This is a genomic window from Streptomyces sp. NPDC007157, assembly GCF_040634235.1.
In the GTDB taxonomy this organism is placed as follows: Bacteria; Actinomycetota; Actinomycetes; order Streptomycetales; family Streptomycetaceae; genus Streptomyces.
The window spans coordinates 429,462-485,188 of sequence record NZ_JBEYFE010000004.1; the positions used below are offsets into that span (position 1 = coordinate 429,462).

At 71.5% G+C, this 55,727-nt stretch carries 54 protein-coding genes and 1 pseudogene (2 of these 55 cut by a window edge); 32 read left to right on the forward strand and 23 right to left on the reverse strand.

What is annotated here, in order from left to right:
• The 4 genes from ABZ642_RS09850 to ABZ642_RS09865 form a co-directional block, all read left to right on the forward strand.
• Positions 1–1,412: the 3' end of a bifunctional nitrate reductase/sulfite reductase flavoprotein subunit alpha gene (locus tag ABZ642_RS09850; protein ID WP_360479929.1), read on the forward strand. Its footprint begins 2,686 nt before the window's first position; the window shows 1,412 of its 4,098 coding nt (coding positions 2,687–4,098); the start codon falls outside the window, past its left edge; its stop codon occupies positions 1,410–1,412.
• 311 nt (positions 1,413–1,723) lie between these two features.
• Entirely contained in the window at positions 1,724–3,778 is a 2,055-nt protein-coding gene (locus ABZ642_RS09855; RefSeq protein ID WP_360480208.1) for a molybdopterin cofactor-binding domain-containing protein, read from the forward strand.
• Between the two features lie 31 nt (positions 3,779–3,809).
• Positions 3,810–4,268, forward strand: coding sequence for a (2Fe-2S)-binding protein (locus tag ABZ642_RS09860; RefSeq protein WP_360479931.1), 459 nt, complete (start codon positions 3,810–3,812; stop codon positions 4,266–4,268).
• 186 nt (positions 4,269–4,454) lie between these two features.
• The gene (locus ABZ642_RS09865) at positions 4,455–6,389 is read left to right on the forward strand and encodes a right-handed parallel beta-helix repeat-containing protein (RefSeq protein WP_360479934.1); all 1,935 of its coding nucleotides are present in this window, start codon (positions 4,455–4,457) and stop codon (positions 6,387–6,389) included.
• A gap of 19 nt (positions 6,390–6,408) precedes the next feature.
• Here the strand turns inward: ABZ642_RS09865 and ABZ642_RS09870 are convergent, their stop codons facing one another.
• Positions 6,409–7,383 carry an alpha/beta hydrolase gene (locus ABZ642_RS09870; protein WP_360479937.1) on the reverse strand — a complete coding sequence of 325 codons (975 nt, stop codon included), beginning with the start codon at positions 7,381–7,383 and terminating at the stop codon, positions 6,409–6,411.
• Positions 7,384–7,633: 250 nt separating this feature from the next.
• Between ABZ642_RS09870 and ABZ642_RS09875 the strand changes: the two genes are divergently transcribed.
• A complete protein-coding gene (locus tag ABZ642_RS09875; protein ID WP_360479940.1) occupies positions 7,634–8,515 on the forward strand; it encodes an LLM class F420-dependent oxidoreductase in 882 nt (293 codons plus the stop codon).
• 83 nt (positions 8,516–8,598) lie between these two features.
• Here ABZ642_RS09875 and ABZ642_RS09880 read toward each other — a convergent pair whose 3' ends face one another.
• Entirely contained in the window at positions 8,599–9,156 is a 558-nt protein-coding gene (locus ABZ642_RS09880) for an NAD(P)H-dependent oxidoreductase (RefSeq protein ID WP_360479943.1), read from the reverse strand.
• A 102-nt stretch (positions 9,157–9,258) separates the two neighbouring features.
• Here ABZ642_RS09880 and ABZ642_RS09885 point away from each other — a divergent pair, with 102 nt between their 5' ends.
• A complete protein-coding gene (locus ABZ642_RS09885; protein ID WP_360479946.1) occupies positions 9,259–9,939 on the forward strand; it encodes a helix-turn-helix domain-containing protein in 681 nt (226 codons plus the stop codon).
• Here the strand turns inward: ABZ642_RS09885 and ABZ642_RS09890 are convergent.
• Positions 9,914–10,237 (reverse strand): hypothetical protein, encoded by a 324-nt coding sequence (locus ABZ642_RS09890; RefSeq protein ID WP_360479949.1) that lies wholly within the window; start codon positions 10,235–10,237, stop codon positions 9,914–9,916. The two genes, ABZ642_RS09885 and ABZ642_RS09890, sit on opposite strands and share 26 nt — an antisense overlap.
• Positions 10,238–10,276: 39 nt before the next feature.
• On the opposite strand from ABZ642_RS09890, the gene ABZ642_RS09895 reads away from it, so the two are divergent.
• The 3 genes from ABZ642_RS09895 to ABZ642_RS09905 all read left to right on the forward strand — a co-directional run bounded on the left by ABZ642_RS09895 (position 10,277) and on the right by ABZ642_RS09905 (position 14,102).
• Positions 10,277–11,323: a LacI family DNA-binding transcriptional regulator gene (locus ABZ642_RS09895; protein ID WP_360479952.1), complete on the forward strand. Its 1,047-nt coding sequence runs from the start codon at positions 10,277–10,279 to the stop codon at positions 11,321–11,323.
• A 121-nt stretch (positions 11,324–11,444) separates the two neighbouring features.
• A complete protein-coding gene (locus ABZ642_RS09900) occupies positions 11,445–12,881 on the forward strand; it encodes an aldehyde dehydrogenase family protein (RefSeq protein ID WP_360479955.1) in 1,437 nt (478 codons plus the stop codon).
• A 300-nt stretch (positions 12,882–13,181) separates the two neighbouring features.
• Positions 13,182–14,102 carry an aldo/keto reductase gene (locus tag ABZ642_RS09905; protein ID WP_360479958.1) on the forward strand — a complete coding sequence of 307 codons (921 nt, stop codon included), beginning with the start codon at positions 13,182–13,184 and terminating at the stop codon, positions 14,100–14,102.
• Between the two features lie 82 nt (positions 14,103–14,184).
• Here ABZ642_RS09905 and trxA read toward each other — a convergent pair whose 3' ends face one another.
• Entirely contained in the window at positions 14,185–14,565 is a 381-nt protein-coding gene (gene trxA, locus ABZ642_RS09910; RefSeq protein ID WP_360479961.1) for a thioredoxin, read from the reverse strand.
• Positions 14,566–14,698: 133 nt separating this feature from the next.
• On the opposite strand from trxA, the gene ABZ642_RS09915 reads away from it, so the two are divergent.
• Positions 14,699–16,126 (forward strand): NAD(P)/FAD-dependent oxidoreductase, encoded by a 1,428-nt coding sequence (locus ABZ642_RS09915; protein WP_360479964.1) that lies wholly within the window; start codon positions 14,699–14,701, stop codon positions 16,124–16,126.
• Between the two features lie 130 nt (positions 16,127–16,256).
• On the opposite strand, the gene ABZ642_RS09920 is transcribed toward ABZ642_RS09915, so the two are convergent.
• Complete coding sequence (locus ABZ642_RS09920; RefSeq protein ID WP_360479967.1) at positions 16,257–16,901, reverse strand: peptide deformylase; 645 nt, start codon at positions 16,899–16,901, stop codon at positions 16,257–16,259.
• A gap of 124 nt (positions 16,902–17,025) precedes the next feature.
• Here ABZ642_RS09920 and ABZ642_RS09925 point away from each other — a divergent pair, with 124 nt between their 5' ends.
• The 3 genes from ABZ642_RS09925 (at position 17,026) to ABZ642_RS09935 (ending at position 19,898) form a co-directional block, all read left to right on the forward strand.
• Positions 17,026–18,474 (forward strand): PepSY domain-containing protein, encoded by a 1,449-nt coding sequence (locus tag ABZ642_RS09925; RefSeq protein WP_360479970.1) that lies wholly within the window; start codon positions 17,026–17,028, stop codon positions 18,472–18,474.
• Positions 18,475–18,555: 81 nt separating this feature from the next.
• Positions 18,556–18,972, forward strand: coding sequence for a BlaI/MecI/CopY family transcriptional regulator (locus ABZ642_RS09930; protein WP_360479973.1), 417 nt, complete (start codon positions 18,556–18,558; stop codon positions 18,970–18,972).
• Positions 18,973–18,977: 5 nt separating this feature from the next.
• Positions 18,978–19,898, forward strand: a complete 921-nt coding sequence (locus ABZ642_RS09935; protein WP_360479976.1) for a M56 family metallopeptidase — start codon at positions 18,978–18,980, stop codon at positions 19,896–19,898.
• 58 nt (positions 19,899–19,956) lie between these two features.
• On the opposite strand, the gene ABZ642_RS09940 is transcribed toward ABZ642_RS09935, so the two are convergent.
• Positions 19,957–20,304 carry a tetratricopeptide repeat protein gene (locus tag ABZ642_RS09940; RefSeq protein WP_360479979.1) on the reverse strand — a complete coding sequence of 116 codons (348 nt, stop codon included), beginning with the start codon at positions 20,302–20,304 and terminating at the stop codon, positions 19,957–19,959.
• A gap of 213 nt (positions 20,305–20,517) precedes the next feature.
• On the opposite strand from ABZ642_RS09940, the gene ABZ642_RS09945 reads away from it, so the two are divergent.
• Entirely contained in the window at positions 20,518–21,366 is an 849-nt protein-coding gene (locus ABZ642_RS09945; RefSeq protein WP_360479982.1) for a chitosanase, read from the forward strand.
• A gap of 68 nt (positions 21,367–21,434) precedes the next feature.
• On the opposite strand, the gene ABZ642_RS09950 is transcribed toward ABZ642_RS09945, so the two are convergent.
• The 3 genes from ABZ642_RS09950 to ABZ642_RS09960 are packed head-to-tail and all read right to left on the reverse strand — an operon-like array spanning position 21,435 to position 23,414.
• Positions 21,435–22,241, reverse strand: coding sequence for an SAM-dependent methyltransferase (locus ABZ642_RS09950; protein ID WP_360479985.1), 807 nt, complete (start codon positions 22,239–22,241; stop codon positions 21,435–21,437).
• Positions 22,242–22,281: 40 nt separating this feature from the next.
• Positions 22,282–22,542 (reverse strand): DUF397 domain-containing protein, encoded by a 261-nt coding sequence (locus ABZ642_RS09955; protein WP_351742891.1) that lies wholly within the window; start codon positions 22,540–22,542, stop codon positions 22,282–22,284.
• Entirely contained in the window at positions 22,539–23,414 is an 876-nt protein-coding gene (locus ABZ642_RS09960; RefSeq protein WP_360479988.1) for a helix-turn-helix transcriptional regulator, read from the reverse strand. The genes ABZ642_RS09955 and ABZ642_RS09960 overlap by 4 nt, the downstream gene beginning before the upstream one ends.
• A gap of 235 nt (positions 23,415–23,649) precedes the next feature.
• Here ABZ642_RS09960 and ABZ642_RS09965 point away from each other — a divergent pair, with 235 nt between their 5' ends.
• Complete coding sequence (locus tag ABZ642_RS09965; protein ID WP_360479991.1) at positions 23,650–24,090, forward strand: ATP-binding protein; 441 nt, start codon at positions 23,650–23,652, stop codon at positions 24,088–24,090.
• 211 nt (positions 24,091–24,301) lie between these two features.
• On the opposite strand, the gene ABZ642_RS09970 is transcribed toward ABZ642_RS09965, so the two are convergent.
• The 9 genes from ABZ642_RS09970 to ABZ642_RS10010 all read right to left on the reverse strand — a co-directional run bounded on the left by ABZ642_RS09970 (position 24,302) and on the right by ABZ642_RS10010 (position 34,614).
• Complete coding sequence (locus ABZ642_RS09970) at positions 24,302–25,228, reverse strand: endo alpha-1,4 polygalactosaminidase (protein ID WP_360479994.1); 927 nt, start codon at positions 25,226–25,228, stop codon at positions 24,302–24,304.
• Positions 25,225–25,887: a spherulation-specific family 4 protein gene (locus ABZ642_RS09975; RefSeq protein ID WP_360480211.1), complete on the reverse strand. Its 663-nt coding sequence runs from the start codon at positions 25,885–25,887 to the stop codon at positions 25,225–25,227. The genes ABZ642_RS09970 and ABZ642_RS09975 overlap by 4 nt, the downstream gene beginning before the upstream one ends.
• Positions 25,884–26,777 (reverse strand): NAD(P)-dependent oxidoreductase, encoded by an 894-nt coding sequence (locus ABZ642_RS09980; protein ID WP_360479997.1) that lies wholly within the window; start codon positions 26,775–26,777, stop codon positions 25,884–25,886. Before ABZ642_RS09980 ends, ABZ642_RS09975 begins: the two co-directional genes overlap by 4 nt.
• 7 nt (positions 26,778–26,784) lie before the next feature.
• Positions 26,785–27,498, reverse strand: a complete 714-nt coding sequence (locus ABZ642_RS09985; RefSeq protein WP_360480000.1) for a nucleotidyltransferase family protein — start codon at positions 27,496–27,498, stop codon at positions 26,785–26,787.
• 43 nt (positions 27,499–27,541) lie between these two features.
• Entirely contained in the window at positions 27,542–28,543 is a 1,002-nt protein-coding gene (locus tag ABZ642_RS09990; RefSeq protein WP_360480003.1) for a GDP-mannose 4,6-dehydratase, read from the reverse strand.
• Between the two features lie 50 nt (positions 28,544–28,593).
• Positions 28,594–30,012: a hypothetical protein gene (locus ABZ642_RS09995; RefSeq protein WP_360480006.1), complete on the reverse strand. Its 1,419-nt coding sequence runs from the start codon at positions 30,010–30,012 to the stop codon at positions 28,594–28,596.
• Positions 30,009–31,526 carry a GT4 family glycosyltransferase PelF gene (gene pelF / locus ABZ642_RS10000; RefSeq protein WP_360480009.1) on the reverse strand — a complete coding sequence of 506 codons (1,518 nt, stop codon included), beginning with the start codon at positions 31,524–31,526 and terminating at the stop codon, positions 30,009–30,011. The genes ABZ642_RS09995 and pelF overlap by 4 nt, the downstream gene beginning before the upstream one ends.
• Positions 31,527–31,639: 113 nt before the next feature.
• The gene (locus tag ABZ642_RS10005) at positions 31,640–33,769 is read right to left on the reverse strand and encodes a hypothetical protein (RefSeq protein WP_360480012.1); all 2,130 of its coding nucleotides are present in this window, start codon (positions 33,767–33,769) and stop codon (positions 31,640–31,642) included.
• Between the two features lie 317 nt (positions 33,770–34,086).
• Positions 34,087–34,614, reverse strand: coding sequence for a hypothetical protein (locus tag ABZ642_RS10010; protein ID WP_360480015.1), 528 nt, complete (start codon positions 34,612–34,614; stop codon positions 34,087–34,089).
• A 475-nt stretch (positions 34,615–35,089) separates the two neighbouring features.
• On the opposite strand from ABZ642_RS10010, the gene ABZ642_RS10015 reads away from it, so the two are divergent.
• The 7 genes and pseudogenes from ABZ642_RS10015 to ABZ642_RS10045 all read left to right on the forward strand — a co-directional run.
• On the forward strand, positions 35,090–35,305 hold the full coding sequence (locus ABZ642_RS10015; protein ID WP_352224989.1) for a hypothetical protein: 216 nt from the start codon (positions 35,090–35,092) through the stop codon (positions 35,303–35,305).
• Between the two features lie 439 nt (positions 35,306–35,744).
• A complete protein-coding gene (locus ABZ642_RS10020) occupies positions 35,745–38,327 on the forward strand; it encodes a Pls/PosA family non-ribosomal peptide synthetase (protein ID WP_360480018.1) in 2,583 nt (860 codons plus the stop codon).
• A gap of 13 nt (positions 38,328–38,340) precedes the next feature.
• Positions 38,341–41,592, forward strand: a complete 3,252-nt coding sequence (locus ABZ642_RS10025; RefSeq protein WP_360480021.1) for an amino acid adenylation domain-containing protein — start codon at positions 38,341–38,343, stop codon at positions 41,590–41,592.
• 41 nt (positions 41,593–41,633) lie between these two features.
• Positions 41,634–42,638, forward strand: a complete 1,005-nt coding sequence (locus ABZ642_RS10030) for a TauD/TfdA family dioxygenase (protein WP_360480024.1) — start codon at positions 41,634–41,636, stop codon at positions 42,636–42,638.
• Positions 42,635–43,705 carry a 2,3-diaminopropionate biosynthesis protein SbnB gene (gene sbnB / locus ABZ642_RS10035; RefSeq protein ID WP_360480027.1) on the forward strand — a complete coding sequence of 357 codons (1,071 nt, stop codon included), beginning with the start codon at positions 42,635–42,637 and terminating at the stop codon, positions 43,703–43,705. The genes ABZ642_RS10030 and sbnB overlap by 4 nt, the downstream gene beginning before the upstream one ends.
• A gap of 36 nt (positions 43,706–43,741) precedes the next feature.
• On the forward strand, positions 43,742–44,785 hold the full coding sequence (gene sbnA / locus ABZ642_RS10040; protein ID WP_360480030.1) for a 2,3-diaminopropionate biosynthesis protein SbnA: 1,044 nt from the start codon (positions 43,742–43,744) through the stop codon (positions 44,783–44,785).
• Positions 44,786–44,851: 66 nt separating this feature from the next.
• A pseudogene (locus ABZ642_RS10045) lies at positions 44,852–44,959 on the forward strand (VOC family protein); the annotation flags it as partial.
• Positions 44,960–45,140: 181 nt separating this feature from the next.
• On the opposite strand, the gene ABZ642_RS10050 reads toward ABZ642_RS10045, so the two are convergent.
• Both ABZ642_RS10050 and ABZ642_RS10055 read right to left on the reverse strand, forming a co-directional pair.
• A complete protein-coding gene (locus ABZ642_RS10050) occupies positions 45,141–45,881 on the reverse strand; it encodes a VOC family protein (RefSeq protein ID WP_360480033.1) in 741 nt (246 codons plus the stop codon).
• Between the two features lie 186 nt (positions 45,882–46,067).
• Positions 46,068–47,042 (reverse strand): D-cysteine desulfhydrase family protein, encoded by a 975-nt coding sequence (locus ABZ642_RS10055; RefSeq protein ID WP_360480036.1) that lies wholly within the window; start codon positions 47,040–47,042, stop codon positions 46,068–46,070.
• 363 nt (positions 47,043–47,405) lie between these two features.
• On the opposite strand from ABZ642_RS10055, the gene ABZ642_RS10060 reads away from it, so the two are divergent.
• On the forward strand, positions 47,406–47,876 hold the full coding sequence (locus tag ABZ642_RS10060) for an SRPBCC family protein (protein ID WP_360480039.1): 471 nt from the start codon (positions 47,406–47,408) through the stop codon (positions 47,874–47,876).
• The gene (locus ABZ642_RS10065) at positions 47,869–49,458 is read left to right on the forward strand and encodes an NAD(P)/FAD-dependent oxidoreductase (RefSeq protein ID WP_360480042.1); all 1,590 of its coding nucleotides are present in this window, start codon (positions 47,869–47,871) and stop codon (positions 49,456–49,458) included. The genes ABZ642_RS10060 and ABZ642_RS10065 overlap by 8 nt, the downstream gene beginning before the upstream one ends.
• Before the next feature lie 85 nt (positions 49,459–49,543).
• Here the strand turns inward: ABZ642_RS10065 and ABZ642_RS10070 are convergent, their stop codons facing one another.
• Positions 49,544–50,521, reverse strand: a complete 978-nt coding sequence (locus ABZ642_RS10070; protein ID WP_360480045.1) for an SRPBCC family protein — start codon at positions 50,519–50,521, stop codon at positions 49,544–49,546.
• 3 nt (positions 50,522–50,524) lie between these two features.
• A complete protein-coding gene (locus ABZ642_RS10075; protein WP_360480048.1) occupies positions 50,525–51,415 on the reverse strand; it encodes a histone protein in 891 nt (296 codons plus the stop codon).
• A gap of 257 nt (positions 51,416–51,672) precedes the next feature.
• Between ABZ642_RS10075 and ABZ642_RS10080 the strand changes: the two genes are divergently transcribed.
• Genes ABZ642_RS10080 through ABZ642_RS10115 form a run of 8 tightly spaced genes read left to right on the forward strand, consistent with a single transcriptional unit; the run spans position 51,673 to position 55,482 of the window.
• Positions 51,673–52,023: a gas vesicle protein gene (locus ABZ642_RS10080; RefSeq protein ID WP_360480051.1), complete on the forward strand. Its 351-nt coding sequence runs from the start codon at positions 51,673–51,675 to the stop codon at positions 52,021–52,023.
• A 28-nt stretch (positions 52,024–52,051) separates the two neighbouring features.
• Positions 52,052–52,534 carry a gas vesicle structural protein GvpA gene (locus ABZ642_RS10085; RefSeq protein ID WP_360480054.1) on the forward strand — a complete coding sequence of 161 codons (483 nt, stop codon included), beginning with the start codon at positions 52,052–52,054 and terminating at the stop codon, positions 52,532–52,534.
• A gap of 27 nt (positions 52,535–52,561) precedes the next feature.
• A complete protein-coding gene (locus ABZ642_RS10090; RefSeq protein WP_360480057.1) occupies positions 52,562–53,275 on the forward strand; it encodes a GvpL/GvpF family gas vesicle protein in 714 nt (237 codons plus the stop codon).
• Between the two features lie 10 nt (positions 53,276–53,285).
• Positions 53,286–53,528, forward strand: coding sequence for a gas vesicle protein GvpG (locus ABZ642_RS10095; RefSeq protein WP_360480060.1), 243 nt, complete (start codon positions 53,286–53,288; stop codon positions 53,526–53,528).
• A gap of 39 nt (positions 53,529–53,567) precedes the next feature.
• Positions 53,568–53,975 carry a gas vesicle protein gene (locus ABZ642_RS10100; RefSeq protein WP_360480063.1) on the forward strand — a complete coding sequence of 136 codons (408 nt, stop codon included), beginning with the start codon at positions 53,568–53,570 and terminating at the stop codon, positions 53,973–53,975.
• Positions 53,968–54,843, forward strand: coding sequence for a GvpL/GvpF family gas vesicle protein (locus ABZ642_RS10105; RefSeq protein ID WP_360480066.1), 876 nt, complete (start codon positions 53,968–53,970; stop codon positions 54,841–54,843). The genes ABZ642_RS10100 and ABZ642_RS10105 overlap by 8 nt, the downstream gene beginning before the upstream one ends.
• A complete protein-coding gene (locus ABZ642_RS10110) occupies positions 54,840–55,082 on the forward strand; it encodes a gas vesicle protein (protein ID WP_360480069.1) in 243 nt (80 codons plus the stop codon). The genes ABZ642_RS10105 and ABZ642_RS10110 overlap by 4 nt, the downstream gene beginning before the upstream one ends.
• Entirely contained in the window at positions 55,072–55,482 is a 411-nt protein-coding gene (locus tag ABZ642_RS10115) for a gas vesicle protein K (protein ID WP_360480072.1), read from the forward strand. Before ABZ642_RS10110 ends, ABZ642_RS10115 begins: the two co-directional genes overlap by 11 nt.
• A gap of 128 nt (positions 55,483–55,610) precedes the next feature.
• Here the strand turns inward: ABZ642_RS10115 and ABZ642_RS10120 are convergent, their stop codons facing one another.
• Positions 55,611–55,727: the 3' portion of a DUF6131 family protein gene (locus ABZ642_RS10120; protein ID WP_360480074.1), read on the reverse strand. Its footprint extends 39 nt past the window's final position; 117 of the gene's 156 nt are visible here — the last part of the coding sequence; the start codon falls outside the window, past its right edge; its stop codon occupies positions 55,611–55,613.

Sequence of the window (55,727 nt, forward strand, 5' to 3'; positions counted from 1 at the left end):
GGGACGGCCTCGCCGCCCTCGACGCCGGTCGCCTGGCCGGGCGCCGGTACGCCGTCCTGGCCTTCGGCGACTCCTCCTACGACGACTTCTGCGGACACGGTCGGCGCCTGGACCGTCGTATGGACGAACTCGGCGCGGTCCGGCTCGCCCCGCGCACCGACTGTGAACCCGACTACGAGACACAGGCGGCGTCCTGGCTGGACCAGGTGCTGGCCGCCCTCGCGGACGGGGCTGCCGCGGGCGCCCCCGGCTTTGCGTCCGCCCGGTCCGAGCGGCCCGCCCGGTCCGAGCGTCCCGCTCCCGGCACCGCCCGGCTCGTCGGCAACCGGCTGCTCAGCCTGCCCGGCGCCGGCAAGGAGGTGCGCCGGTTCACCTTCGACACCCGCGACAGCGCGAACCCGCTGGTCTACGAGGCGGGCGACGCGCTCGCGGTCCGTCCCCTCAACTCTCCCGACCTGGTGGCGGAGTGGCTGACCGTCACCGGCCTCGACGGCGAGAGCGGCGTGAGTGTCGACGGAGTCGGTGAAGTCACGCTCTCCGAGGCCCTGTCACGGCACCTCGACATCACCCGGATCACCCCGGACCTGCTCCGCTTCGCCACCGAACGCACCCGTGACGCCCGCGAGCTGCGCAAACTGCTGCGACCGGACAACAAGGACGAGCTGGCCAGGTGGTCCTGGGGTCGGCAAGCCGTCGACGTCGCCGCCGAGTTCGGGATCCGTGCCGACGCCGGGGAGTGGACGGGGGTCCTCGGCAGGCTGCAACCGCGCCTGTACTCCATCTCGTCCAGTCCGCTCACCGACCCCCACCTGGTCTCGACCACCGTCTCCGTCGTCCGTTACGAGAACCCGCACGGCAGGCCCCGGCAGGGCGTCTGCTCCCCGTTCCTCGCCGACGCCGAGCCCGGCACCCGGGTTCCTGTGCACGTCCGGCGCTCCCCGCACTTCCGGCCGCCCGCCGACCCGGCGACGCCCATGGTGATGGTCGGCCCCGGCACCGGGGTGGCGCCGTTCGTCGGCTTCCTCCAGGAGCGCCGCGCCCGCGGCCATCGCGCGCCCAACTGGCTGTTCTTCGGCGAACAGCACCGGGCGACCGACTTCTACTACGAGCAGGAGCTCACCGCCCTGCTCGCCGAGGGCACCCTGAGCCGCCTCGACACCGCCTTCTCCCGCGACCAGCGGGCCAAGGTCTACGTCCAGGACCGGATGCGCGAACACGGCCCGCTGCTGTGGTCCTGGCTCCAGGACGGCGCCCACTTCTACGTCTGCGGCGACGCCTCCCGGATGGCCAAGGACGTCGACCGCGCCCTGAAGGACATCGCCACCGTGCACGGCGGACTGACCGAGGACGAGGCGACCGCGTACGTCAAACAGCTCGCCTCGGACCGGCGTTACGTCCGGGACGTCTACTGATTCCGACGTCTACTGATTCCGCGTCAGTTGGCGCATAGTGAGGGCGAGTTGCAGCCGGAACCAGCCCTGCGGGGGTGCGCACCGGCCGGCCGCCCCGCCAGCTCCTTCATACCGCCATGATGCGCCATCCGGTGGTACGGCGAGGAGAGCCGGGCGCGACAGGCAACCGTTACGGACGCCCACCCCTCCTAGCTGTCGAGACACAGCGCTGTCGAGACACAGCGTCGACACCGGCACCGACCGACAGGAGCCCCCGCTTGGACCGCAACGAGCCCGTGCGGGCCGCCGCCGGACCGTCCCGCCGGGGACTCATGGTCTACACGGTGGCCGCGGCCACCCTCACGCTCGCCGCCCCGCTCGGCTGCGACACCCCACGGGCCGACGGCGCCACCCCGGCCTCCGACGTCGTGGTGACCGGCACCGACGAGGAGATGCTCGTCCTGGAGGTCACCGCCGCCAACCAGGTCGTCGTACGGCTGCCCCGGGTCGAGGTCGGCCAGGGCATCACCACCGCCGTCGCGATGATGATCGCGGAGGAGCTGGACGCCCGCCTCGCCGACGTGCGGATCCCGCTCGCGGACGCGCGGGCCAAGGGCAACCAGTACACCGGCGGCTCCAGTTCGGTCAGCTCGCTGTACGACCCGGCCCGGCGGCTGGCCGCCACCGCGCGCGCCCGGCTGGTGACGGCGGCCGCCCGGCGCTGGCGGCTTCCCGCGCACATCCTGCGCACCTGGAACACCCAGGTCCTCGCGCCCGACGGCCGGACGGCCACCTTCGGCTCCCTCACCGCGAGCGCCGCCCGGATCCACGTCCCGGAGGTGTCGAGCAAGCCCAAGCCGGCGTCCCGGCACCGGGTGATCGGGAAGCCGACGACCAGGATCGACGCCCGGGACATCGTCACCGGCGCCGCGAAGTACGCGGGGGACCTGGCGGTGGCCGGGGCGAGACCGACCGTGGTGGCCCGGCCGCCGACCCTGCGCGGCAAGCTGGTCTCCCTCGACGACACGGCGGCCCGCGCCCTGCCCGGCGTCCGGGCGGTCGTGCGGATCCCCGGTGGTGTCGCCGTGGTGGCGGACACCTTCCACCATGCCTTCCAGGCCCGGGACGCGCTGCGGATCACCTGGGCCGCCGGTCCGCTCGCGCCGCTGTCGGACAAGGAGATCCGCGCCCGGCTGCGGGCCGCGGTGCCCCGCCTTGGCACCCCGCCGCGCGGATCGACGCAGATCGAGGGCGAGTTCGCGTTCGCCTTCGTCAGCCATGCCCCGATGGAGGTGCTCACCGCGGTCGCCGACGTCCGCTCCGACCGGGCCGAGCTGTGGTTCTCCTCGCAGACGCCGATGGACGCCCGCGAGACGATCGCCGACCTGCTGGGACTGGCGACCTCGGCGGTACGGGTCCATGTGGTGCGCGGCGGGGGCTCGTTCGGACGCCGGCTCAACTTCGACGCGGCCATCGAGGCGGCGCTCGTCTCCAAGGCGGCCCGCCGGCCCGTGAAGCTGATGTGGAGCCGCAACGACGACATCCGGCACGGCAGGATGCGCCCCGCGAGCCACCACCGGATCCGGGCCAGTGTCGCCGGCGGCCGGGTGGTGGCCTTCCAGCACCTGACGGCCTCGGTGGGGGAGTCCTCCGACGAGAGCGGCCCGACCGTGCAGTCGGCCGGGGTACGACCGCTGCCCAGCGACAGCGGTCTGTACAACTTCGGCCGCGTGGGCGGCGATTCGGGCGGCATCGAGCTGCCGATGCCGCTGGGCGCCTGGCGCTCGGTGGACTCCGGGACGATGCGTACGGCCGAGGAGATCGTCGTCGACGACATCTCCCGCGCGCTGGGCCGGGACCCGGTCGCCTTCCGCCGCAGCACCCTGCGGAGCAAGGCGGTGAAGGCCGTACTCGCCAAGGCGGCCGCCGCCGGCCACTGGGGCCGCGCGATGCCCGCGGGCACCGCCCAGGGCGTGGCCGTCCACGAGGAGTACGGGTCCGCCGTCGCCTGCCTGGCCGAGATCGACGCCACCGACCCGAAGAACCCCCGGGTCACCAAGGTGGTGATGGCCGCCGACGTCGGTACGGCCGTCAACCCGCGCGGCCTGGAGGCACAGCTGATGGGCACCGCCGTCGACGGCATCTCCACGGTGCTGCGGGCCGGGCTGCACATCGACCGGGGCGCGGTGCGCGAGGGCAGCTTCGCCGACTTCCACTACGCTCGCCAGCGGCACGCCCCCCTCGTGTTCGAGGCGCACATCCTCCCCTCGGGCGGGGCACCGGGCGGCGCCGGTGAACTCGGCGTCCCCGCGGCGGCGGGCGCGGTCGCCAACGCCTACGCCCGCGCGACCGGCACGAAACCCCGTACCTTCCCCCTCGACTTCTGACCCACCGTCTCCCGACTCCCAGAAGGCACCGATGCGTTCGTACTCCTTCGTCCTCAACGGCGAACCGGTCACCGTCGAGGCACCCGCCGACATGCCCCTGCTCTGGGTGCTGCGCGACGTGCTGGGCGTCACCGGCCCCAAGTACGGTTGCGGGGTGGGCGTCTGCCGTGCCTGCACCAGTCACCTCGACGGCGAGGAGATCCAGCCGTGCACGGTCCCGGTCGCCGACTGCGCGGACCGTGCGGTCACCACCATCGAGGGCCTCGCCGACGGTGACACCCTGCACCCCGTCCAACAGGCCTGGCTGGACTGCGACGTGGCCCAGTGCGGCTTCTGCCAGCCCGGCCAGATCATGGCGGCCGCCGCCCTCCTGAAACGCACCCCGCACCCGACGGACGCCGACATCGACCGCATCGAGAACGTCTGCCGGTGCGGCACCTACTCCAGGATCAGGGAGGCGATCAAGAAGGCGTCGGCGAACGGGAGTTGAGAGCGCGCCGGCCCGGAGCGAGGCCCGCGCCGGGACACGCCGGCCGGCACCGGCAGTCGTACCGCCGCTCCTCCTCCGGTCGCCCGAGCGACGACCAAAGTGACCCACGCATGGACGATCGGCCGACGCCCCGGCAACCGCGCCCGCTCCACGATGGAGACCCATCCGACGAGCGGGAGGCATCACGTGAGGACAGCACGGGGGAGTGCGGTCGCCGCCCTGGCCATGGCGGCCGTACTGACATCGACGGCCGGCGCACCGGCCCCGCACCTCCCACCCACCACCCGGCTGTACGTGGCCCCTTGGGGCGACGACCACGGGCCCGGCACCCTCGACCACCCCTTCGCCACCCCGGCCCGCGCCCAGCGGGCCGTACGGGCCCTGGCCCCGCGCATGACCTCGGACATCACGGTCGACCTGCGCGGCGGCACCTACCGCCTGACCGCGCCCCTCCGCCTGACCCCGGCCGACTCGGGCCGGCACGGCCACCGGGTGGTCTACCAGGCGTACGGCTATGGCACCGCGCACCAGGAGCCGGTCACCCTCAGCGGCGGCCGTCCGGTCACCGGCTGGCGTCCGGACCCCGGGCGGCCCGGCGTCTGGCGCGCCGACGTCGGGACCCTGGAGACCCGTCAGCTCTACGTCGACGGCCGCCGGGCCCCGCGCGCGGCCCGGGGCGCGCCCCTGCCCGGAAAACCGAAACCGACGGCCACCGGTTACACCACGACCAGCAGGATCCCGCTCGCCTGGCGCCACCCGGCCGACCTCGAAGTCGTCTACCGCTACGACTACGTGGAGGGCCGCTGCGGTGTGGCCGCGATCTCCAGGACAGCCGCCGGCCGGACCGCGATCACCATGGACCAGCCCTGCTGGCGGATGGCCCGGGCCCTGTACGGAGCGGACGCCCTGACCCGGACCCACGACGTGGAGAACGCCCCGGACTTCCTGGGCAGGGCCGGAAGCTGGTACCTGGACCGCTCCCGCTCCGCTCACCACACCCTTCTCTACCGCCCCCGCGCGGGCGAGGACATGACCCGGACCGAGGTGACGGCCCCCACCCTCCAGACCCTGCTCAGCGGGACCGGCGACTCCGCCGCCCGCCCCGTGCACGACCTCACTCTCCGCGGCCTGACCTTCGCCCACGCCACCTGGCTGGCGCCGAACGAGCGGGCCGGTTTCGCCGCTGCCTGGAGCATGTACATGCGCCCCGGCAAGGGCGGTGACATCACGGCGCTCACCGTGCCCGGCAACGTCACCTTCCGGCACGCCGAGCACATCACCCTCAGCGGCAACCGCTTCACGCATCTGGGCGGCCAGGGCGTCGACTTCGCCGCCGACAGCTCGCACAACACGGTTTCCGGCAACGTCTTCACGGACATCTCCGACGGCGCTGTCGCCCTGGGCGTCCTGCCCCCGGCCACCCGGGGCACGAACACGGGCAACCGCGTCACGGACAACTGGATCCACCACATCGGCGTCGAGTACCGGTCGGCCTCCGGTATCTGGAACAGCGCCACCGAGGACACCCTCATCGCCCACAACCAGGTCGACCACGTCCCCTACACCGGCATCCTCTCCGGCCCCAGCGAGGACCTGCGCGGCCTGACCCGCCGCAACCGCATCCTCGGCAACCGGGTCTTCGCCACCAACCGCCTGCTGGCCGACGGCGGCGGCATCTACCTGCGCGGCGAACAGGGCCCCTCCTACGCGGCCGGCGCCCTGGTGGCCCGCAACGCCGTCACCGACAGCGCCCGCGGCATCTGGAACGTCGGCATCTACACCGACGACTCCAGCAACCGCATCACCGTCCGCGACAACGTCGTCCACGACTACGTCGCCTCGATCGGCGGCTGCAGCGAGAACTGGGGCGACCGCCCGGTCCAGAACATCCGGTACCTCGGCAACTACTGGGACAACAAGGTCCCCACCTGGCTCCCCCGCCGTCCCTACCCCGGCGCCTGGCCCCCCGCCCCCGACTGCGGCGACCCCCGACACCTCCACTTCACCCACAACACCCTCCTCACCCCGCCCCACCCCTGCGCATCCCTCCCCACCTGCGCCACCATCACAGCCCAGGCAGGCCCGAGGCCGCCGTACCGCCGGACACTGGGGCTGCGCTGACCGCCGGGCCCCGCGATCCTCAGCGCGCCAGCAGCCGGCGCAGCCAGTCCAGATGGGCTGTTCTCGCCGACCGGGACAGGGCGGCCTGTGGGGCGAGGCCGTCGAAGCCGTGGAAGCCGCCGGGCCAGACGTGGAGTTCGGCGAAGCCGCCCGACTGCCAGATGCGGGAGGCGTAGGCGACGGTCTCGTCGCGGAAGGTCTCGGCGGAGCCGACGTCGAGGAAGGCCGGGGGGAGGTTCGTGAGGTCGGTGGCGCGGGCGGGGGCCGCGTAGGGGGAGACGTCGGGGCCGCCGCGGGTCTCGCCGAGGAGGGCGGTCCAGCCGGTCTCGTTGGCCGTGCGGTCCCAGACGCCGAGGCCCTTCATCTGGTGGCTGGACGGGGTGTCGTTGCGGTCGTCCAGCATCGGGCACATCAGCATCTGGCCGATCACCGAAGGGCCCTGACGGTCCCTCAGGAGCAGGGCCAGGGCAGCGGTGAGGCCGCCGCCCGCGCTGGCTCCCGCGATCACGATCCGTTCGGGATCGCCGCCGATGTCCTGCGCGTGCTCCGCCGTCCACAGCAGTCCGGCGTACACGTCCTCGACCGGCGCCGGATGCGGGTGCTCGGGCGCCAGCCGGTATTCCACCGACACCACCACCGCGCCCAGTTCCCTCGCCCAGGCCAGCGGGACGTCCACGCCCACCCGGTTGTTGCCGATCACCATGCCGCCGCCGTGCACGTGGTAGATCACCGGCAGCGGGCCAGGGGCCGGCGGGGCGGTGGGCCGGCAGATCAGCAGGGAGATCCCGGGGGCGCCCGCCGGGCCGGGCACCGCGCGGTCCTCCACCTCGAACGCCCCGTCCAGGGTGAGGTCCAGCTCGGCGAGCAGCCGTATCCCCTCGCTCTGCCGGAGCGTGTCGATGTCGTCCAGCGTGAACCCCGGCGAGATCATCTCCCTGATCAGTTCCAGGGCGGCGGCCAGCTCGGGGTCGAACGGGGGCGGTGCGGAGGTCATGGCGGCTCCTCGCGGCGGTGATGAACTGTACGGCTCGTACGGCCATGATCCGCGCGCCCCTGCGGCCACCGGGACCGCCGGACGGCGGAAGCTCCCCGCCGTCCGGCGGGTGGCCGGAGTCAGCGCCGTCACCAGCCCGGGCGCGTCGAGGACACGACCGTCCCCCGACGCCCGGACCTTGACTTGGAGAGCGCTCGAAGTTCTAGCGTCGGACGGACAGAAGACGATCCGGGCGGAACGGAGAACGGCCATGCGCGTGGGCGTGCACATCAACCGGTTCAACCATCCTGGCGGCGGCCCCGCGCTGGGCGCCGAACTCGCCGCCGCCGGTGCCGCGGCCGAGGCGGCGGGCGTCAGCTGGGTCTCGGTGATGGACCACTACTTCCAGATGGAGTTCAACGGCGGCGCCGAGGACCCCATGCTGGAGGCCTACACCACCCTCGGCTACCTGGCCGGCCGCACCTCCACCGTCCAGCTGGGCGCTTTGGTGACCGGGGTGACCTACCGCCACCCGGGACTCCTCGCCAAGATCGCCACCACCCTGGACGTGGTGTCGAGCGGCCGGGCCACGCTGGGCATCGGGGCCGCCTGGTACGACCGTGAGCACCACGGTCTCGGCGTGCCGTACCCGCCGATCGCGGAGCGCTTCGAGCGGCTGGAGGAGACCCTGCGGATCTGCCTGCAGATGTGGGACCCGCAGAACAACGGCCCCTTCGAGGGCAAGCACTACCGCCTCGCCGAGACGCTCTGCGTGCCGGCGCCGGTCAGCTCGCCGCACCCGGAGATCATGATCGGCGGCGGGGGCGAGAAGAAGACCCTGCGGCTGGTCGCCCAGTACGCCGACGCCTGCAATCTGATCCCCGCCTCGGCGGAGGAGCTGCGGCACAAGCTGGAGGTGCTGCGCGGGCACTGCGACACCGTGGGGCGCGACTACGACACCATCCGCAAGACCATCGCGTACACCGGGGACGCGGCCACCGACGGAGACCTGGACGCCTTCACCCGGGACATCGAGGGATACGCCAAGCTCGGCGTCGACACCGTCATCGTGGGCCCGCGCCTGGGGGAGACCTCGGGGTGGATGGAGAGCTTCGTGGCCCCGGCCGTCGAGCGGCTCGCCGCGATCGACTGACACGCGATCCACTGACACGCGATCGACTGAGACGCGCAGGAGCCGGGGCTCACCGAGCCCCGGCTCCCGTGTCGGGCAGTGCCTCAGGCAGCGACGCCCACGTTGCCGTGCAGACGCGCGACGACCTCGGTCAGCTGCGCGGCGACCTCGGCGTCGTCGACCGGGTGGGTCTCGGCGAAGCGGGTCACCGAGCCGGGGATGGAGAGCTTGATGTCCTCGATCACGTTGCCGCCGGCGATGCCCACGGCCTTGCGGGCCTCGTCCTGCGCCCACACGCCGCCGTACTGGCCGAAGGCGGTGCCGACGACGGCGACCGGCTTGCCGCCGAAGGCGCTGGCGCCGTACGGGCGGGACAGCCAGTCGATGGCGTTCTTCAGGACGGCCGGGATGGTGCCGTTGTACTCGGGGGAGAAGAGCAGGAACGCGTCGGCGGCCTGGGCGGCCGCGCGCAGCTTCGCGGCGGCGGCCGGGACGCCGCCCTCGACGTCGATGTCCTCGTTGTAGAACGGGATGTCGGCCAGGCCCTCGAAGACCTCGACCTCGGCACCCTCGGGGGCGAGCTTGACGGCCGCCTCGGCGAGCTGGCGGTTGTGCGAACCGGTGCGAAGGCTGCCGACGAGGGCAAGGATGCGGACAGACATGGGGGAACTCCAAGGGGGCTGAAACACTGCTGTTACGAATCCGGACCAAGGTCCGGTTAATTTCTAACACCCCAAACGGACCGCGGTCCAGTTCTGTTCCCGATGCTTTACGCTGTCTTCATGTCCAGCGTCCTGCCGCCCTTCCCGCAGCCCCAGGAGCCCTTCGAAACACCCCAATTGCTCGACGTGGGGCCGGCCCCCGAAGAGCCGTGCCTGCGCGCGGACGCGGCCCGCAACCGCGCCCGGCTGCTGGAGGCCGCCGCCCGGCTGATCGCCGAGCATGGTGTGGCCGGCGTCACCATGGAGGCGGTGGCCGCGGCGGCCGAGGTGGGCAAGGGCACGGTCTTCCGCCGCTTCGGCGACCGCACCGGACTGCTGATGGCGCTGCTCGACCACTCCTCGCGCCAGCTCCAGGCGGACTTCCTGGGCGGACCGCCGCCGCTGGGCCCCGGCGCCCCGCCGGTCGAGCGGCTGCGCGCGTTCGGTGTCGCGGTGCTGTACCGCGCGGCCGAGCAGCTCGACCTCCAGCTGGCCGCCCAGCCCGAGCCCACCCGGCGCTACGGCAATCCGCCGATGCAGGCGCTGCGCACGCACGTCACGATGCTGCTGCGGCGCATCCAGCCGGAGGCCGACTGCGAACTGCTCGCCCATACGCTGCTGGCGTACCTCGACCCGGCCCTGGTCCACCACCTGACCAGGCAGTGCGGGATGCCGATGGAGCGCTTGGAGGCCGGCTGGATCGACCTGGTCGCCCGGATCACGCGGACGGATCCGCCTCGCTGACGTCCGGCCGGCCGGCGCTGAACATCTCGGCCAGGCCCTGCGGCGCGTCGGCGTCGAACAGCAGCGCGCTGCCCGCCGCGGACTCCGCCGCGGCCGCCTCGGCGACGCCCCAGGCGGCCCACTCGCGCGGTACCCCGCCCTCGTCGAGCAGGCCCAGCAGGTTCTCGATCAGGTCCAGGTGGTGCGTTACGAACGAACGTGTTCGTTCGTGCGATGGCGTGGCGGGCGCATGACGGGCGGCGTGATGAGTGGCGTGATCAGTGGCGTGGTGGGCCCAATTCGTCCAACGCTGAACCACCTTGCCCCGCCGGTCCCCCCTCCCCGGCCTTCTGCCAAGATGCCGTACGTCATGGTGCAGATACCGAATACGCCCTCGGCAGCGTTGCCGACTCCGCGCTCGGTCCCCACGAGCGCCGATGTGGCCCGTCTGGCCGGCGTCTCCCGCGCGACCGTCTCCTACGTCCTCAACAACACCAGTGCCGTACGGATCAGCGAGCCCACCCGCCGCCGGGTCCACGAGGCCGCGAAGGAACTGGGGTACGTGCCGCACGCGGCCGCCCGCAGCCTGCGCGCCGGCCACAGCCGGATGGTCCTGATGCCCGCCCCGGCCATACCGATGGGCCCGCTCTACGGCCAGTTCATCACCGACCTCCAGTGGGCCCTCAGCCGCCTCGACTACACGGTCGTCCAGTACGGCACCGCGGGCCTGCGCGGTGACGAAGCCGCCCGCGCCTGGGCCGAGTTGAGACCGGTGGCCGTGCTGGTCCCGGGCGCCGGACTCGGCACCGAGGGCGTCGCCGTCCTCAAACGGGCCGGTGCCCGCGCCGTGGTCACCCTCGGCCCCGAGCGGGTCGACGGCGCGCACGCCCTGCTGATGGACCATGACGTCGTCGGCCGCTGTGCCGGTGCCCACCTGTACGCCCGTGGCCGGCGCCGTATCGGCGTGGTCGTCCCCGAGGAGACCGGCCTGGAGACCTACTCCCGGCCCCGCCTCGAAGGCGTCCGCCGGGCCCTGTACGGCACCGACGCCACGGTGACCGAGCTGCCGCTCGGCTACACGGAGGAGTCGGCGGCCGAACTCGCCGGACGCTGGCGGGAGTTGGGGATCGACTCGGTGTTCGCGTACAACGACGAGTACGCGATGCTGTTAATGCGCGCCCTCCAGGAAGAGGGCGTGCGTGTCCCCGAGGACACCGCCGTGGTCGGCGCCGACGACCTGATGCTCGGCCGGCTGCTGCGGCCCCGGCTCTCCACGATCCATATCGAGCTGCCCTCCGGCCGTGAGCTCGCCGAACTGGTCGACCGCGTGGTGCGCGACCCGGGTGGCGCACCGGAGACGCACGAGGTGCTGGGCGCCTCGGTGGTGCGGCGCGAGTCCAGCTGATGGGTCACCCTGGTCGGGGCGGTGCTTTTCCGGGCCTCCTGACTAGGATGTTGCGCGCTCAACAAAACGGCTCACGGGCGCCGTGGGCCGCGCAACCCCGGTGATCGATCGGAGAGCCGTCATGTCGCTGCTCGACCCGAAGACCTGGCAGGCGAGCGCCCTGTCCGGCCCGCAGTACGCCGTCACCGAGCCCGCCACCGGCGACACGCTCGGCACGGTCACCCTGGCCGCCCCCGCGGACGTCTCCCCGGCCGCCGCGGACGCCGGCGCCGCGCAGCGTGACTGGGCCCGCGCACCGCACTTCGTGCGGGCCCAAGTCCTGCGCCGGGCAGGTGACTTGTTCACGGAGCACGCCGACGAACTGCGCGAGTGGATCGTCCGCGAGTCCGGCTCCATACCGGGCAAGGCGGACTTCGAACTGCATGTCGCCGCCCAGGAGTGCTACGAGGCCGCCGCCCTCGCCTCCCGTCCGGTGGGCCAGGTGCTGCCCAGCGAGGCGCCCCGGCTGTCGTACACCCGCCGGGTCCCGGTCGGTGTGGTCGGGGTGATCGCGCCGTTCAACGCGCCGCTGATCCTGTCCATCCGCTCGGTGGCGCCCGCCCTCGCGCTGGGCAACGGGGTGGTCCTGAAGCCCGACCCGCGCACCGCCGTCTGCGGCGGGCTCTCCCTCGCCGCGGTGTTCGCCGAGGCCGGCCTGCCGGAGGGGCTGCTGCAGGTACTGCCCGGTGCGGCCGGCGTCGGTGCGGCGCTGGTCGAGGACCCGCGGACACCGGTGATCTCCTTCACCGGATCGACAGCGGCCGGCCGCGCGGTCGGCGAGGCCGCGGGCCGCCGTCTGAAGCGCGCCCATCTCGAACTCGGCGGCAACTCCGCCCTGATCGTCCTGGAGGACGCCGACCTCGACGCGGTGATCTCCACCGCCGCCTGGGGATCCTTCTTCCACCAGGGTCAGATCTGCATGACCACCGGACGGCACCTGGTCCACAGCTCCCTGGTCGAGGAGTACGTCGAACGCCTCGCCGCCAAGGCCGACTCCCTCGCCGTCGGTGACCCGCACCGCGAGCAGGTCCACCTCGGCCCGATCATCGACGACGCCCAACTCGCCAAGATCCACGGCCTGGTGGAGGCGAGCACCGCCCAGGGCGCGAAACTCGCCGCCGGTGGCACCCACGAGAACCTCTTCTACCGGCCCACCGTCATCTCGGGCGTCGACGACCGCACCCCCGCCTACGCCGAGGAGGTCTTCGGGCCGGTGGCGCCGGTGCGCGCCTTCGCCGACGCCGACGAGGCCGCCGCCCTCGCGGCCGACAGCGCCTACGGCCTCTCGCTCGGCATCGTCACCCGGGACGCGGCGCGCGGCCTGGACCTCGCCGAACGCATCCCGAGCGGCATCGTCCACATCAACGACCAGACGGTGAACGACGAGGCCGTGGCCCCCTTCGGCGGCGTCGCCGCCTCCGGCACCGGGGCACGGTTCGGCGGCGAGTCCAACCTGGAGGCGTTCACGGACGTGCGATGGACGACCGTGCGCGGGGACGTGGCCCCGTACCCCTTCTGACAAGCCGGATCGAGCGAGTCGGGTCTAGTGTGTTCTTCGCCCTGCCGTGCGTGCGTGCGACCGTCATCCGTGGGGCTGCCGCGATCCCCGCCTGATCGGCCTCGTGCCCTGCTGCTAGCATGCCGATCACAACCTGAGCCTTCCTGGTGCGGATCCCGATCCCCCAGGGAGGCTTTTCTCATGCCGCCCGCCCCGGCGCCGGCTGACCCGCTTTGACGTGCTCGCCCCGCCGAGCGGCCCGAACGCGTCGCGCCCACCCACCGGGTCCCCGTTTCCCGTCCGCAAGAGGAGATCCATGTCATGAGCCCACGCACCAACATCGCGGCACCCGCGGGTACTTGGCAACTCGGTGACCTGACCGTCAACCGCGTCGGGTTCGGGGCGATGCGCCTGACGGGTACCGCGCCCTTCGACCGCGGCGTGCCGCGGGACCGCGACCGGTCGATCGGCGTGCTCCGGCGGGCGGTCGAGCTCGGCGTGAACCACATCGACACCGCCGCGTTCTACTTCTCGGCGACGCGCTCCGCCAACGAGCTGATCAACCGGGCGCTGGCGCCGTACCCGGAGGAGTTGGTCATCGCCACCAAGGTGGGGCCGGGCCGCGATCCCTCGGGCGCGTGGTGGTGGGCTTCACCGGCCCAACTGCGCGGCCAGGTCGAGGAGAACCTGCGCCAACTCGGCCGCGATCACCTGGACGTGGTGAATCTGCGCGTACCACCGAGCGGGCGGACCGGATCGCTCGGCGAGCATTTCGGCGCGCTGGCCGAGCTGCGCGACGCCGGGCTGATCCGTCACCTGGGCATCTCCAACGTCACGTCCGGGCAGCTGACCGAGGCCCAGGCCATCGCCCCCGTCGTCTGCGTGCAGAACCCGTACGGGATCGAGGCGGCGAGCGAGGAACGGGAACTCCTGCGGCTCTGCGGTGAACTCGGCCTCGCCTTCGTCCCGTTCTTCGCGATCGCCGGTCCCGGGCGCGAGGCGGGCCCGGTCGCCGGTGACAGCGGGGCGGTGCGCGCCGTCGCCCGCGCGCACGGTGTGTCCGTCGCACAGGTCCGGCTGGCCTGGACCCTGCAGCAGGGGCCGCACGTGCTGGCGATCCCGGGGACCGGTGATCCGGACCACCTCGCGCAGAACATGGCGGCCGGCGCGCTGCGGCTGTCGGAGGAGGAGATGGCACGCCTCACGCGCTGCCGTACCGCCCCCTACGAGGCACGTTCCTAAAAGACATAGCCGCAGTTAGAGGATCTAACTGCGGCTATGTGGCGTTACTCAAGCGATGGCTTGTCACCCGGGCGCCGGGCCGTCACTCGGCCTGCGCGCTGCCCTGCTGCGCGGCGATGCTCTTGCGTACCTCGTCCATGTCCAGCTTGCGGGCCTGGCCGATGACATCCGTCAGCGCGGCCTCCGGCAGGGCGCCCGGCTGGGCGAAGACGGCGACCTGGTCGCGGACGATCATCAGGGTCGGGATCGACTGGATGTCGAAGGCCGCGGCCAGCTCCGGCTGCGCCTCGGTGTCGACCTTGGCGAAGACCAGGTCCGGGTTGTCCTGCGCGGCCTTCTCGTAGACCGGGGCGAACATACGGCACGGGCCGCACCAGGACGCCCAGAAGTCGATGAGAACGAACTCGTTCTCGGTGACCATCTGGTCGAAGTTCTCCTTGGTGAGTTCCACGGTGCTGCTCATGCGTGCTTCCCTCTTCCTGATGTGGGGGGCGCCCCGCTCCGGGACGAGCCGTCCGCACAACACGTCCGACCGGGTGGGTATTCCGGCCGCTACCCGTGTGGCCCCGGCGCACACCACCCGCGAGACTGACCCCATGACGGAAACGGAATCCATCGCTTACGACGTCGTTGTGCTCGGGGCCGGGCCCGTGGGGGAGAACGTCGCCGGCCGCACCCGTGCGGCGGGCCTCACCACCGCGGTCGTGGAGAGCGAACTCGTCGGCGGCGAATGCTCGTACTGGGCGTGCATGCCCAGCAAGGCCCTGCTGCGCCCGGTCATCGCCCAGGCCGACGCCCGCCGCCTGCCCGGCCTCGCCCAGGCGGTCCAGGGCCCGCTCGACACCCCCGCGGTCCTCGCCCGCCGCAACTACTTCACCTCGAACTGGCAGGACGACGGTCAGGTCGCCTGGCTCGACGGCATCGGCGCCGACCTCCACCGCGGCCACGGCCGCCTCGCCGGCCCCCGCACGGTGACCGTGACCGGCCCCGACGGCACCCTCACCACCCTCACCGCCCGGCACGCGGTCGCCGTCGCCACCGGCACCCGCGCGCAGCTGCCCCACCTGCCGGGACTCGCCGAGGTCAAGCCCTGGACCAGCCGTGAGGCCACCAGCGCCCAGGAGGCGCCCGGCCGGCTGATCGTCGTAGGCGGCGGTGTCGTCGCCACCGAGATGGCCACCGCCTGGCAGGCCCTCGGCTCCCGGGTCATCCTGCTGGTCCGCGGCAAGGGCCTGCTCAACCGCATGGAGCCGTTCGCCGGTGAACTCGTCGCCGAGGCACTCAAGGAGGCCGGCGTCGACGTCCGCACCGGCACCTCGGTCGAGTCGGTGACCCGCGAGAACGGCACGGTCGTGGCCGTGACCGACGCCGGTGACCGCATCGAGGCCGACGAGATCCTCTTCGCCACCGGGCGCGTCCCGCACACCGACGACATCGGCCTGGACACCGTCGGCCTGGAACCGGGTTCCTGGCTCACCGTCGACGACACCCTCCTGGTCGAGGGCACCGACTGGCTCTACGCCGTCGGGGACGTCAACCACCGTGCGCTCCTCACCCACGAGGGCAAGTACCAGGCCCGGATCGCGGGCGACACCATCGCCGCCCGCGCCTCGGACACGCCCCTACTGGACGGTCCCTGGGGCGCGCACGCGGCCACCGCCGACCACCATGCCGTACCGCAGGTCGTCTTCACCGAACCGGAGGCGGCGGCGGTCGGTCTCTCCCTCGCGGAGGCGGAGCAGGCCGGGTACCGGGTGCGCGCCGTCGACGTCGAGTTCTCCTCGGTCGCCGGGGCGGGGCTGTACGCCGACGGCTACAGGGGCCGCGCCCGGATGGTCGTGGACCTGGAGGCGGAGATCCTGCGCGGGGTCACCTTCGTGGGGCCGGGCGTGGGCGAGCTGATCCACTCGGCGACCGTCGCCGTCGCCGGGCAGGTGCCGATCAGCCGGCTGTGGCATGCGGTGCCGTCCTATCCGACGTTGAGCGAGGTGTGGCTGCGGTTGCTCGAGGCGTACCGGGGGTGAGGGTCGAAGGGGTTGGGTTCCGCCGGCGGTCGTCCTCGGGGGCGTGGGGGGCCGGTCGCGCCCGCGCGGCGGTGACCGCACAGGGATACGACCCCGCGCCCGCGAAGGCGGAAGACCGGGCGCGTACAGCTCAGGGCAATGTGAAGCCCAGCTCCGCCGCCGCCGTCGTCGGGGTCGGCTGGGTCCAGCGCTCCGCCGTCGCCTCCGTCGACGACAGCGAGCGCAGCTCCGCGCGGTCCAGGTAGAGCGTGCCGTCGAGGTGGTCGGTCTCGTGCTGGACGATCCGGGCCGGCCACCCGGTGAACACCTCGTCGACCGTGCGGCCGTGCTCGTCCTGGCCGCGCAGTCGTACCTCGGCGTGCCGGGCCACCACCGCCTGATAGCCCGGCACGCTCAGGCAGCCCTCGAAGAAGGCGGCACGGGCGCCGCCGACGGCCTCGTAGACCGGGTTGACCAGGACGCGGAACGGCTGCGGGACCCGGCCGCGGGCGACGGCGACCTCCTCGGGTACCGGCGCCGGGTCCTCGATCACCGCGATCCGCAGCGGGACGCCGACCTGGGGCGCGGCCAGGCCCACGCCCGGTGCCGCGTGCATGGTGTCGCGCAGCGCCCCGAGGAACCGGGCCAGCAGTTCGGGGCCCAGCTGGCCGTCGTACGGCTCGGTTCCGCGCCGCAGGACCGGGTCGCCGGCCGCGACGATGGGCAACGGGCCGCCCGCGGCGAGGAGTTCCTCGACCCGCTCGGCAAGAGGTGCGCGATCACTGGGAGATGCCATCGCGCCAGCATGCCATGACAGTGAATGTGACGCGGGTCACTTTACCCGTCGGGAACTCGTTCCCCGCACTCTCCGACTACTGGACCGTCACCGCTCTCGCACGAGTCCCCCGGAGAAGCCCTCGATGTCCATCGCCCCCTCGACCTCCCCCAATCCCGGCTCCGCTCGATCGGGGGGACCCCCATCGGACGAGGCCCCGAAACCCACCGCCTCGGCCGCGTCCCCGAGCCGCTGGACACCGCTGCGCCCCCTCGTCCTGCGTCTGCACTTCTACGCCGGCGTCCTGGTCGCCCCCTTCCTGCTCGTCGCCGCCACCAGCGGCCTGCTGTACGCCTGTTCCTTCCAGGCCGAGAAGCTGGTGTACGCCCATGAACTGACCGTCCCGGTGGGCAAGTCCGAGCTGCCGATCTCCGAGCAGGTCGCCGCGGCCCGCAAGGCCCACCCCGAGGGGACCGTCTCCGCGATACGGCCCGCGCCGGAGGCCGACGCGACCACCAGGGTGCTGCTGTCGGGGGTGAAGGGCGTCGGCGCGGACCACACCCTCGCCGTGTTCGTCGACCCGTACACCGGGAAGGTGCGCGGCGCGCTCGAACAGTACGGCTCGACCGGCGCGTTGCCGCTGCGCACCTGGATCGACGAACTCCACCGCGATCTGCACCTCGGCGACACCGGGCGGCTCTACAGCGAGTTCGCGGCGAGCTGGCTGTGGGTGATCGCGGGCGGCGGCCTGGTGCTGTGGTTCTCCCGGCGGCGGGCGCTGCGCAAGGTGCGGGGCACCAGCGGGCGGCGGCGCACCCTCGGACTGCACGGCAGCGTCGGCGTCTGGGCCGCCGCCGGTTTCGTCTTCCTGTCGGCGACCGGCCTGACCTGGTCCACCTACGCCGGCGCCCACATCGACGAGCTGCGCACCTCACTCGGTCAGGCCACCCCGTCCGTCTCGGCGGCCACGAGCGGCGGCGAACACGCCGGGCACGACATGGCGTCCATGACCGGCGGCGCCGCCGACCACGGGGTGGGCCTGGACAAGGTGCTGACCGCCGCCCGCGCCGAGGGCCTCGGCAACCCCGTCGAGATCGTCCCGCCCGCCGACGCGAACAGCGCCTACGTCGTCCGGCAGGTCCAGCGCAGCTGGCCCGAGAAACAGGACTCCGTCGCCGTCGACCCGGCCACCGGCGAGGTGACCGACGTCCTGCGGTTCGCGGACTATCCCGTGCTCGCCAAACTCACCCGCTGGGGCATCGACCTGCACACCGGCATCCTCTTCGGCCTCGTCAACCAGCTCGCCCTGGCGCTTCTCGCGCTCTCCCTGATCCTGCTGATCCTGTGGGGCTACCGCATGTGGTGGCAGCGCGGCCGCGGCTCCGCCTTCGGCCGGCCGATCCCGCGCGGTGCCTGGGCGGACGTCCCGCCGTACCTGCTCGTCCCGGCGATGGCGGTGATCGCGGTGGTCGGCTACTTCGTGCCCCTGCTCGGGATCCCGCTCGCCGTGTTCATCCTCGTGGACATCGCGCTCGGCGAGATCGCGCACCGCCGCGGGCGGCGGACGTACGGGGGCAGCGGCGGCGTGAAGTAGCGTGGTCAGACACGCCGACGCGGGTGTCACCACACGCCTGCGCGCGTGTCACACACGCCGACGCCGGAGGGAGACGGGACTATGGCGCGGGCCCGGCGCGGGCAGGGGGAGCTGGAGGGGCAGGTGCTGGGCGCGCTGCGCGAGGCCGGTGGTCCCGTCACCGCCGCCTGGGTGCAGGAGCGGCTCGGCGGCGACCTCGCCTACACCACCGTGGTGACCATCCTGACCCGGCTGCTCGCCAAGGACGTCGTCGCCCGGGAACGGCAGGGCCGGGCCTTCCTGTGGACGCCGACCGCCGACGTGGCCCGGCTCGCGGCCCTGCGGATGCGTCGGCTCCTCGACGGCGAACGGGACCGCGAGGCCGTCCTGGCGAGCTTCGTCACCGCGCTGCCGCCCGGCGACGAGCAGGTGCTCCGGGCGCTCCTGGAGACCGCGGGACCGGGCCGGGTGAACAGTCGGAACACCTCGCACACCGACCACGGCGGTACGGAAGACTGACCGCCATGGGGGTCTTCGTCTTCCTGCCGTTGGTCCTGCCGCTGACCGCCTGGCCGGTCGCCCGGCTGGCCGAGGGGCGGCTGCATCCGCGCACCGCGACCCGGCTGCTCACCGCGGTGGCCGTGGTGATGGCCGTGTGCAGCACGCTCTGCCTGGCCCTGCTGATGGTGGTCGGCACCGCCCAGCTCCCCGGCAACCCCCTCCCGGACGCCTGGTCCGACCCGGAGGTGCGGGCCGCCGTGCCGCAGGACGAGATCGCGGGCCGCGCCGCCATTCCCGCGCTCGGCGTGGTCGCCGGGCTGTGCGGGCGTACCCTCCACCGGCACCGCCGGATCACCCGGCTGGCGCGGCGGGCGCTGACCGGACTGCCCGGCCGGGAGGTCGCCGTTCTGCCCGACGGTGCCCCCTACGCCTACGCACTGCCCGGCCGGATCGTCGTCACCACCGCCCTCCTCGACGGCCTCGACCCCGGTGAGCGCCGGGCCCTGTTCGCCCATGAGCGCGCCCATGTAGCCGCCCGGCACCACCGCTACCTGCTGGCCGTGCACCTGGCGGCCCGTGCCAACCCCTTCCTGCGGCCCCTGCGCACCGCGGTCGCCTACACCGCCGAGCGCTGGGCGGACGAGGCGGCGGCCCGCTCGGTGGGCGACCGGCGCACGGTCGCCCGGGCCATCGGCAGGGCGGCGCTGCTGTCGCGGGGCACCCCGGCCCCCACCCTGGCCGCGCTGGCCGCCACCGGCCCGGTGCCGCGCCGGGTCGCCGCGCTCCTCGCTCCCGCCCCGTCGTCCCGCGGCTGGCCGTCGGCGTTCACCGGGGCCGGTCTCGCCGTCTGGGGCGCGGCCGCGGGCACCGTCGTGTCGGCGATGTCCTCGGCGAACTCGGCGGTCACCCTCTTCCTGATCCTGCACACGGCCACCCCTCTGTGACGGCGGCCGGACACGGCGAAGGGCCCCGGGGAGACCGGGGCCCTGGTGATCCGTTCCGCTACTCCTGCGGGAAGTCGCCCGCCAGCGCCGAGGCGAGACGCAGATGCGGCTCCGCCTCCTCGTGCCGGGCCTGCCGCTGGAGTGTGCGGCCCAGCATCAGCCGGGCGTAGTGCTCCACCGGGTCGCGCTCGACGATCTCGCGCAACTCGGCCTCGGCGCGGCCCAGTTGGGCCGAGTGGTAGTAGGCGCGCGCCAGCAGCAGCCGCGGTCCGGTCTGCTCCGGCACCTCCTCGACCAGCCCGACGAGCACCCGCGCGGCGCCCGCGTAGTCCTTGGCGTCGAAGAACAGCTGGGCGCGGTCCCAGCGTTCGGCGAGAGTTCCCTGGTCGTAGTACGTGGTGTCCACTCGTGACCTCCTTCGACGCTGTCAACGGACCAGGTTGGTTGAATATTCCACCATCTTGGTCGACCGGACCCGGTCGCCGCGCCGCGGTCCGTACCTGTTTTGTTCGACCCTACGAACTTTCTGCGTGACGGGTACACATCACCGGTGGGCTCTGATAGGAAACCTTCCTAATAGTGGATCCCAGTCCACCCCCCACCACCTTCTGGAGCCCACGTGAGGCACCCGAACAACCCCACGACGACCCCTGCCCTGACCTCCCGGCGCACCCTGCTCGCCCTGCTCGGCGCGTCCGCGGCCGGTGCCGTACTGCTGCGCCCCGCGCACGCCTCCGCCGCCTCGGCGGCCGCGAGCTGTGCGGGCCTCGACGACCCGGCGAAGAAGGAGATCGCCATGAAGCTGGTGTCGAGCGCGGAGAACTCCTCGCTCGACTGGAAGGCGCAGTACAAGTACATCGAGGACATCGGTGACGGCCGCGGCTACACCGCCGGGATCATCGGATTCTGCTCCGGCACCGGCGACATGCTCGACCTCGTGCAGCTCTACACCGACCGCAAGCCCGGCAACGTCCTCGCCAAGTACCTCCCGGCGCTGCGCCAGGTCAACGGAACCGACTCGCACTCCGGCCTCGACCCGAACTTCCCCGCGGACTGGCGCAAGGCCGCCCAGGACACCGCCTTCCAGCAGGCGCAGAACGACGAGCGCGACCGGGTGTACTTCAACCCCGCAGTGCAGCAGGGCAAGACGGACGGGCTCGGCACGCTGGGGCAGTTCGCCTACTACGACGCCATCGTCATGCACGGCGACGGCGACGACGCCACCAGCTTCCGCAACATACGCAAGCGCGCCCTCGGCAAGGCCAAGCCGCCGGCGCAGGGCGGCAACGAGGTGACGTACCTCAACGCCTTCCTCGACGCGCGCGTCTGGGCGATGAAGCAGGAGGAGGCGCACAGCGACACCACCCGGGTCGACACCGAGCAGCGGGTCTTCCTGAGCAAGGGCAACCTGTGCCTGAACACCCCGCTGGACTGGAAGGTGTACGGGGACAGCTACCACATCGGCTGACCCGTTCCCGGGGCTGTTCCGGGCTGTCGTACCGCCGTGTCACCGTGCGGTACGACAGCCCGCCCGCGCTACGGCTTGATGCCCACCCCGGTCCACAGGCTGACCTCCGCTTCGCTGGCCGTCGATTCGGAGTCCGGGCGCCAGTGGTGCGCCAGGGAGACGCCGGGGTCGAGCAGTTCGAGCCCGTCGAAGAACCGCGCCACCTCGTCGCGGGTGCGGAACCGCACCGGGGTGCCGCCGTTGTGGTAGATCTCGGCGACCTTCCCCCAGGAGTCCGGGTCGAAGTCGGGGGTGACATGGCTCAGGGCGAGCGCGCTGCCCGAGGGGAGCACGTCCAGCAGCCGGCCGACGATACCGTACGGGTCCTGGGCGTCCGTCACGAAGTGCATCAGGGCGTTGAGGGACAGCGCCACCGGCCGCTCGAGGTCCAGGATCTCGGCCAGCTCGGGGGCGTCGAGCAGCGCTTGCGGGTCGTTGACGTCGGCCTCCATGTACGTGGTGCGGCCCTCCACGGTGCTGCGCATCAGACGCTCGGCGTACTTGAGCACCAGCGGGTCGTTGTCGGCGTACACGACCCGTGCGTCGGGCACCACGGACTGGGCCACCTGGTGCAGGTTCGGCTCGGTGGGTATGCCGGTGCCGATGTCCAGCCACTGCCGGATGCCGTGCTCCCGGGCCAGGACACGGGTGGCCCGGTGCATGAAGGCGCGGTTCTCACGGGCGGCGACGAAGACACTGGGGTAGGCGGACGCCACGCTCTCGCCCGCCTGCCTGTCGACCTCGAAGTGGTCCTTGCCGCCGAGGTAGTAGTCGTACATGCGGGCGGAGTGGGGCCTGCTGGTGTCGATGTCCTGCGCCGCTTGCGAGTCGGTCATCCTGAACCTTTTGGAGGGGGTGCCTGGGGGGAGGGGGAGGTCAGCCAGTGGTCAGATGGTCGGCGAGGCCCCGCTTGACCCCGGCGACGAACGCCGTGATCTCTTCGGGGGTGTAGATCAGCGCGGGGCCGGCGGGGTCGGTCGACTGGCGCAGCGCCACCCGGCCGTCGGCGAGTTGCTTCGTCTGCACGCACTGGCCTCCGTTGGGGCCGCTCCAGGGCGACTCCCAGCCCTGCTCACCGAGGTCGGCGGCGGGCATGCCGTTGTACACGTCGTGGGCACTGCCGTCGATGATGGTCATGCGTACTCCTTGCGCATGCGGTTCAGGAGCGCCCTGCTCTGCGAGTCGGAGGTCAGCAGGGACATGCGGTTGTGCGCCTCCAGATGGGCGACGACGTCGGAGCGCTGGTCCAGGTACATCGCGCCGGAGAGGATCTCGCTGTAGACGACATCGGGAAGCTCGGGCTCCTCGAAACGGAAGTAGGTGAACGGGGCACACGCGCCGACGTGGGCACCGGCGGTGAACGGCACGACGTCGACGCTGACGTGCGGGAGCTCCGAGACCTCAAGGAGCCGTTCGATCTGCGCCCGCATCACCTGGGGGCCGCCGACCACCCGGTGCAGGACGGCCTCCTCCATGACCACCCACAGAGTGGGCGCGTCGGCCCGCTCCAGCAGGGCCTGCCGGCGCAGCCGGAGGTTCACGCGCCGGTCCAGATCCTCGTCGCGGTCGTTCGGGAAGCCGCCGCTGAGTACCGAGCGCGCGTACTCGGGGGTCTGCAGCAGTCCCGTGGCGTAGTGCGGCTCGTAGGTGCGCAGGGTCGTGGCGCCGGTCTCCAGGCTCACGTAGGCGCTGAACCAGGTGGGCAGCACATCACGGTAGGTGTGCCACCAGCCGGGCTCGTTGGCCCGCTCGGCGAAGGCGACGAACTCGGCGGTCTCCTGCCGGTCGGCGCCGTAGGTCTCAAGGAGTTTCTCCACGTAGAGAGGCTTGAGCGCCACCTCCGCCTTCTCCAGGCGGCGGATGGTCAGGGGAGCGACCCGCAGCGCCCGCGCCGCTTCCTCCAGTGACACGCCCGCGTCCTGGCGCCGTTCCTGGAGCCTGCGGCCCAGGATCATGCGCAGCACGGTGGGCGCACTGGCGCTGCTCGCGCTCGAACGGCCTTCGCTCACGCCCAACCTCCCGAGGGAACGTCACCGGTACCAGTCTGACAGCCCCTTGATGAAGCGACCACACCGACACCGGCATTCTGAAATTATCAGGGAGTCGGTTGCAGGGTGAACCCGACTGCGAGCATAGTTACTTGAGTAAATCGCGGTCACGCTCACGGGCAACGTACGTCTCCCGTGCGGACGTTGCTCAGTACTGCCTGCTTCCCGCCGCAGCCGCCTCACGGAAGGCAACCACGTGTCCCCCCACGCGACCTCCCCGCTCGACCTGTTAGACGTACTCGACCCCGACCAGGCGCACTGGATCGAGCTGCCCTCGCACCGCTCCAGCGTCAGAGTCGCCCGCCGCTCCATGAGAGAGCGCCTGGGCGCGTGGGGGATGCCCGGCGAGCTGTGCGAGGACGCGGTGCTGCTCGTGTCCGAGCTGGTCACCAACGCCATCCGCCACACATTCAGCGTCCGCATCCTCTGTGGCATGGGCATGATCACCGACGGGTGTCTGCGGCTGGAGGTGCACGACCACGACTACTCGCGGCGAGGTCTGCTCCGGCGCGAGCCGGGGCCCGACGACGAGGGCGGCCGGGGGCTGCTGCTCGTCGAGGAACTCGCCGACTCCTGGGGCGTCGACCGGTCCCGGCTCACCAGCGGCCACGCCGTGTGGGCCACACTGACGCCCTGACACAGGCGCCGGGCACCCAGGGGGGATGGGCGGGTGCCGGGTGGGTGAGTGGGGGACTCGCCCGATCCGACTCCGCGGGAAACCGCCGGAGCCGGCGCCGGCCCCGGTGCGCACGCTCGCTTCCTTGGGGGAGGGCGACCGTGCGCACCGGGGCACTTCCACATCCGCCGGCTCCGGAAGCGGCCGGCCGCGGTCCGGCTCCGGCGCGACGTCAGCAGGGCCTGCGCCACACCCCCAGTTCCAGCTTCTTCTGCATCGACGACAGGCCCAGCCGCCGGGACTCGGCGCAGAAGGCACTGGGCGGTTCCTTGTACTCGACGTGGAACACGGCCTTGCCCGCCTCGACGAACGGGGTGAGGCGGGCGCACTCGTCGTACTGGGCGCACTCCTCGTTGACCGCGAAGTCGAAGTCGGCGAGCAGCTGCGGGATCTGCGGGAGGTCGTTCTTCAGGCCCACCGACATTCCGCGCGCATGCGCGATGTCCGCGATCATGCGGTTGTAGCGGAGCTGGTCGGCGGCGGTGAGGCGGAACCCCGTGTCGTTGCCGTACCCCTCCACCAGGTCGGGCTCGACCGCGTCGAAGCCCTTGTCACGGCACATGTCGAAGCGCCGCTCCATGATCGGCCGCAGCACGGACAGCTTGCGGATGTCCAGCCAGCGCTCGCCGGCCCAGCCGTTGCTGCTGCCGAGCACCGAGCGCGGGAAATCGTCCTTGTCGGGCCGGAAGTTCTCCCAGGCGCCGACGTTGACGTAACAGATGACCTTCCGGCCGGCGGCGTGCAGCCGGGCCACGTCCGCCCGGGAGTTCTCGAAGCCGTCGATGTCGTAGACGGGCACGTCCACCGTCGGCTTGACCTCTCCGTCCAGCTGCCACTGCCAGGCCAGACCGGGCTTGGGTCTCCACCGGGCCCGGGCCGGGTCCGCCCCGGAGGAGCCCGTCGGGGTGGCGGTGGGTGAGGCCGGGTGGACGGCGGCGGACTCCGACGGCCTGGCGGTGGGTGAACCGGTCGGCGTGGTCGGGGAGTCCGCGGGCCGGGAGGGGGCCCTGGAGTGCGAGGAGGACGAGTCCCCGTGCCCGGAGCAGCCCGCCAGGAGCCCCGCCAGGACGGCCGCGGTCAGCGCGGGCCGTGCCCTCACAACTGCGCTCCCGTCAAAGCCGGAGTCAACTGCGCCCAGGGATTGGGCGGTTCGCCGGTCACCGGACCGCACACCGCCGCGCCCCGCTCGTGCGCGGTGCGTACCGCGAGCGGGACGAGGGGCCCGGGCACACCGTAGACCAGGTGGCACAGCCGCTCCGGCGGCTGCCGGGCGGCCCACGCCGGTCTGCTGAACGCCGAGACGTACGTCGACCAGTGCCCCTCGAAGGTGACGGTCAGGTCGGCGAGACGGACATAGCCAGGCGCCGGATGGACGCCCGGGTTGAGCACGACCGTCCCGGCGCCCGACTTCCGTACCGCACGCACCAGCCGGCGGCAGGCCGGCAGCGCCTCCGCGGTCGCCGTCACCCGGTCGAGAAAGCAGCCGTCGGCCGCGTACCACTCCTCGTGCCGGCGCACGTCCTCCGTGACCTCGGCCGGTCCGCGCATCCCGTAGTCGGTGTCGACGTACCCGAGGAGGAGCGCCCCCGCCGATCGCAGTGCGTCGGCCGTGGCGGCGAACGCCGGGTCGGGGCGGTCGCCGGGGCCGTTCGCCGGGTTGAGGACCACACCGTAGGTGCCCCTCGCGGCGGTGATCAGGCGGTGCCAGGCACCCGGGTCCTCGGCCGGGTGCACATACAGCGGAATCAGCAGGCTCACCGCGTACCGTCGCTCTCCCACAGCGCGGCCAGCGCCTCCTGAAGCGTGTGCGCCGGGCGCCAGCCCAGGGCCCGCTCGGCGGCGGAGATGTCGGAGCACTGCCACGACACCCGTGCCGAACGCACCGAGCCGCCCGTGCTCTCCTCGATCCGGCCGCGGAAGCCGGCCCGGGCGGCCAGCGCGCGCACCAGCTCGCGCACCGGGACGGCCCGGCCGCCGCCGATGTTGAGGACGGGCGGCGGGGGCCCGTCGGCGGTGGCCGCGAGAACCACCGCACGGGCCACGTCTCTTACGTCCACGAAGTCGCGGTACGCCGACAGGTCGCCAAGGCGCAGTACCGCCTCCGGGTCCGGACCCGCCTCGCGCAGCAGCGCGGTGATCCGGCCGGGCAGCGAGGCGGCCGGCGCCCCGGGCCCCACCGGGTTGCCCACCCGCAGCACCACCGCCTCCAGGCCGGACGCGGTCACCGCGACCGTGCCCGCCAGCTTGGTCGCGCCGTACGGCGCCGTCGGGCTGGTCGGCGCCGACTCGGTGACCGGGGCGTCCGGGGCGCCGGGGCCGTACTCGGCGGCCGAGCCCAGGTGCACCAGACGGGCCGCCGGGGCCGCGTCGCGCAGCGCGGCACAGAGCACCGCCGGGCCGCGGGCGTTGACCTCGGCGAGCCCCACCGCGTCGCCGCCGGTCGCGCCCGCACAGTTGACCACGGTGTCGGGCGCGACGGCCGCCAGGGTCTCGGCCAGCTGCTCCGGGCGGACGGCGGCGAGGTCGACGTGGTGGTCCGCGCCGGCCGAGCGGCCGCCGCCGAGGACCTGCGCGCCGGGTACGGCCCGCAGCCCCGCGACGACATGGGTGCCCAGATAGCCGGAGTGGCCCAGGACGAGAATGCGCATGACGAGCTCAGGCTCCCTTGAGCAGAAGCGACTTGCGGGTGGTGAACTCGGCGTTGGCCCGGTCGTAGTCGTCCGGGCGGCCGATGTCCAGCCAGTACCCGTCGAACTCGTAGGCGTGCGGGGGAGTTTCGGCCTTGAGCAGATCCAGCACCAACTCGTCGAAGCCGAGCGGGAGTCCGGGTGTGTAGTCGTCCAGCGTCGCACGGGACAGCCCGTACACGCCCATGGAGACGCGGTAGTCCATGCTCGGCTTCTCGGTGAACGCGACGACCTTGCAGTCGTCGGTGGTCAGCACCCCGAAGTCGATGTGCACCTGGCGGGAGTAGGTGGCGATGGTCAGCGGGGCACCGGAGTCTCTGTGCCGGTCCAGGACGTCGGCGTAGTCGAGGTCGGTGAGGACGTCGCCGTTCATGACCAGGAACGTCTCGGGCAGCCGGTCACGCAGGTTGAGCAGCGGGCCCATGGTGCCCAGCGGGCTCTCCTCGGTGGCGTAGTCGACGGTCAGGCCCCACTGGGAGCCGTCGCCGACATAGGCGCGGATGATCTCGCCGAGGTGGCCGATGGCCAGGGTGACGCCGGTGAAGCCGGCGGTGGAGAGCTGGCGCAGCACGATCTCCAGGATCGCGTGCTGGTCGCCGATCGGGACGAGCGGCTTGGGCAGCGCGGTCGTGTAGGGCCGCAGCCGGACGCCCTTGCCTCCGGCCAGGATCACTGCGTGCATGGGGCTCCTCCTTCGTGTACGTGCGCAGACGTGCCGGACGAGGTCAGACGTTGTAGATGCCGGTCTTGTACCGGGCGAGGTTGGCCGGGTCGCGGAAGAACTCCACGGTCTGGCCGAGGCCCTCCTCCAGGGAGTGGCCGGGACGCCAGCCGGTGGCCGCGGTGAGCCGGCTCGCGTCGGCGACCAGCCGCATCACCTCGGAGTTGGCCGGCCGGATCCGGGCCTCGTCCTCGCGGACGTCGACGGCGGTGTCCGTCACCTTGCCGATCAGCGCGACCAGGTCGCCGATCGAGATCTCCCCGCCGGTACCGGCGTTGAAGGTACGGCCCACCACCTGCTCGGCCGGCGCGATGCCGACCGTCAGGAACGCCCGGGCGGTGTCCTTGACGAACATGAAGTCCCGGGTGGGACGCAGGTCGCCCAGGGTGATGGTGCGCTCCCCGGCCGCCAGCTGGCCGATCACCGTGGGGATCACCGCGCGCATCGACTGGCGCGGCCCGAAGGTGTTGAACGGGCGCAGCGTCACCACCGGGGTGTCGAAACTGGCGTGGTAGCTGTCGGCGAGCCGGTCCCCGCCGGCCTTCGAAGCGGCGTACGGGGACTGGGTGTTGATCGGATGGTCCTCGGTGATCGGCACGGTCCGCGCGGTGCCGTAGGTCTCACTGGTCGAGGTGTGCACCAGCCGGGGCGTGCCGAGCGCGCGGACCGCCTCCAGCACGTTGAGCGTGCCGGTGACGTTGGTGTCCACGTAGCTGTGCGGGGCCTGGTAGGAGTACGGGATCGCGATCAGCGCGGCCAGGTGGTAGGCGGTGTCGGCGCCTTCCAGGAGGCCGCGGACGGATCCGGGATCCCGGACGTCGCCGAGGACGATCTCCACCTGGTCCAGGACGTCGGGGGAGAGGGTCTCCAGCCACCCGTAGGAGGAGAAGGAGTTGTACTGGGCCATCGCCCGTACCCGGTGCCCGGAGGCGACCAGCGCCTCGGTGAGGTGCGAGCCGATGAAACCCTCGGCCCCGGTGACGGCGGCGAGCGGTGCGGAGGTCAACTGTCGTTTCCTTCCGGTCGGTTGTGCACGTGGTTCCTGCGGGGTGTGACTCATCCGTGCGGGGCGGGGCGGCCGAGCAGCAGCAGCGCGCCGGCCGCGAGACAGAGCGCGGCGGCGCCGCAGCACAGCGGCAGGGCGAGACCGGCCCCGGGGAGGTGGAACAGGGAGAACGCGCCGGCGACGGTGGCGGCGGTCAGACAGAGCGCGGCCGACGGCCAGGCCGCGCCGAACGCCTGGAGCAGCAACGCGGTCCACAGGGTGGCCGCGAGCAGCAGCAGGGCGGCCGGAGCGGCGCCCGTGAGCAGGGCGGCAGGCAGCAGCGGCGCCAGGTAGAGGAGCAGACAGAGGGCGAGGATGCCCGCGGAACGCAGCAGGAAGGCGGCGGGGGTCGTGGTGGCGCGCAACGCAGCGACCGACAGCCCCCGGTAGCGGTACAGCAGCCACTCCGCGGGCCCCATGCTCACGGTGAGCACGATCACCGCGTACGGCCCCTCGCGCCCCTCGAGGAGCACCAGTACCCCGGCGGCCAGCCCGAACAGGCCGTACGGCAGGGACCACAGCACCTTGGGCCGGTGGCCGCCGGCGACGGCCGGGACCGAGAGGGTCCGCCACAGGACCCACCCGGTGACCGCGAGCGTCGCGGCGAGCGCCAGCAGTGGCAGCCCGGCCCGCAGCGCACGGCCCGGCTCCCACCAGGGCAGCACGGCCGCACCCGCGACCAGCGGACCGAGCGCGGCCAGCAGCAGCCGTTCCCGGGCCAGCACCAGCAGCACGCCCGCCGCCGCCAGGTACAGCGACTGGGCCGCGGCGGCCGCCACGACCCGGCCGCCCCCGGAGACCAGGGCGGCGGCACCCGTGGCCAGCACCGCCCCGGCCGGTGCGCCGATGAGGAGGGTACGGCCCGCCTCGTGCCGTCCGGTCGTCATCCGCAGATGGGCGCGGTGGCCGAGGGCCTGCCCCCACGCCCAGGAGACCAGCCCCGCCACGATCAGCGCGGGCGCGTGCCCGGCCGCGTTCCACAGCGGCGCGGTCAGCAGATACGCCAGTCCGGGCAGCGCGAACAGCACGCCCCGCAGCAGACAGCGCACGGTGTCCGGGCGCCACGGGTCGGCCGCCGGCGCGGGTTCCGGGAACGTCCTGGGCACCCGTTCGTAGAGCGCCGAGGCGAGCGAGAACAGGTTCGGGTGGCCGTACCGCTCGTTGATCAGGGCGGCGGACAGGCCCTCCGACTCCAGCAGCGCGGCCACTTCGTAGGGGTGGACGGCGGGACCTGTCCGGTCGGCGAGTTCGGCGGCGAGTTCGCTGACCGCGTCCTCGTCCGGGCCGCGCCATGGCAGCCGTACGGTCAGCGTGGTGTCGTCGAGGGCCCAGCGCGGCCGGCGACGGGGCGCCGGCCGGGGCTCGGCCAGCCGCAGGGCCAGCGTGTCCTGTTCGGAGCCGCCGGGTTCGAGGGACATCGGCCCGCTCACAGGGCCACGCTCCGGGTGACGGACGCCGTGGGCAGCTCGGCCGCGGCGGCCGGCTCGGCCGCCGACCGCCGTGCGCGGCCGGGCAGTTCGAGGTAGATGGCGCGGAAGGTGTCGATGGTCTGCCGGAGCGTGAACTGCTCGATCACCCGCAGCCGGGCCGCCTCGCCCATCGCCCGGCGGCGCGCCGGATCGCCCAGCAGCTCGAGGGCGGCCGCGGCCATCGCCGCCGGATCGCGGGGCGCGACGACCAGCCCGGTGTCGCCGACGGCCTCCCGGACCCCGCCGACGTCCGTGGAGACGGTGGCCCGCCCGCAGGACATGGCCTCGATCAGCGTGAACGGGAAGCCCTCGCTGATGCTGGAGAGCATCACCACGTTCCCGGCCGCGTACGCGTCCTTGATGTCGTCGACGCGGCCCTCGAAGGTCACGGCGTCCCCGTGCCCCAACTCGGCGGCCAGCGCCGCGCAGCGCTCCCGGTAGGCCTCGCCGCCCCGGGGCGTCCCGCCGAACAACCGCAGCCGGGCCTCGGGGACCTGGGCCCGGACCAGGGCGAAGGCCCGGATCAGCGTCTCCAGGTCCTTGATGGGGTCGACGCGGCCCGCCCAGCTGAGGGTGGGCGCCTCCGGTTCCGGTCCGGCCGCCGGGAACGCGGCCGGGTCCACGCCGTTGTAGACGGTACGGATGGCCTCCGGATCGGCGCCGCCCTCCTCCTCCCAGAGCCGGTTGTAGCGGTTGCCCGGGGTGATCAGGGCCGCCTTGCGGTAGGACTCGCGGGCCAGCAGCCGGAAGAACCCGAGGACGACCGCCTTCACCGGCCAGCGGTAGGGCGCGGTCCGATAGCCGAGGTAGCGCTCCCGCAGGTAGACGCCGTGCTCGGTGAGCAGCAGCGGGACCCCGTGCCGTTCCTGGGCGGCCAGCCCCGGCAGCGCGGCGACGCCACCGCTCACCGCGTGCGCGACCCCGCTCTCGGGCAGCGGAGCGGTCAACGGGCGCAGGGCGTGTTCCAGGAGGGCGGTCGCGGTGAGCGCGTCGTGCAGGGTGGGCCGGGCCTCGCGCACGGCCAGCCCCGGCCGGTTCCACAGCGAGGTCAGCACGGTGATCGCGGTGTCGGCGCGCAGGAACGGGCTGAGCGTGCCGTCCGCCGCGGCCCGGGCCAGGGCGTACAGGGCGGACGGGAAGCCCTCCTCCTCCCGGGGGTCGAGCAGCGCGGTGAGGAACCGGGCGTAGGCGTCGGCGAGTTGGCGGCGGGCCCGGCCCCGGGGCGGGCGGCCCGGTGGCGGGTCGCCCCACATCGGCACGGACCACACGTTCGACACGTGTGCGGGCAGGTCCCAGACGAGGGGTTCGCGTCCGGTGCCGGTGACGGCGACGATGTCGAACTCGAAGTCGGGCATGCCCTGAACCAGTTGGTCGCACCAGACGCTGACGCCACCGTGACTGTGCGGGTAGGTGCCTTCGGTGAGCAGGGTGACGCGCGTAGTGCCGGTGCCTGGCGCGCCGTAGGGAAGGGGCATCGGTGTGCTCCACGGCCGAGGTGTGGGGTGGTCGTGCCGGTCCCGGCCGCCGCGCGGGCGGCCGGGACCGTGGGTCTGTTCTCGCTTCGGTCGTTGGTACTGCGGAGCGCCGTTCAGTCGCCGACGGTGGCGGGTACCGACTCGGTCACGCCTGCGGGGACCCGGGTGTCGGGTGCCGGATCCGTGGCCGGGCCGGTGGCGCCGGCCGTGACCGCCGGGGCGGCGGTGGTGGCCGGCAGGGTGAGGTCGATCGGGGCGCCGGCCGAGGGGGTCCAGCCGGAGACGGCGCCCGCGTACGCGGTGCCGAACGCGGTGCCGGCCACGGTGGTCCCGGTCGGCAGGGTCGCGGTGACCTCCAGGCCGGCCGGCGCGTCGACGGTCACGGCGTCGCCGACGCGGTAGGCGGTGACCTGGCCGGCCTGGAGCGCGGCCTGCCAGTCGGCCCGGCGCTTCAGCTCGGTCCCGATGTCCTTCAGCCGCAGGTTCACCACGGGGGTGTTGTCCGCGAACAGGGCCCGGTAGCCGTCGAGCACGCCGTCCAGCACCGGGTAGGCGATGCGGTCCTCGGCCAGGTTCGACTGGTGGATGTAGTGCGGCCGGGGGTCGTCGGACAGCACGTGCCCGAGGGCGATCCGGGTCTCCAGCGGCACGATCTGGCCGGTGTAGCCGGTGCTGGTGTCCAGCGGCTGCGACAGACAGGTGGTGGTCGCCGGGTTGTCCTCGCAGATACCGCTGCCGCCCTGGGCGCGACTGGTGTAGAGCCAGTTGTACTCGTCGACCTCCTCGGAGGCCTTGCCCGCGTTGTAGAAGACGTTCATCGGGTAGCGGGGGACGGTCTCGGCCGCGCCGACCTGACGCTGCTGCGGATCACGGGAGTTGTCGGAGCCCAGCCAGTCGACGCCGTTGGCGGCGAGGGCGGGCGCCAGGTTCGGGTTGTCGTCGGGCTGCTGCGGCAGGATCCGCATCCCGGAGTGCTCGCCGGTGACCAACTCGTCGGTCTCCAGGGGGAGTCCGTTGGTCTGGGCCCAGACCCGGTTGGTGGCGATCTCGTCGGAGATGTCGTTCTCGCCGACCCACTCGGTGCTGCCGTCGGCGTTGGTCTCGCAGACCCACGGCACCACCGCGGTGTTCTGCACGCAGCCGAGGAAGGCGTGCGTGTAGGTGTGGTTGATCCAGCGGAAGTCGTTCTTGTCCGCGATCAGTGTGTCGGCGAGCTGGTCGACGCCGTTGTCGTCCTCGCGCTGGTCGACGCTGCCGGAGCCGTTGAAGGCGAGGTCGAACGTGAAGTCCTTGCTCTGCTCCCAGGCCACCGCGTGGTCGACGTCGGCGGACGTCATGCGGATCGGGTCGGGCGTGGCGTTCGGGTCGGTGCAGTCGACGTCGCCGGGCGTGCAGTTGAGGTCGGTGTTCCAGCGGTCGTCGGCGGCGAACAGGTCGTCCACGTGCACCGCGAAGTAGTTGCGGGAGGCGCCGAGGTGCACTCCGCCGGTCATCCACTCGACGATGCCGCGGGCCAGCAGCCGGAACTGTTCCTGGTACTGGTTGTAGACGAAGGTGACGACGAGCTCGCGCCGGCCGTCGTGCCGGTACTCGCCGACCAGGGAGCCCTTGGTGGACGACCCCGGGATGGTCGCCTCGACGTAGGGCGTGAAGTCGGCGCCGGCCGCAGGCTGTGCGAGGTAGGCGTAACTCTCGCCCACGGACGGGTCGTTGTCCTCGAAGGGCACGGTGCCGTCGAGGTAGCCGAAGGGGCCCGCCTGGCCTGCGGCGGTCACGTCGGCCTGGGCGCCGTCGAGGCTGCCGGAGTAGCCGGTGCTGCCGACCGGGTACTGCAATCCGGCTTCTGGACGTGCGTAGGTATAGGCATCGACCTGGGGGATCTGGTAAATCTGTTCGTAGGCTGTGAGTGCCGCCATCTCGTTCGAACCGGCCGCGAACGGGTTGTCGTTGGGCAGCACCACGGCCTGGAACTTGGCGCGCGGTCGCCCGTCGACGGTGTCTGCCAGGAAGCCGGCGTCGATCGTCCGCCGTCCCGACCGGGTCAGGTCGATCTCGGTGAACGGAGTTCCGGCGTCGGTCAGTTCGGCTGCGATGGCGTCGGTCGACGGTCCTCCGTCGCTGACCACCAACACCCGCAGGTCGATTCTGGGTGCGTCGTCGGCATGAGCCGCGCCGGCCGGCAGGCCGAGCGTGGCTATGAGCGCACCGACCGTGAGCACGGTTGTGCGTAAGGTCCGCTTCATGCGGTGAATGTCCCCTCCCGGGCAGGGGTGAGTACGGCTCCGTAGAGCGGACGCACCCCTTGCGTCGACGCCGCCTTTCCTCTGAGAGGCCGGCTCGTCGGCGCATCCGTCGCGTCACATAGTGGTGTCCGTGTGTAGCTTTCGTGGTCGTGTTGCGAAACATGACGGAAAAGAGCAGGCGACCAACAGGCCACCGATGGAACCGAGTTGCCCGATTTTCCGTCCGCGGTGCAGGCCGGGCCCTCGATGAGGGCAGGAGCGCCCGGCCCCGGACCATTGGCTGATCGCAGACCTTTCGGGTCATCCGCGACAGGTCGTCAGGCGCACAGAACGCGCGTCTCGGGTGTGTAGACCGGCCCGCCGCTCGTGTTCGTGGAGTCGCTGAACTCGGCGTAGAAGTACGAGTAGAAGCCGATGTTGCCGTTGCAGCCGGAGTCGGCGGAGACGCTGAGCGTCAGGTTGACGGTGCGGCTCTGCCCGGGCGGGATGGTGGCGCCGTAGTCGGTGCCGAGGTTGGTGGGCCCGGTGCCGGAGCAGGCGGTGCTGGTGCCGTCGACCGCGGTCAGGCTGCAGCCGGTGAAGCTGTACTTCAGGTCGGGGCGCTGCGTGGTGAGATAGGTCGGGTCGATCGTCTGGTACACGAACCAGATGTCGTACGTCCTGTTGTTGGTGATCGTCATCGACAGGTTCACCGTGCCGCCGGGCGTGGTGGTCGCGGCGTTCGTGGCGAAGGTGAGCTCCGCCGGTGCCGGGTCGGCGCTCGCGCTGGGGGCCAGTCCGAAGACGGCCAGGGCGAGGGCGAGAACGGCACCGAGGCCGAAGCGTCTCATCAGTGGTGATCGCATGGCCGGGAGGCTAGGCAGCCGGGCGTGCGGCGTCTTCTCCCGACGACCGGGCAGGCACCCTGAGTGACCGAAAGTGCGCATGACGTGAAGAACGTGTAATCGATAGGTGAAGGTGTGATCGTCACGTCAAACACGCACGTGACCGGCGCGCTCCGGAACGGCCGCCCGGCCCGGCTTCGAGCACCGGCCGTGCCGCCTTGGACGGTAGCCAATGGCGTGTACCGGATGCACCGGACTCCCCTCCTGACCCTCCGCCTCCCGGGGGTTCTCGGCCATCCGCCGGTTTCCGGCCCCGCCCGCCGCGCACCGCTGGTGTGCCGCCCCGAGGCCCGGCGCGGCGATCGGCTCCGGTGTGACGGGGGGCCGCGTTCCGGGCGTGTCGAGCGCCCCGACCGGCCGGAACGATGTCGCGACGATGCGCATCGGCCGGCGCCTCGCCCGCATGACCCGGCTCGGAACGGGGCATTCGGCAGTCATGAAAGACGCGCCTGTGGTGGTGCAGCCGCCGGGCCCCGACGGTGGCAGGCGGGTGACCATCCGCGGAGAGTACGTCGGCACCGCGTATCACCTGCTCGACGTCGTCGAGTTCCTGCGCCGGGCCGGGCTGCCCGAGGCCAATACGACGGTCGACGACCCGGATCTGATCGAGTGGCGCGGCATGGGCCCCAAGGCCTGGACGGCCGCCGGCTGATCCGGGCGCGGCCCGCTGCCGGGACGCGGCCCGCGCGGGGTCGTGGCCCGGTGCGTCGGCGTGCCCGTACGGTCGCGACTGCTGTTGTCTCGCACGGTCGCGATTGCCGTTGTCTCGCACGGCCACGAAGGCCGTGGTGGCGTGCCGGAGGCCGTCCGGCCGTGACTCCTGGGCAGCGGTCGACGCCCCTGTGTGACGGTGACCGCCCGGCCGTTTCCCCGATGCGCTCCCGGTCGGGGGGTGCACCCCCGGTTGGGGGACCGCCATGTGGGTGAACGGCGTAGGACCCGTCCCGGCCTGATTCCCGGGGGACAAGGCCCGGCGCGTCATTCTTTCCACCCCCTTAAATCAGGGGCACAAGTGGCAGACGTCGATCTCTCTGGACAAACTGAATCCGCCGGTTCGTGATCAGGAACATCCACGTTCTCCAGGAGATCGCATGGTGGAACAGTCCTCCGAGGTCGTTTCGGAGCCGGATGAATCCGTCGTCGCACTGAGCGACACCGGCCGCAGGGGGGTGGAGACCGAACGGCGGCTCGCGCGGACCCTGGCCGACCTGCTGGGCGCCGAGAGCGTGCCGGTCGACGGCCACTTCTTCGCCGACCTCGGCGCCAACTCACTGGTCATGGCCCAGTTCTGCGCACGAATACGCAAGACGGCGGATCTGCCCTCCCCGTCCATGAAGGACATCTACCAGCACCCCACGATCCAGAGTCTGGCCACCGCGCTCGGGGATCCCACACCCGCCCCCGACGCTCCGGCGGACACCCCGTCCGCTGCGGCGCCCGCGCCGCCGGCTCCGGGGTCGCGCGGGAAGCGGCGCGCCCATCTGCTCTGCGGAACCGCCCAGTTGCTGGTCTTCCTGGGCTACTCGCTGGTCTCCGGATTCGCCACCGCCGCGGGGTACGAGTGGGTCGCCGGCGGAGCGGGCCTGGCCGGCATCTACCTGCGGTCGGTGCTGTTCGGAGGCATCGCGTTCGTGGCGCTGTGCGCCTTCCCGATCGCCGCCAAGTGGCTGCTCGTCGGACGCTGGCGGCCCGGAGAGTTCCCCGTCTGGGGCCTGGCGTATCTGCGCTTCTGGCTCGTCAAGGTGCTGCTCCACGCGAATCCGATGGTCTTCCTCGCCGGAACCCCGCTGTACGTGCTGTACCTGCGGGCCCTCGGCGCACGCATCGGCAAGGGCGTCACGATCCTCTCCCGCTCCGTCCCGGTCTGCACCGACCTCCTGACGATCGGCGCGGACACGGTGATCCGCAAGGACGCCTTCTTCCTCTGCTACCGGGCCCACGCGGGACACATCCAGACCGGCCGGGTCACCCTCGGCGCGGACGTCTTCGTCGGCGAGAAGACCGTCCTGGACATCGACACCGCCCTGGGCGACGGTGCCCAACTCGGCCACTCGTCCGCCCTGTACCGCGGCCAGACGGTCCCGGCCGGCGAGCACTGGCACGGATCCCCGGCGGAACCCGCCCAAGTCGACTACGCCAGGGTCGCCCCGGCCCGCTGCGGCACCCTGCGCCGGGCCTGGTTCGGCCTCGGCACCCTGACGCAGATGTTCTTCTTGTACATCCCGTTGGCCGTCGGCGGTGCGTACATGCTCTTCACCGAGGTACCGGCGATCGGCAAGCGGCTCGACCCGCAGTCGGCCGCGCTCACCCCCTCGCAACTGCTGCCCGACGCCCTCGTGCTCTCCGTCGTCCTGTTCTTCGGGTTCGTGGTCCTGGGGCTGCTGGCCCTGTGCACCGTGCCGCGTCTGGTGGGCCTGGTCCTCAAGCCCGACAAGGTCTATCCGCTCTACGGATTCCACTACGTGCTGCAACGGACCACGGCCCGTATGACGAACATCAAGTTCTTCACCTGGCTCTTCGGCGACAGCTCGTACATCGTCCACTACCTCCGAGGCATCGGATACGACCTGTCACGCGTCGAGCAGACCGGCTCGAACTTCGGCACCGAAGTGCAGCACGAGTCGCCCCTGCTGGTCACCGTCGGCAGCGGCACGATGATCGCCGACGGCCTCTCCGTCCTCAACGCCGACTTCTCCAGCACCTCGTTCCGGCTGTCCAGGGTGGAGATCGGGCCGAACAACTTCCTGGGCAACAACATCGCCTATCCGGCGGGCGGCAGGACGGGCGCGAACTGCCTGCTGGCGACGAAGGTGATGGTTCCCCTCGACGGCGAGATCCGGGAGGGCGTGGGCCTCCTCGGCTCACCGTGCTTCGAGATCCCGCGCACGGTGGACCGCGACACCCGGTTCGACCACCTCAGAACCGGCGACACGCTGCGCCAACGGCTCGCCGCGAAGAACCGCTACAACCTCCGCTCCATGGCGGGCATGCTGCTCGTGCGATGGCTGCACACCTTCGCGCTCACCCTCTTCGGACTCGCCTCCGTGGACCTGTACGGCGTGGTCGGAGACGTGGTGATCGGCGGATACTTGGCCTTCACGCTCGTCTTCTCCACCGCCTACTTCGTCCTGGTGGAGCGCTGCATCGGATCCTTCCGGGCGCTTCGCCCCCGGTTGTGCTCCATCTACGACCCGTACTTCTGGTGGCACGAGCGGCTGTGGAAGGTCCCGGACCACTACCTCAACATCTTCAACGGCACCCCGTTCAAGACCCTGGTCTGGCGGCTGCTGGGCGTGCGCATCGGCAGCAGGGTGTTCGACGACGGCGTCTACATGACCGAGCGGACGCTCAGCACCGTCGGCGACGACTGCACCCTCAACGCCGCCAGCAAGATCCAGTGCCACTCGCAGGAGGACGGCACCTTCAAGTCCGACGTCACCACCCTCGGCGCCGGCTGCACCCTCGGCATCGCCGCCCATGTGCACTACGGCGTGACCATGGGCGACGGCTCGGTGCTGGCGCCCGACGCCTTCCTCATGAAGGGCGAGGAAGTCCCCCCGAACGCCCAGTGGGGCGGCAACCCCGCGGTGGACATGCCGGAGAACGGCAGCCGGCCCGGCACCGTCGGCCGGACCACGTCAGCAGCCAACGCCACCACGGCGACCGTGAGTTGAGGAAGGCCATTCGATGGGAACGCGCGTGGAATCGGACCGGCGGTTCTGGAGCCGGACACTGACCGCAGGCGGCGCCACCGCCGTGCCCCGGTGGGCTTCGCGACCGGCCCACGGTACGGCCGAGCACGAGATACCCGTGCCGGACGACACGACCGGGGCGGTGCGGGCACTGGCCGGGCAACGGGGCCTGCCGGTAGGCGTGTTGATGCTGGCCGCACACCTGAAGGTGCTGGCCGTGCTCTCCGGCGAACCCGAGGTGGTCACCGGGTACGCCACCGGCGCGGGCCACGAGCCGCTGCCGTGCCGGGCGTCCGTCCCCGCCGGGTCCTGGCCGGCCCTGCTCACGGTCGCTCACGACGCCGAGGCGGAAGTGCTGGCCCACCGTGATTTCCCGGTGTCGGAGCTGCACCGCGAACTCGGCCTGACGGAGCCGCCGTACGAGGTGGTGTGCGGGCCGGCGGAACCCGACGAGCCCCACGCCGACGACGGTGTCCTGCACGTGCGCTGGTCCGACCGGGACGGACGGCTGACGCTGCTCCTGCGGTACCGCACGGACGTGCTCGACGCCCGGGCCGCCGCCCGTATCGGCGGCTACCACCTGACCGCGCTGCGCCTGATGACCGCGGAGCCCGACGCCGACCACGCCCATCAGAGCCTGCTCTCCGCCGAGGAGGAACGCGAGCAGCTGGAAGGCCTGGCCGGGCCCGACCGCCCGCTGCCGGACGCGCGGGCACACGAACTCTTCGAGCAGCGCGCCCGGACGCATCCGCAGGCGGTGGCAGCCGTACACGGCGAGCAGCAGTGGACGTACGGCGAACTCGACCGGCGGGCCAACCGGCTGGCGCGCGCCCTGCTGGCCAGGGGCCTCGGCCGGGAGGACGTCGTCGCCGTCGTCACCGAGCGCAACCTCGACTGGCTGGCGGCCGTGCTGGCGGTGTTCAAGGCGGGCGGCGCGTATCTGCCGATCGAACCGCACTTCCCGGCCGGCCGGATCGCCGCGACGCTCTCCCGGGCGGAATGCCGGCTGGTCCTGACCGAATCCGGCAGCACCCACTCCCTCGACGAGGCACTGGCCACCCTCCAGGGCGTCGAGAAGCTCCTGATGGAGACGGCGTACGCCGAATCGCACGCCGACGACGACCCCGGCATCCGGGTCGACCCCGATCAACTCGCCTACATCTACTTCACGTCCGGCTCCACCGGCGAGCCGAAGGGCGCGATGTGCGAGCACGCGGGCATGCTCAACCATCTCCACGCCAAGATCGACGACCTGTCGATCGGCGAGGGATCGGTGGTCGCGCAGACCGCCCCGCAGTGCTTCGACATCTCCCTGTGGCAGCTGATGGCCCCGCTGCTGGTGGGCGGCCGGACCTTGCTCGTCGAGCAGGACGTGATCACCGACGTGGAGCGGTTCGTCGGCACCCTGGAACGCGGCCGGGTCGCCGTGGCACAGCTCGTGCCGTCGTATCTGGAGGTCGTCGTCACCTATCTGGAGCGGCACCCGCGCATGCTCCCGGACCTGCGCTGTGTGTCGGTGACCGGCGAGGCGCTCAAACGGGAGCTGGTCCAGCGGTGGTTCGCGGTCCAGCCGGGCATCGAACTGCTCAACGCCTACGGTCTGACGGAGACTTCGGACGACACCAACCACGAGGTCCTCCGGGAGGTACCCGAACGGGTGCTGCTGGGGCGGCCCGTCAACAACGTACGCGTCCATGTCGTGGACGAGCACCTGTCGTTGGTCCCGCTGGGCGCCCCCGGACTGATCGCCTTCTCCGGTGTCTGTGTGGGCCGTGGGTACGTCAACGATCCCGAACGCACCCGAGAGTCGTACCGGACGGACCCGTACCGGCCCGGCGAGCGGCTCTACCTGGGCGGGGACTGGGGCCGCTGGCACCCCGGCGGCAAGCTGGAATTCCTCGGCCGCCGGGACAACCAGGTCAAGATCCGCGGCTTCCGGATCGAGATCGGCGAGATAGAGAACTCCCTGCTGCGGGTGGACGGGGTACGGGACGGCGCGGTGGTCGTCGCCGAACGGACCGGTGGCGGAAAGCAGTTGATCGCCTTCTACTCCGGCGAGGAGCAGGAACCGGAGAGGCTGCGCAAGGCACTCGGGGCGGCCCTGCCCGGCTACATGGTGCCGTCGGCCTTCCACTGGCAGGACACCCTTCCGCTGACCGCCAACGGCAAGATCGACCGAAAGGCCCTGACCGCACGGGCCGAACAGTCGGCACCGGACACGGAAGCCGCGGACGCCGCCGCCCCGCTCAGCCCGACCGAACGGCGGCTGGCCGCGGCCTGGGCCGAACTGCTGGGAGTGCCCGAGCGGCGGATCGGCCGCACGGACCACTTCTTCGACGCCGGCGGCACCTCCCTCACCGCGGTCAAACTCAGCCTCGCCCTCGACCGCGCGGTGTCCCTGAAGGACATCACCCGGCACCCGGTCCTGGCCGACCTGGCCGCCCTCCTCGACGGCACGGCCCGGCAACGCCCGGAACTGCTGCTGCCCCTGTCGGGCGGGAGCCGCGCCTCGGAGTGCGTCCTGGTCTGCTTCCCGTACGCCGGCGGCAACGCCGTCAACTACCAGCCGCTGGCAAGCGCGCTGGCGGGCAGCGGTCTGCCGGTCCTCGCCGTGGACCTGCCCGGTCACAACCTGGCCGCACCCCCCGAACCGTTCGCGTCCATCGAGGAGGTGGCCGAGCGGACCGTCGCCGAGATCACGGCCCGCGGCCTGACCCGGGTCGTGCTGTGGGGCCACTCCTCGGGCACCGCGACGGCCCTCGAGACCGCCCGCAGGCTCCAGCAGCGCGGTGTGCACGTGGCCCGGGTCTTCCTCGGCGCGCAACTGCTCGGCACCGCCAACGACCGGTTCAGCGCCATCGTCGAACTGACCGGCAGTAGCGACGCCGAGATCGCCGGGCGGCTGACCGGGGACGGCGGCTACGCGGAGCTCGTCGAACTCAACCCGCCGCACGCCGAACACATCGCCGCCGCCTACCGGTACGACTGCGTCGCCGCGCACCGCTACTTCCACCAGGTCCTGGAAGCCCCGCCGCCGGTGAAACTGACCGCGCCGGTCTCGGTGGTGGTCGCCGCCGACGACCCGCACACCGCCGGCCACGCCCAGCGCCACCGGGACTGGCTGCTCCTGGCCGACCACGTCGACCTCCACGAACTCGCCGACGGGGGACACCACTTCCTGCGCACCCGTCCGGCCGAGACGGCACAGGCCGTCCTGAACGCCGTCCTTCCCCTCGCCTCCTCCTGACCCCCGTCACACTCCAGGCGGTCGACCGAAAGGAACCCGAGATGCCGTTCTCATCCCTGGCATCACCACTCGACGTGGAGCTGCGGCCGGACAAACCGGCACTGCTGTGCGTCGATCCCCCCGACGACGCTCCGAGGTGGACGGCCGAGCACCGCGAGGCGCTGCGCGCTCAGGTCACCGAGCACGGGGCGCTGGTCGTCCGCGGTCTCGGCCTGCGCGACGCGGGCCAGGCCGGTGCCGTCTTCACCCGGCTGGCCGGTGACCTCATGACGGAGCGGGAGGCCTTCGCGCCCCGGGAGGCCCACGGCCGGGGGCTGTACTCCTCCACGCCCTGGCCGGACAACCAGCCGATGTGCATGCACCACGAGCTGAGCTACCAGCAGCAGGTGCCCGGTCTGCTGCTGTTCGCCTGTCTCACCGCGCCCGAGCAGGGCGGGGCGACGGCGGTGGCCGACGCCGAGGAGGTGCTGCGGGCACTGCCCGCCGGGCTCACCGAACGGTTCGAGCGCGAGGGCTGGATCCTGACCCGCAGCTACAACGACGAGATCGGGGCGAGCCTCGCGGAGTCGTTCGGCACCGCCGACCGCGCCGAGATCGAGCACTACTGCCGCACGAACGGCATCAGTTGCACCTGGCAGGCCGACGGGACCTTGCGCACCGAGCAGCACCGCGCCGCCGTCGTCCGGCACCCGCTCACCGGCCGGCGCTGCTGGTTCAACCAGATCGCCTTCCTCAACGAGTGGACGCTGGACCCGGAGGTACGCGAGTACCTCCTCGACGTCTACGGCCCCGAGGGGCTCCCGTTCAACACCCGCCACGGCGACGGCACCCCGATCGACGAGGACGTCGTCCGGCTCATCAACAGCACCTACGAGGCGCACACCAGGCGCGAACCCTGGCAGGCCGGTGACCTGCTGCTCGTGGACAACATCCGCAGCGCGCACAGCAGGGAGGCGTTCACCGGAGAGCGCCAGGTGCTGGTCGGCCTGGGCGAGCCCCTGCGGCCTACCGACGACTGCCCGGCTCTGGAGGCGAGCGAGCGATGACCGACACCCTGTCCAACGCCACCCGGTCCGTCGTGCCCGACGGGCCCGCCGTACCCACCTTCGCGGTGATCACCGGCGAACAGGTGAAGCAGGCGCTGAGCGGACGTGAGAAACCGCTCGTGGAGCTGGTCGAGACCGTCTACCGGCTGCACGACGCGGGCGACTCGGTCAACCCGCCGTCGTACTTCCTGCGCTTCGCCGACCGCCCCACCTCGCGGATCATCGCGCTGCCGGCCTCGATCGGCGGCCCGATCCAGGTGGACGGCCTGAAGTGGATCTCCAGCTTCCCGGAGAACGTGAGCACCGGGCTGCCGCGAGCCTCCGCGGTGCTCATCCTCAACGACCACGACACGGGCTACCCGTTCGCCTGCCTGGAGAGCTCGATCATCAGCGCCACCAGGACGGCCGCCTCCGCGGCGCTGGCCGCCGACTGGCTCAGCCGCAACCGGACCCGCCCCACCCGGGTCGGCTTCTTCGGCACAGGCCTGATCGCCCGCTACATCCACACCTTCCTGGCCGGCACGGGCTGGGACTTCGACGAGATCGGCGTGCACGACCTGTCCGCCGACAGCGCGGCCGGCTTCAGCGGCTACCTGCGGGAGACCGGCACGACCGCGCACATCACCGTCCACGACACCGCCGAGGACCTGGTCCGCGCCAGCGACCTGGTGGTCTTCGCCACCATCGCCGGCCAGCCGCACGTGACCGACCAGGCCCTGTTCAGCCACAACCCGCTGGTCCTGCACGTCTCCCTGCGCGACCTCGCCCCGGAGATCCTGCTGGGCGCGGCCAACTTCGTCGACGACGTCGACCACTGTCTCAAGGCCGACACGTCGCCCCACCTGGCCGAACAGCTCAGCGGCAACCGTGACTTCCTGAACGGAACCCTCGGCGACGTCATGGCCGGACGGGCCGCGCCGCCGGCCGACCGACCGGTGATCTTCTCGCCCTTCGGACTCGGCGTCCTCGACCTCGCCGTCGGCAAGCACGTCTACGACGAGGTGTCCCGAGCGGGAGACCTGCGTCTCATCGATGACTTCTTCCACGAACTGCGTCGGTACGGCTGAGGCCGTGGTCCTCGGCCCGGCACCAGGAGGCCCGCCGTGCCTGTCATATCCGCTCCCCAAGCCTTCAACGAGGGCGACCTCTTCGTCGATCTCGCGTCGATCTGCGGATACCCGCTCTACCTGAAGTGCGAGGCGTTCAACTTCGCCGGCTCCATCAAGTTGAAGGCCGCGAACGAGATGGTGGAGAGCGCCGAGCGGGACGGAATCCTGACAGCGGATTCCGTTCTCGTGGAGTCCTCCTCCGGAAACCTCGGCGTCGCGCTCAGCATGATCGCCGCAAGCAAGGGCTACCGGTTTCTGTGTGTGACGGACTCCCGGTGCAACCTGTCGACCAGACTCCTCATGGAGGCGCTCGGCAGCGAAGTGCACATCGTGGCCGACCAGGACGCCAACGGCGGCTTCCTGGGCAAGCGGATCGACTACGTCCGCTCGCTGTGCGCCTCCGACGACCGGTACGTCTGGCTCAGCCAGTACACCAACGCCGGCAACTGGCTGGCCCACTACCGTACGACCGCCCCCGAGATCGCCCGCCGGTTCCCGCAACTGGACGTGCTGTTCGTCGGGGCCGGCACCACCGGAACCCTGATGGGCTGCGCGCGCTACTTCCGCGAGTGGCCCAGGCCGGTGCGGATCGTCGCCGTGGACGCGGCCGGTTCGGTGGCGTTCGGTGGCGAGCCGGGCCGCCGGATGATCCCGGGCCTCGGCATGAGCATGCGGCCGCCGCTGCTCGACGAGTCCCTCGTCGACGAGGTGATCAAGGTCGAGGAGCCAGACACCATCCGGATGTGCCATCGCATGGCCAGACACGGCTTCCTGTTCGGCGGCTCCACCGGAACCGTCGTCAGCGGAGCGACGGACTGGCTGTCCCGGCACGACACCGGTGACCTCACCGCGGTGGCGGTCGCCCCCGACCTCGGGGAGCGCTACCTCGACACCATCTACCAGACCAACTGGCTCCATGACCTGTACGGCGATCAGGTGCTCGACACCGACGTCGCCGACGGCACCGTACAGACGAAAACCCCGACCCGGGAACCCAAGTCCGCGTCACGTGCGCCGGCCCGCCGCCGCACCACCTGACACCCGGCAGGCCAGTCCCCCGGACACCACCGCACCGGTGGTGTCCGGGGGCCCGCCGTTCCCGCCGCCAGATCGGCCGACATCGGTCGGAGTGGCGAAGAGCCCTGGCACGTCCTCGCCGATCCCGAAGGCAACGAGTTCTGCCTGCTCAAGTCGCGCCTCGCCGCACTCTGACCGGACTCGTCGGCAACGGGGGGCGGCACCCGCGAGTGCCGCGGCGGATCAGCATGACCACCGGCTGCGCAAGGGCGTTGTCGCGACCCGCCGGCTCGGGTGATGCTGTGCCCGGTCGCCGACGCCACTCTTGCGGTACCGCGGCCACAGCGTCGCCTCAGCAGGTTCGCATGACGGGGTGTCAGGACCGGGCGAGGACGCAGAACTCGTGACCCTCCGGGTCGGCCAGGCATACCCACGGGACGTCGCCCTGGCCGAGGTCGAGGTCGTTGGCGCCGAGGGACCGCAGTCGGGTCACCTCCGCCTTCTGTCCGTCACCGGGGTACGGCACCAGGTCGAGATGGACGCGGTCCGGCACGGTCTTCGCGCCGGGCTTGCGGAGGAACTCGAGATACGGGCCGGTCCCTTTGGCGGAGCGCAACACCGCGTGATCGTCGGACACCTCGTGCAACGTCCAGTCCGTCGCCTCGTCCCAGAACCGGGCCATGGCCCGCGGGTCGGCACAGTCGACGACCACCGCGGCGATCGGCCCGGTGTCGCGGTAGATCTCCCGGGGCTCCAGCACGCAGAACTCGTTGCCCTCGGGGTCGGCGAGGACCGTCCACGGCACGTCGCCCTGGCCCACGTCGACGGGCGTCGCGCCGAGGGCCTGGAGGCGCGCGACCAACTCCGCCTGATGGGCGGCAGAGGTGGTGGCAAGATCGAGGTGGGTACGGTTCTTCGTCGTCGTCTTGGGTTCCGGGACGGTGACGACGTCGATGCCGACGGTGACCGGGTCCAGCCAGTCGAAGCCGGCGGGTTGAACGGCGGTCACGCCGGATCCCTCGCCGGAAACGTTCCAGCCGAGCGCCTGCGCCCAGAACCGGCCGACCGCCGAGTCGTCAAGAGCCTTCATGTTCACCTGAACAAGGCGCAGCGTCATGCCGACGATCCTATGCACGCTGCGACGGCGTCCACGGATACCCTCGCCAAGCCGGATGAGGATGAGCAAGGACGACTGGCGGTGTCGCCATCCCGCGCACGGCTGCCAAAACCACCGGCAGTTCGCGATGGTGAGACGCGTTCGGTCCGGACGCCCGACCCAGGGGCCACGGTGCCTGCACCCCGTCTATGCCGGGAACACCGACAGGGCACGGTCGAAGCGGTCGACGGCCTCGGCGTGGCCGAAGAGTCCGGGCAGGCCGCCGGTGTGCCAGAAGACGGTCGTCCGGCCGGCTGCGACGGTGCCGTCCCTGACCGCGGCCAGGAGTCCGGCCATGGCCCGCCCCGTGTAGACAGGATCGAGTGCGATGCCTTCGGTGCGGGCCACGAGTCGCAGCGCCGCGGCGGTGGACTCGGTGAGCCGGCCGTAGCCGGAACCGACCTGGTCCGAACGGATGCGGAGCCGGTCCCGCACCGCGGAACCGGTGAGTTCGCCGGCCATGGCGGCGACCGCCGCGGCCGGGTCGTCCATCGCGCCCGTATCGACACCCAGTACACGGTCGGCCCCCAGCGCGGCGACCAGACCGGCCATGGTGCCACCCGAACCCAACGCGACGACGGCCAGGTCCAGCGAGGGAATCTGGGAAAGCAGTTCCCTGCCGGCCTGCTCATAGCCCCGGGCTCCCACGGCGCTGGACCCACCGAACGGGATCAGCTCCGCACGCGCCCCCCTGCGGCGCAGTACCTCGACCACTTCCTCCGCGACAGCGACAAGCCGTTGCAGGTCGGCGTCGCCTGCCCAGTGGACCTGAGCCCCGAAGAGGGCGTCCAGGGTCAGGTTTCCCGACCGTGACTCGCCGGGCCCGCCCGGAAAGACCAGCACCACATCGAGACCGAGCTTCGCCCCGGCCGCAGCGGTCAGCCTCGCGTGATTGGATTGCGGAGCCCCCACCGTGACCAGGGTGTCCGCTCCGGCAGCCAGGGCCGCGCCGACCGTGTACTCGAGTTTGCGGACCTTGTTTCCGCCTGCCCCCAAACCGATCAGATCGTCTCGCTTGATCCATAGATCGGCCTCCCGCAGACCGAGGGCGGCAGCCAGACGCGGAGCCCCCTCCAGCGGCGTCGGCCAACTTGCAAGAGACGTGGACGGGGCAGGGGTCACGCGAGTTCCTCCAACGGGAGACTTCCAACCGATCACTCATCGTCAGTCGTATTGCACCTCTTTGTCTACGCTCCTCAGAGCCGTCCCCCGACCGCGCGGCGCCAGATCTCCGAACGCACGGACCCCGTCCTGCCCGGCCCCTCCGACAGGCGCCGCGCCGCGCCGCAATCCGGTCTGCGTGAGATGCGAGGGCATTCGAGTGCGCGCACCATGGCCGTGACACCGCATGGCGGACGAGGGCGTCAGCCGTGCCCGGGTGTTCCAGCCCTGTGCGAGCGCCGGTACGAACGCAGGCCGGCTCTCCCAGTGCCGCTCGACGCGGCTGTGTGAGACATCGTCCGTTCCCGCAGAAGGGGCTCCTCCGTGGCCGTCCTTCATCAGCTGATCCAGCGTCCCCCGCACGCGGTGTGGGCCGTGCTGGCCGATCCCACTCTTTACGGAGAGTGGGTGGTGGGGCCCACCAGGTCCGTGCCACTCGACCGGACCTGGCCCGCGGTCGGATCCAGGCTCCGCTACACCGTGCGCCTGGGGCCCTGGTCGGCCGACGGGGTGACGACGGTCCGCCACCAGGAAGCCGGAAGCGAGCTGGAACTGGAAGCCTCGTTCAAGCCGCTGGGCACGGCGAGGATCTTCCTCCAGCTCAGGCCATGGGGCGAGGAGGAAACCCTCGTCATCTGCGACGAACACCCCCTGCGTGGCCTGGGAGGCACCCTCCACAACGCTGCGAGTGAAGCGCTGTTCCTGCTGCGCCACCGGGGCATGCTGGCCCGCCTGGCCAGACTTGTGGAACAGGATCCCGTCGAGCGGGGCCGGGCAGGGACCCGCCATGCCTGACGCGGTGGTGATCGGCGCCGGTCCCAATGGGCTGGTGGCGGCCAATCTGCTGGCGGATGCCGGGTGGAGCGTGGAAGTCCTGGAGGCGCAGCAGGAGCCCGGAGGCGCCGTGCGCAGCGATCGCGGTGTCCACCCCGACTACGTCTCCGATCTTTTCAGCGCCTTCTACCCGCTGGCCGCCGTGTCCCCGGTCCTCGCCCGGCTGGATCTCGCCGCGGAGGGACTGCGGTGGAGCCACGCCCCGCGCGTGCTGGCCCACCCGCTGCGGGACGGGCGATGCGCCGTGCTGGAGCGCCGGGTGCAGGGGACCGCAGCGGGGCTGGACGCGTTCGCGTCGGGTGACGGCGATGCCTGGCGGGACCTGTACGAGGCCTGGCGCCGTGTCGGGCAGGATCTGGTGCAGGCCCTGTTCACGCCGTTCCCGCCAGTCCGCTCCGGGCTCCGGCTGGCCGCGAAGTTCCGGGCCGCGGGCGGACTGCGGCTGGCCCGGAATCTGGTCCTGCCAGTGCGCCGCCTGGGCGAAGAGGAGTTCCGGGGCGAGGGGGGACGGCTCCTGCTGGCCGGGAACGCGTTGCATGCCGACCTGGCCCCCGAGGCGGTGGGCAGCGGCGGATTCGGCTGGCTGATGTCGATGCTCGGACAGAGCCACGGCTTCCCGGTCCCCGTCGGCGGGGCCGGCGCCCTGACCGCGGCGCTCGTGAGCCGGCTGCAGCACCGCGGCGGCGTTCTGCGGTGCGGGGAACGCGCCGTGGCCGTCGTCGTACGGGGCGGCAGGGCGGTGGGCGTCAGGACGGCCGACGGCGAGACCGTCGGCGCGCGCCGCGCGGTGCTCGCGGACACGTCGGCGCCGGCCCTGTACCGGGAGCTCGTGGAGGAGGAGCACCTTCCCTCCCGCCTCCTGCGGGACCTGGAACGCTTCCAGTGGGACTTCGCGACCTTCAAGGTCGACTGGGCCCTGACCGGCCCGGTGCCGTGGACGGCCCCGCAGGCCTCCGGAGCCGGAACGGTCCACGTGGCCGACGGCATGGACAGTCTGACCCGGTTCGCCTCGCAGATCGCCGTGGGACAGGTCCCCGACGAGCCGTTCGCCCTGTTCGGGCAGATGACCACGGCGGATCCCAGCCGCTCACCCGCCGGCACGGAGTCGGCATGGGCCTACACCCATGTCCCACAGCACATCACCTCCGACGCCGGCCCCGACGGCATCACCGGCCGCTGGGACGCCCGTGAACAGGAAGCGATGGCGGACCGTGTCGAGACCCAGGTGGAGCGGTTCGCGCCCGGCTTCCGTACCCGGATCCTGGCCCGCCGGATCCTGGCCCCCACCACCCTCCAGGCGATGGACGAGAACCTCCACAACGGCGCCATCAACAACGGCACCACCGCACTGCACCAGCAGGCCGTCTTCCGTCCCGTCCCCGGCACCGGCCGACCCGAGACCCCCGTAAAGGGCCTCTACCTCGCCTCCGCGGCCGCCCACCCCGGCGGCGGAGTCCACGGAGCCCCCGGAGCGAACGCCGCCCGAGCCGCGCTACGGGCCCACGGACCGCACACCCTCCTCCACCGGGCCCAACGGACCTGAACCGCCCGGTGGTCTGAGAGCTCGGGAACACGGCCCGAGTGTCAGGGCAGGCCGAACCGGGGGGAATCGCCTGGCGCAGGCCGCGTCAGCGCCCGTTCTCCTCGGCCTCCTCGTCGTACTCCTCCTCCGGCTCGTCTTCGTCGTACTCCTCTTCCTCTTCTCCCTCTTCTCCCTCTTCTTCGCCGGGGGCCTCCCCGTCTTCTTCGTCGTACTCCTCCTGGTCCTCGGCCTCCCCTTCCGCCTCCTCGTCTTCCAACGCCTCCTCGTGGCTGCGGACCACCTCGCCGTCGCGGATCTCTCCGCGCCAGCCCTCGACCTCCTCGTCGGCGAACGTGACGTAGCGCTGGAAGTTCTTGAAGTCCAGCCGCAGACGGCGGCCTTGGGCGCGCCACAGGTTGCCGGTCTTCTCGAAGAAGCCCGACGGGTAGTACTCGACGACGAGCACGATGCGCGTCAGGTCGGGCGTGAGTTCGTGGAAGCTGACACAGCCGTGGGTGGTGCCTTTCGCGCCCTCGGAGCTCCATACGATGCGCTCGTCCGGCACCTGCTCCTCAACTGATGCCTTCCAGCCCCGAGTCGACGGACCGACCTTCACCTTCCAGGTGCTGGCGACCTCGTCGTTCTTGGACACACTGCGTACGCCCTTGGTGAAGCCGCTGAACTCCTCGTACGCGGTCCAGTAGTTGTACGCCGTGCGGATCGGGACACCCACGTCGAGCACTTCGATGATGTTCATGACCTTGGTGCTGCCGGCCTTGCCACCGCTCCCTCCGCCGAAAATGCTCTTGACCTTGCCCATCACGTTGTCCTTGAGCCCCTTGGCCTTCTGACCCACGAACGCCTTCAGCGGGGAGTCGCCCTGGAGCATCCGACCGCCGACGCCGGCGAGTGTTCCCCCGTTCTCGGCCGCGTCGAGAAGGTGGTCGGTGACATCCCCCAACTTGTCCCCTGCCTTGTCGGCGAGATGTTCCACCTGAGCACCGAGGTAGTCGACGAGTTGTTCGCGCAGCAGGTCCAGACCCGAACTCTCTTCGTGATCGGTGTCACGCACTTTGTCGGCCATGACCTACCTCCGCCGTGCGGTCGTCTTCTTGGCAGCGGTCTTCCGCGCCGGGGCCGTCTTCCTGGCCGGGGCCTTTTTCTCGGCCGTCCCCTTCGTCGCGGTCTTCTTGGCGGCGGGCCTCTTCGCAGGGGCCTTCTTGGCGGGAGGCGCAGACTTCTTCGCGGCCTTCTTCGCCGGCGCCGCCTTCTTGGCGGGCGGCCGGTGCGCCGCGGTCTTCTTGGCCGGTGACGCCTTCCTCTGAGGAGCGGCCTTCTTGGTGGCCGCCTTACGGGGAGCGGGCTCGTCCGGGCGCTTCCTCGCCGCGGTCCCTGTCCGCCGACGGCGACGCGGCGGCGGTTCCTCCTCGGCCTCTTCCTCGGTCTCTTCCTCGGCCTCTTCCTCCTCGGGTTCCTCCTCCTCGGGTTCCTCCTCCAGTTCGTCCTCCGGCTCTTCCTCCTCGGCCTCTTCCTCCTCCGGCTCCTCCTCTCCCTCTTCCGTTTCCTCGTCCTCCTCGTAACGCCCCTCGCCCTCCTCCGGCTCCTCCTCGTCCTCCTCGTACTCGTCTTCGCCCTCTTCCTCTTCCTCTTCGTCCTCGTCCTTCTCCTGGCCAATGCGTTGCGTCCGCTCGCGGAGCGAGTCGGCGAGGTCGGTGAGGCGCCGATCGGCAGCGGCTGCCAGGGCTTTGCGGCCGGCGCCCAGTAGTTCGCCGCGCACCTGCTCGTTCAACTCGGCGACCGCTGGCACATCACCTATCTTGCGGAGTCCGGTCGTCAGCAGCTGTTGAGGGTCGAGCCCAAAGCGGCGGCCGGCAAGGTAAGTTGCCACGGTGAAGGCAAAGCGTGCCTTCTTCGTGCGTCCGAGCACGTAGCCCGCTGCGACGGCGGCGGCGAGGCCGACCTTGGTCGTGTCGTTCATGAGCCGGTTCCCTTCACAAAGGGCAGGTGGAAACGCCCGCGTCCGGACCAACGCCCCGGTCCCGAACCCGCGATGGAGACAGAAAGCGGATCGCACGCGCACCGTGCCTCACCGCCCGCTGTGTCGCAGACACACCATGCGACCATCGGGCAGGTCCCCGCGAAGTCATCCATGCTAGGGCGATATGTGTCCCTATATGATGAAATTATAGGGTTCGTGGATGGAATATGGCGCACGCTCCGACCACCGGAGAGATCATGGCCGCACCAGAACCCCGGAGGCGATCCAGCGGTCGGAGCCGCGGCTCCGACGGGGACAGCACGAGTGGTTCCCGTCGCCCCCCCGGCAAGGGCAACGCCGCTTGGGCCATACGCTCCGCCGTCGGACAGCTTCAGGAGTTGCTCGGCCGCGCTCCCGAGTCCGTCTCGGCACTGAAACCGACCGAGACCGGTTGGGAAGCCGACGTCGAGGTACTCGAATTGGAGCGCGTCCCCGAAACCACCAGCGTGATGGCCACCTATCGAGTGACGCTCGACGAGGAAGGCGATCTGGTGGGATACGAACGGAAGCGCCGCTATACGCGCGGCCAAATCGACCGGCGGGGCTGAGACAGCACAGCCGGTGAAGGGAGGCACCATGACAGTGGTGCCGCAAAGTGGAGGCGGTGTCGCTCGCGGTGGCGGGACCGGCAGTCTCTACGACGTCCTGGAACTCATTCTTGACCGCGGACTTGTCATCGACGTGTTCGTCCGCGTGTCGCTGGTGGGGATCGAAATTCTGAAGATCGACGCCCGCATCGTCGTGGCCAGCGTCGACACCTATTTGCGTTTCGCCGAGGCGTGCAACCGTCTCGACCTCGAGTCCGGGAGGAAGGCGCCCGCCCAGTTGACCGACATCGTCGGAGACACGGTCGAGAGCGGAGCCAAAGGCAAATCCAAAGGGGCCCTCTCCGGAGCGGCGGAAGCGGTCACCGATTCGCTCAAGGGGATCACCGGCCGTGACGACGCCGAGGAAGCCGAAGAAGAAGAGCCCGAGGAAGAGGACGAGGGCAAGGAAAGGGAACCCGTGGAGAGGCGACGGCGGCCGGTTCGGCGTACCTCCCGACGCGAGCGCGAATGAGGCTTGCCGCGCGAGAAGGAATGAGCCATGGCCGTATACATCTACTCCATCACCGGCAAGCAGCACCCGCTCCGCCTCGACGGTCTCGACGGCGTCGGTGAACCCCCGACGAGCTTGCGGACAGTGACGGCCGGACCGCTGTGTGCTGTGGTCAGCGACGCGCCGGAGGATCTGCGTGCCAAGCGCCGCGACATCATGGCGCACCAGGAAGTCCAGGAGCGCCTCATGGCGGACGGCACGGTGCTCCCCATGCGGTTCGGCCTCATCGCCGAGAACGACGAGGCCGTCCTGGCGGCCCTGGAGCAGAATGCCGCGGACTACACGGACCGGCTTCAGGCACTGGAGGGGTGCAGCGAGTACCACCTCAAGGCGTCGCAGGACGAGGACGCGCTGCTGCGGCAGATCCTGCGGGAGTCGGACGTGGCACGAGAGCTCAACGACGAGATCCGCGGCGGCACCGCCGCCCCCGACGCCTCGCTGCGACTGGGGGAGCTGGTCACCCAGGAGGTACAGGCACGGCAGGAGGCGCTGGCGGCGGGTGTGGTCGAAGCACTGCGGCCCCTTGCCCGCACGCTTGAATCGTCCCAGCCGACGGGTTCGGACTTCCTCAACGTGTCGTTCCTGGTGACCGATGACCGGGAAGAGGCGTTCCTGACCACCGAGTTGAGCGTCGCCCATCAGATGGGCGACGACTTCGACTTCCGGCTCAACGGCCCCCTGCCCCCCTACAGCTTCGTCTGAAGGAGTTCTCATGGGCCTGTTCACCCAGCTCGTCACCCTCCCCCTGGCCCCCGTGCGCGGCGTCGTATGGGTCGTGGAACGGGTCCGGGAGGAAGCCGAGAACCAGTACTACGACCCCGCACCGGTGCACCGCGAACTCGCCGAGCTCGAACGTCTCCTCGTCGCGGGAGACATCGACGAGGAGACGTTCGACCGGCGCGAGGACGAACTGCTCGACCGGCTCGAGGAGATCCGCGCCTATCGGCAGAGCTGACCCTCCTGATCCGGCACAAGGGAATTCGAGGCCGCAACCGTGACTGAACCCCTGGCCAACAGGCTTGGTTCCTATCCGTCCCGAGCGGCGCCGCCCTACGGGCAGGGCTCCTCCGCCAACCTCGCCGACATCCTTGAACGGGTACTCGACAAGGGCATCGTCATCGCGGGCGACATACAGATCAACCTTCTCGACATCGAGCTGTTGACCATAAAACTGCGCCTCCTGGTCGCCTCCGTCGACAAGGCGAAGGAGATGGGCATCGACTGGTGGGAGCACGACCCCGCGCTCTCCTCCCGGGCCAGGGGCGATCGTTCACTGGCCGAGGAGAACCGCCGGTTGCGGGCCGAGATCGATGCTCTCCGCCAGGGCGACGCCCTCCCCGTGGGGGAGGAAGCGCCCCGGCGCACGGGCGGCCGTCGCCGGGGAAGTGCTCGCGATGAGTGACCTGCTGACGTACGCGTATGCGGTGGTACGCGACATCGAGGGACTGCGGGAGATGGCCCCGCCGCTCCGGGGCGTCGCCGGCGCGCCGGTCAGCCTCGTCACCGGAGCCGGAGCCGGAGCTGGAGCTGGAGCCGGAGCTGGCGCCGGAGCCGGTCAGCCGGCGCTGGTGGTGAGCCGCGTGCCCGCACAGGACTTCCAGGAACAGGCTCTCAAGCAGCATCTCGAGGACCTGGAATGGCTGGAGGCGGTGGCCCGCGCCCACCACGGCGTCATCGAGGCCATGGCCGAGCGCACCACCGTCCTCCCCTTCCGCCTGGCGACCGTCTACCTCGACGACCAGCGGGCCCGGGAGGTACTGGAAGCAGGGCGGACCGTGTTCGCCGAGCGCCTGGCCCTGCTCTCCGAACATGTCGAATGGGGGGTCAAGATCTATGCCGAGCCGTCCGCGGTCCCCGCGGCCCCGGCCGCTCCCGCGGGGGACCTGACCCCCGGGCGGGCCTATCTGCGCAACCGCCGGCAGCAGCAGAGTGTTCGCGACACCGTGTACGAGGCGGCGCGGAAGGCCGCCGAGCGGGTGGAGACGGCCGGCCGCAAGCACGCCTCCGACCGGGCCCGGCACCGCGTACAACAGGGATTTCTCGCCGAAGCCGCCGGCAGTGCCGGCGGCGCCGAGGTCGTCGGCGAGAACGTCGTCAATGACGCATACCTTGTGCCCCTGAGCCGTTGCGACGACTTCCTGGCCGATGTGACACATGCCGCCGACGGGCTGGACGGAGTACGGGTCGAGGCCACCGGCCCGTGGGCTCCGTACTCCTTCGCCATGTCACCCGGTGAAGCCGGCGGTGCCGAGGAGGGCGCACCCCCGTGATCACGCCCGGCCCGCAACCCGAGACGGAGCATCTGCCCCAGCGGCAGGTCGCTCTCATCGACCTGCTCGACCGACTGCTGACCGGTGGTGTCGTCCTCACCGGTGACGTGGTGCTGTCCATCGCCGACATCGATCTGGTGCGCGTCTCTCTCCGCGCCCTGATCGTTTCCATCAGCGAGCAGAACCCCTCGCCGTGGCCGAGCGCCGGCCCGCCGCAGGGCGGCGACCATGACAGCTGAGGGCGAGAGCCGGCCGCCGTCCCGCGCCGACGAAGTCGCGGAGGCAGCCGCCCGCGCCTTCCGGCTGTTGCCCGCCGCCCCGCGCGACCTGGACCTTCCGGCCGGCAAGGGCTCACGTTCCCCGGCCCGGCGGATCAGCTCCGACCGCGACACCGTCGAACGGGACCTCCTCAAGCTCGTCCTCACCCTCGTGGAACTGCTGCGCCAGCTGATGGAACGACAGGCCCTGCACCGCGTCGACCAAGGAGACCTCACCGAGGACCAGGAAGAACGCCTGGGCGCGACCCTTCTGCTCCTGCACGACCGCATGAGCGAGCTGTGCGCCGAGTACGGACTGACCATGGAGGACCTCAACCTCGACCTCGGGCCCCTGGGCACGCTGCTTCCGCCCTCCGAGTGAACCCCCGGTGACCACCGTCGAGTGCCTAGAACGAGACAGCGCCCGAGCCGACCGAAGCCGGGTCGGGCGCTGCGCAGCGGGTCAGAGGGGTACCCCCGGCTGCTCGCACCGTAGGACGTGCGAGGCGATTACCAGTAGTGGCGTCGACCGGCGACGGCGTGTCCCATGCCGCCGAGGAGCCACAGGACGGCTCCGATGACCAGCAGGATGATCCCGATGGTCCACAGGATGGATATCCCGGTGAC

Bases quoted from the DNA above. Each gene is read 5' to 3' on its own strand.
- ABZ642_RS09980 (WP_360479997.1), bottom strand. From the start codon at position 26,777: ATGCGCATTCTCGTCCTGGGCCACTCCGGCTATCTGGGCACCCATGTC.
- ABZ642_RS10105 (WP_360480066.1), top strand. From the start codon at position 53,968: ATGAGTGACCTGCTGACGTACGCGTATGCGGTGGTACGCGACATCGAG.
- ABZ642_RS09875 (WP_360479940.1), top strand. From the start codon at position 7,634: ATGCGCGTGGGCGTGCACATCAACCGGTTCAACCATCCTGGCGGCGGC.
- ABZ642_RS09935 (WP_360479976.1), top strand. From the start codon at position 18,978: ATGGGGGTCTTCGTCTTCCTGCCGTTGGTCCTGCCGCTGACCGCCTGG.
- ABZ642_RS10075 (WP_360480048.1), bottom strand. From the start codon at position 51,415: ATGAACGACACGACCAAGGTCGGCCTCGCCGCCGCCGTCGCAGCGGGC.
- ABZ642_RS10065 (WP_360480042.1), top strand. From the start codon at position 47,869: ATGCCTGACGCGGTGGTGATCGGCGCCGGTCCCAATGGGCTGGTGGCG.
- ABZ642_RS09985 (WP_360480000.1), bottom strand. From the start codon at position 27,498: ATGCACGCAGTGATCCTGGCCGGAGGCAAGGGCGTCCGGCTGCGGCCC.
- ABZ642_RS10015 (WP_352224989.1), top strand. From the start codon at position 35,090: ATGAAAGACGCGCCTGTGGTGGTGCAGCCGCCGGGCCCCGACGGTGGC.
- trxA (WP_360479961.1), bottom strand. From the start codon at position 14,565: ATGAGCAGCACCGTGGAACTCACCAAGGAGAACTTCGACCAGATGGTC.
- ABZ642_RS09925 (WP_360479970.1), top strand. From the start codon at position 17,026: ATGTCCATCGCCCCCTCGACCTCCCCCAATCCCGGCTCCGCTCGATCG.
- sbnB (WP_360480027.1), top strand. From the start codon at position 42,635: ATGACCGACACCCTGTCCAACGCCACCCGGTCCGTCGTGCCCGACGGG.
- ABZ642_RS09950 (WP_360479985.1), bottom strand. From the start codon at position 22,241: ATGACCGACTCGCAAGCGGCGCAGGACATCGACACCAGCAGGCCCCAC.
- ABZ642_RS10030 (WP_360480024.1), top strand. From the start codon at position 41,634: ATGCCGTTCTCATCCCTGGCATCACCACTCGACGTGGAGCTGCGGCCG.
- ABZ642_RS09870 (WP_360479937.1), bottom strand. From the start codon at position 7,383: ATGACCTCCGCACCGCCCCCGTTCGACCCCGAGCTGGCCGCCGCCCTG.
- ABZ642_RS09920 (WP_360479967.1), bottom strand. From the start codon at position 16,901: ATGGCATCTCCCAGTGATCGCGCACCTCTTGCCGAGCGGGTCGAGGAA.
- ABZ642_RS10115 (WP_360480072.1), top strand. From the start codon at position 55,072: ATGACAGCTGAGGGCGAGAGCCGGCCGCCGTCCCGCGCCGACGAAGTC.
- ABZ642_RS10005 (WP_360480012.1), bottom strand. From the start codon at position 33,769: ATGAAGCGGACCTTACGCACAACCGTGCTCACGGTCGGTGCGCTCATA.
- ABZ642_RS09860 (WP_360479931.1), top strand. From the start codon at position 3,810: ATGCGTTCGTACTCCTTCGTCCTCAACGGCGAACCGGTCACCGTCGAG.
- ABZ642_RS09895 (WP_360479952.1), top strand. From the start codon at position 10,277: ATGCCGTACGTCATGGTGCAGATACCGAATACGCCCTCGGCAGCGTTG.
- ABZ642_RS09885 (WP_360479946.1), top strand. From the start codon at position 9,259: ATGCTTTACGCTGTCTTCATGTCCAGCGTCCTGCCGCCCTTCCCGCAG.
- ABZ642_RS10050 (WP_360480033.1), bottom strand. From the start codon at position 45,881: ATGACGCTGCGCCTTGTTCAGGTGAACATGAAGGCTCTTGACGACTCG.
- ABZ642_RS10080 (WP_360480051.1), top strand. From the start codon at position 51,673: ATGGCCGCACCAGAACCCCGGAGGCGATCCAGCGGTCGGAGCCGCGGC.
- ABZ642_RS09930 (WP_360479973.1), top strand. From the start codon at position 18,556: ATGGCGCGGGCCCGGCGCGGGCAGGGGGAGCTGGAGGGGCAGGTGCTG.
- ABZ642_RS10010 (WP_360480015.1), bottom strand. From the start codon at position 34,614: ATGCGATCACCACTGATGAGACGCTTCGGCCTCGGTGCCGTTCTCGCC.
- ABZ642_RS10025 (WP_360480021.1), top strand. From the start codon at position 38,341: ATGGGAACGCGCGTGGAATCGGACCGGCGGTTCTGGAGCCGGACACTG.
- ABZ642_RS10020 (WP_360480018.1), top strand. From the start codon at position 35,745: ATGGTGGAACAGTCCTCCGAGGTCGTTTCGGAGCCGGATGAATCCGTC.
- ABZ642_RS09905 (WP_360479958.1), top strand. From the start codon at position 13,182: ATGAGCCCACGCACCAACATCGCGGCACCCGCGGGTACTTGGCAACTC.
- ABZ642_RS09880 (WP_360479943.1), bottom strand. From the start codon at position 9,156: ATGTCTGTCCGCATCCTTGCCCTCGTCGGCAGCCTTCGCACCGGTTCG.
- ABZ642_RS10095 (WP_360480060.1), top strand. From the start codon at position 53,286: ATGGGCCTGTTCACCCAGCTCGTCACCCTCCCCCTGGCCCCCGTGCGC.
- ABZ642_RS10085 (WP_360480054.1), top strand. From the start codon at position 52,052: ATGACAGTGGTGCCGCAAAGTGGAGGCGGTGTCGCTCGCGGTGGCGGG.
- ABZ642_RS09955 (WP_351742891.1), bottom strand. From the start codon at position 22,542: ATGACCATCATCGACGGCAGTGCCCACGACGTGTACAACGGCATGCCC.
- ABZ642_RS10070 (WP_360480045.1), bottom strand. From the start codon at position 50,521: ATGGCCGACAAAGTGCGTGACACCGATCACGAAGAGAGTTCGGGTCTG.
- pelF (WP_360480009.1), bottom strand. From the start codon at position 31,526: ATGCCCCTTCCCTACGGCGCGCCAGGCACCGGCACTACGCGCGTCACC.
- ABZ642_RS09900 (WP_360479955.1), top strand. From the start codon at position 11,445: ATGTCGCTGCTCGACCCGAAGACCTGGCAGGCGAGCGCCCTGTCCGGC.
- ABZ642_RS09855 (WP_360480208.1), top strand. From the start codon at position 1,724: ATGGTCTACACGGTGGCCGCGGCCACCCTCACGCTCGCCGCCCCGCTC.
- ABZ642_RS09915 (WP_360479964.1), top strand. From the start codon at position 14,699: ATGACGGAAACGGAATCCATCGCTTACGACGTCGTTGTGCTCGGGGCC.
- ABZ642_RS10090 (WP_360480057.1), top strand. From the start codon at position 52,562: ATGGCCGTATACATCTACTCCATCACCGGCAAGCAGCACCCGCTCCGC.